Source organism: Ruegeria sp. YKSF070, from assembly GCF_059612725.1.
This window is the reverse complement of the sequence record NZ_JBXWRD010000006.1, coordinates 1-55,465: the sequence shown is the minus strand read 5'-3', so window position 1 is coordinate 55,465 and position 55,465 is coordinate 1. Positions and strand designations below refer to the sequence as shown.

Here is a 55,465-nt window from a genome sequence, read left to right as displayed (position 1 = left end):
GCCGCGCGATGGGACCACCCTCCAGCGCCTCGGGCACCACGTGGATTGCGGCCGGAACCTTGCCCGAGGCGCCCGACATGCGCCCGTCGGTCACCAGCGCCACCTTTTGCCCGCGCCCTTGCAGGATTGACAGGATCGGCGTCAGCGAGTGCAGCTCGGGCATGCCATTGGCCTTGGGCCCCTGAAAGCGGACCACCACCACCATGTCGCCGGTCAGCTGACCGGCTTTGAAAGCAGCCTTGACCTCGTCCTGGCCATGAAACACGCGAACCGGCGCCTCGACCACCCGATGTTCCGGCGCCACGGCCGAGACCTTCATCACCGCCGTACCCAGCGACCCCGAAAGCCGCGACAACCCACCGGTCGCCTGAAACGGGTCAGAGACCGGGCGCAGGATCTTGTCGTTGAGGCTGGTTTGCGTTCCGGCCTCCCAGTTCAGCACCCCATCCCGCAGCTTGGGCTCCTGTGTATAGAGCTCCAGCCCCCGGCCCGCTACGGTCAGCGTGTCGGGATGCAGGAACCCCGCCTCGAGCAGGGTATGGATGGTATAGCCCAGCCCCCCCGCCGCGTGGAAATGGTTCACGTCGGCCAGCCCGTTGGGATAGACCCGTGCGATCAGCGGCACCACCGCCGAGATCTCGGCAAAGTCCTGCCAGTCGAGCAGGATGCCTCCCGCCCGCGCCATGGCAACCAGATGAATGAGCAGGTTGGTTGAGCCACCGGTCGCCATCAGCCCGACAATGCCGTTCACATAGGCGCGTTCATCCAACACATGCCCCACCGGGGCATAGTTGCTGCCCAGCGCCGACAGGCTGAGTGACCGCCGCGCCGCCTCCGCGGTCAGCGCCTCGCGCAGACCGGTGTTCGGCGGCACGAAACTGGCGCCCGGCAGGTGCAACCCCATGAACTCCATCAGCATCTGGTTGGTGTTGGCGGTGCCGTAAAAGGTGCAGGTGCCCGGCCCATGATAGGCGGCCATCTCGGCCGCCATCAACTCGGCGTGGCCCACCTCGCCCTTGGCAAAGCGCTGCCGCACCTTGGCCTTTTCGTCATTGGGAAGGCCGCTGGTCATTGGTCCTGCCGGCACGAAGACCGCCGGCAGGTGGCCAAAGCTTTGCGCCGCGATCACCAACCCCGGTACGATCTTGTCGCAGACGCCCAGGAACACCGCCGCATCAAAGGTGTTGTGGCTGAGCGCAACACCCGCCGCCATCGCGATCACGTCGCGCGAGAACAGCGACAGTTCCATTCCAGGCGCGCCCTGGGTGACACCGTCGCACATGGCGGGAACCCCACCCGCAACTTGCGCGGTGCCGCCGACAGAGCGGGCGGCCTGGCGCAACACATCCGGGTAGCGCTCGAACGGCTGATGCGCCGAGAGCATGTCGTTATAGCTGGTGACGATGCCCAGATGCCCGGCCGAGCCGGTGGCCAACGCATGTTGATCCGCCCCCGCACCGGCATAGGCATGTGCCTGTCCCGAACAGCTGAGATGCGCCCGCGCCGGACCCTGGTCGCGGGCCGCGTCGATCCGGGCCAGATAGGCGCCACGCGTTTCAGCGCTGCGCGCCACGATCCGGGCCGTCACCTCGGCTATGGTCGCATGTACCATGGTCATCCTCCGATCTGCCGCCAGCGGCGGCCATCACGATGCAGCAGCATCAGCGCCTCTTCCGGACCCGAACTGCCCTGATCATAAGGATAGGGCCGGTCGCGGTTTCTTTCCCATTCGGCAATGATGGGATCCACCCAGGCCCAGGCGGCCTCGGCCTCGTCGCCCCGCATGAACAGGGTCTGGTCACCCCGGATCACGTCCATCACCAAACGCTCATAGGCGTCCTGTGCCCGGGTATCTCCACCCAGCGCCTCGGCAAAGCTCATGTCCAGCGGCACCTCGGCCAACCGGAACCCGCCCGGCCCCGGATCCTTGATCGTGGTGCGCAGGGTAATGCCCTCGTCCGGTTGCAACCGGATGATCAGCTTGTTGCCGTGGATCGGCCCCACATTGGGAAAGATCGAATGTGGCGGATCGCGGAACTGCACCACGATTTCCGACACCCGCGCCCTCAGCTTCTTGCCGGTGCGCAGATAGAACGGCACCCCGGCCCAGCGCCAGTTGGCCACATGAACCCTGAGCGCAATGAAACTCTCGGTGCGGCTCTGGGGATCGCCCACATGATCGAGATAGCCATCGCTGCCCTCGTCGGCGCGATATTGCCCCCGGGCGATGTCGCCCGGCGGCACCGGATCAAGCGCCTCGATCACCTTGACCTTTTCGTCGCGCACCGCGTTGGGGGTGAATTTCGATGGAGGCTCCATCGCGGTCAGACAAAGGAGCTGCACCAGATGGTTCTGCACCATGTCCCGCATGGCACCCGACTGATCATAATAAGCCTCGCGCCCCTCGACCCCGATGCTTTCGGCCACCGTGATCTGTACATGGTCGATATGAGTCGCGTTCCACAGCGGTTCGAACAGCGAGTTGGCAAAGCGCAGCGCCATCAGGTTCTGCACGGTCTCCTTGCCGAGGTAATGGTCGATCCGATAGATCTGATGTTCCTCGAAACAGACCCTCAGACCGGCATTCAGAGCGCGCGCGGTTTCCAGATCGCGCCCAAAGGGCTTTTCGACCACGATCCGCGCCTCGGGCGTGGCCATGCCGTGGCTCTCAAGCTGCCGTGCGATGCCGGCAAACAGGGACGGTCCGACCGAAAGGTAGAAGGCCCGCACCGCATCCGCGCGCAACATGGCTGCAAGCGCCTGCCAGCCATCCTCGCCGAGCGCATCCACCGCCACATAGTCGAGCTTTTGCAGGAACCGTCCGAGCACCTCGGTGCGGGTCGGGGTGTCCGGGGTAAATTCCTCGATCGCCTGACGCACCTCGGCGCGAAAGGCCTCGGTGGTCAGCTCGGTACGAGCCGAACCGATAATCCGCGCCTCCTCGGGCATTTGTCCCACTTCATAGCGATGAAAGAGCGCTGGCAAAATCTTGCGGCGGGCAAGATCGCCGGTGGCCCCGAACAGAACCAGATCGAAGGCACTGACCGGAATGACACGGGATACCATGCTGTCTCCTTTGCAACGGCTCTTTTGCGTATCCACGCCGGGCTCCGGGCCGGGACATCACAAATGTTAACGCTAACAATTCGTCGTCCTCTTTACGGATACCCCGCAAAATATCAAGCCCATCCTGACATAAAACAGTTTTCTGTAACGGCCCTGATCCGGCCCACCCTCAACAAGCGGAGACGAGCAAGGCGAGAAACGATTGTGGATATCTGTGACACAACTGCTCACCATCGGACGAAATAACCTCTATGAAAACAGGGTTTCAGACCCATTTAACTTCTGCTTTCGGCTGTGGAGAACTCTGTGGGTGATATCGAAAATAAACTTTATCATAGATAGTTAGACATGAATGCTTATGTAGCGGTTCAGCATTTGAGACCACTACGCCCGGATTCAACGAAGAAATCGCATAGCACCTGATATCCGCGCGACCAAAAGTGAGGTGAACCAGGCTTGCTGCCAGAAAACGATCTGCGGAGGTACGCCAGAGCATGTCATCCAGCGGATTCCTGTCTGCAACAGACTTGTGGATGGAACTGAGGCCTAATACGTCAAATATCATAAATAATATCTTTTTTCGCCAAATGCCCACAATGGACAACCAAATTCATCATGATTCATCAATTTTTTCAGCAAAAACGCAGACAGACTTATCCACAGTTCTCGCTCTCAATTCACCCAGGGCGCTACTCGAACGGGCCAAGGGCCAGCATAGATTTGCTGTAACCAACAGACAAAATCGCACCCGGCCCATGCGGGCACCGACACAGATCCGGCATCGGGGAAGATCAAGGATTCTGGCTAAGCCAGTCCATCACCGCAGGACGCACGGATTGAACACCGCGGTGGCGGGCATCCGTGATGATCTTGCGCAGCTCGCCCAGATCCGTGCGCAAAAGCAAGCTCTTGACAGGTCCAATTGAAGCAGGGCGCATCGACAGAGTGCGGATACCCATGGCCGCCAGACAGATCGCCTCAATGGGTCGCCCGGCATCCTCACCGCAAAAACTGAGCGGCGTCCCAGAGATGCCGCATCGTTCGACAATCCGTTCGATTAGGCTGAGAAAACTGCTGTTGAGCGTGTCATAACGCCGGCGCACGCGTTCGTTCTCGCGGTCGGCAGCAAAGAAGAACTGCTTCAGGTCGTTGCCGCCGATGGACAGAAATCCGACATCGTCAAAGAACTTCTGCGGCGCAAAGGCCAGCGAGGGGGTCTCGAGCATCGCGCCGATTTCAAGCGTTTCCGGAAGCGGATGCCCCAGCACCTTTTCGCGGGCAATGGTCTTGTCCACCTCGGCGCGAGCGGCGTGGTATTCCTCGGCCTGGGCGACAAAGGGGAACATGATGGTCAGCGCGCGCCCGTTGGCGGCCCGGATCAGCGCCTGCAACTGCATCCGCATCACCCCGGGCTTGTCCAGCCCCACCCGGATCGCGCGCCAGCCCAGCGCCGGGTTCGGCTCGTCCGTGGGCTTCATATAGGGCAGCACCTTGTCGGACCCGATATCGAGCGTGCGGAACACAACCCGCTTGCCCTTGGCCGCGTCGAGAACGCGGGAGTAGAGCGCCACCAGCTCCGAGCGTTTCGGCATCTGGTTGCGCACCAGAAATTGCAGCTCGGTCCGAAACAGCCCCACCCCCTCGGCGCCCGAACTTTCGAGCGAGGGCAGATCCGCCATCAGGCCTGCGTTCATCACCAGATTGATATGCTGTCCGTCCTTTGTGATGGCGGGGGTTTCCCGGATCGAGGCATAGCGCGCCTGTGCATCCGCCTGCATCGCGATCTTGTCGCGAAAGGCACTGACCACACTCTCCTCGGGGCGCAGATGCACCACCCCCTGATCGCCATCGACCAGGATCTGGTCTCCGTTCAGCGCCTCGGTCGTGATCCGCTCGGCATGCACGACCAGCGGGATCGCCAGTGCCCGTGCCACGATGGCCGCATGGCTGCCGACCGAGCCTTCTTCGAGCACAACCCCCTTGAGCGAGCGGCCATATTCCAGCAGGTCGCCCGGCCCGATATTGCGTGCCACCAGGATTGGATCGGGCGGCAGTTCGGCACCGGTCTGTTTGCCCTGACCGGTCAGGATGCGCAGCAGGCGGTTCGACAGGTCATCGAGATCGGCCAACCGCTCGCGCAGATAGGAATCCTGTACCTGCCCCATGCGAGCGCGGGCCAGAGACTGTTCCTTTTCCACCGCTGCCTCGGCGCTGAGGCCGCGGGCGATATCCTCTTCCATCCGGCGCATCCAGCCCTTGGAATTGGCGAACATCCGGTATGCTTCCAGAACCTGCAACTGTTCCTTGTCGCCGTTCTGCGACATCTCCAGCATCTTGTCGACGCCGACGCGCAACTCGTCCACAGCCTCGTTCAGGCGCTCCATCTCGCGATGGGGATCGTCGGCGATCGGGTTGGTGATCACCACACGAGGTTCGTGCAGCCAGACATGGCCCTCGGCCGCGCCTTCCTGACCGGTGCCGCCCTTGAACATGGCCGATTTCTGATGCAGCGGTGACAGCGCCGCGCCCTCGCCGACAAAGGCACCCAGCTCGGCCATCTCGGCCAGCACCATGGCCACCACTTCCAGCGCATAGACCTCGTCGGCGGAAAACTCGCGCGCGTCGCGCGACTGCACCACCAGAACGCCCAGCTTTTCACCAAGCCGCTGCACGGGGATGCCCAGGAAGGAGGAATAGCGTTCCTCTCCCGTCTCGGGCATGTAGCGGAACCCCTTGGCCGAGGGCGCATCGGGCGTGTTGACCACCTTGCCGGACTTGGCGACGCGGCCGACCAGCCCCTCGCCCAGCCGCATCCGGGTCTGGTGCACCGACTCGGGCTTCAACCCCTCGGTGGCGCACAGTTCCAGCGTGTCGACATCGCGGAACAGGTAGATCGAGCAGACCTCGGTCCCCATGCTGTCGGCGATCAGATGCGTGATGCGATCCAGACGGGCCTGTCCGGCCTCGTCCGTCGCCATCGCCTCGCGCAGCCGCCCCAGCAGCTTGCGGGATTCGCTTTCGGTTCCGTCCGCCATGGGCCCTCGTGCGGTTGCAGGGTCAGGCGTGCCCGGTTCCGGTTGGATCAGGCCGCCTTGTCCAGTTCAAACGCATCATGCAGCGCCTGCACGGCAAGTTCCATGTATTTCCGGTCGATCAGTACGGAAATCTTGATCTCAGAGGTTGTAATCACCTTGATGTTGATCCCCTCATCCGAGAGTATCTTGAACATCTTGGCGGCCACGCCCGACTGGCTGCGCATGCCGATGCCGACGACCGACACCTTGCAGACGTCATAGTCGACCAGCAGGTCCTCGAATTCCAGCTCGCCCGCGCCCTTGACCGCGTTCATGGCCTTTTCCGCGCGCGCCACCTGGTCGGTGGGGCACGAGAAGGTCATGTCGGTGATACCCTCCTCGGACACGTTCTGCACGATCATGTCCACGTTCACGCCGCCCTCGCTGAGCGCGTTGAAGATAGTGGCCGCAACGCCGGGACGGTCCTGGACCGAGACAACGGTCATCTTGGCCTCGTCACGGGAATAGGCGACGCCGGAGACTACATTGGATTCCATGATTTCCTCCTCATCGACAACCAGCGTACCGGCGGTGTCGGATTGTTCCTCGAAACTGGAGAGGACACGCAGTTTGACCTTGTACCGCATGGCGAGTTCGACCGAGCGGGTTTGCAGCACCTTGGCCCCCAGCGAGGCCAGTTCGAGCATTTCCTCGAACGAGATCTTTTCCAGCTTGCGCGCCTTGGTGCAGATGCGCGGATCGGTGGTATAGACGCCATCCACATCGGTATAAATGTCGCAGCGCTCTGCCTCGAAGGCGGCGGCAAAGGCAACGGCGGTGGTGTCCGACCCGCCCCGGCCCAGCGTGGTGATACGGCCCTCGGGGCTGACGCCCTGGAACCCGGCGACCACCGCGACCTTCATGCCTTCGGCGAATTTCTGGTTGATATTGTGCGGCGGGATATCTTCGATCCGGGCCTGGCTATGGGCGCTATTGGTCATCAGCGGCACCTGCCAGCCCTGCCAGCTGCGCGCAGGGATATCCATCTCTTGCAGCGTCAGCGCCATCAGGCCGGCAGTGATGTTCTCGCCCGACGACACAACTGCGTCATATTCGCGTGCATCGAACAACGGCGAGGTCTCGTTGACCCAGCCCACCAGTTCATTGGTCTTGCCGGCCATGGCCGAGACGATGACGATCACGTCATAGCCCTTGGCCACTTCAACGCCCACGCGCTTGGCCGCGCGGCGGATACGGTCGAGATTGGCGACCGAAGTGCCGCCGAATTTCATCACGAGCGTTGGCATGGGGGCTAGGTCTCCGCGCCTGTGGAAAAATGTCCCGAGCCTCTTATGCGAGGGGGGGTACAAGAGCAAGAGGGCATTGGGGCCGCACCGATTTGACGCAGGGCCGCAAGGCGGGTTGCGGGCTTTACAGATCCGGGCCGGAATGCGAGCGTTGCATAGCCTGTAGCCAGCAAGGAACGACCATGCGCGCCACCATTCTCGCCGTCAGCCTCATCCTGTCATCGCCTGTGGCGTTTGCCGCCACCGTATCCGGGACCGACGGACAAAACGCGTTGGGAACGGTTCCCTGCGCGACGGGTGGTCAGGCCCTGTCAGATTGCCCGGCAGAGTTGCGCCGCAAGGAGGATGGTACCGCCACATTGGCCGTCATCCTCCCCGGCGGGACGGTTCGCAACATCTATTTCGAGAATGGCAAACCGGTTTCCAGCAGCTCGCCCTCTCCCGTCAGCTCGGAAACCACCGGCGATACGCTGCGGATTTTCATCGCACCAGGCGAGGTGTTCGAACTGCCGGCGGCCGCGGTCGCATCTCAATAAGGGTGCGCGCGCCCGTCCCAGGTTTCGAAACATCCCGTCGTCTCGGGCGATAGCTCGGCAAAGCGCTCGATCAGGCCGCCCGCCGCCTCGGCAACGTCGATATCGCCGCCCTGCCCGCCCATGTCGGTACGGACCCAGCCCGGATGATAGATGCCCACGACGATGCCTTCGGGCGCCAGGTCGGCGGCTAGATTGCGGCCCAGGTTCAGCACCGCCGCCTTGGACGCGCGATAGGCATAGCTGCCGCCCGGCGCACGGGTATGCGAGGCCATCTGCGAAGAGATGATTGCAATCTTGCCGCCGGCGGCCCTGATATTGGGGAGCAGCGCCTGAACGGTCAGAAACACGCCGGTGACATTGGCGGCAAAGCTGTCGGTCCAGACCTGCGCGGTGTAGCCCTCCAGCGACAGCCCCTTGTCCAGATAGACGCCTGCATTGCAGATCAGCAGGTCGACCGGACGCCCCGCCAACACCTCGGCCATGGCGCGATGCTGGGCCGGATCGGTCACGTCGAGCGCAATGTCTGCGCTGCCGTCGCGCGCGGTTGCAGAGACATTATGCCCCGCCGCGCGATACTGTGCGGCCAGTTCCCGCCCGATCCCGCGGTTGCCGCCGGTGATCAGTACATGCATGTCAATTCGCCTTTCGGTTCGGCAGGAATGGCAGCGGCGCGACGGGAATACCGTCCTCAAGTAGAGCCTTGGCCTCTTCCATCTTGGCCTCGCCATAGATCGCCCGTTCCGGAACCTCGCCCAGATGCATCCGGCGCGCCTCGGTTGCGAAATCCCGGCCCACATAGTCGGAATTCGCCTCGATCTTGCGCCGGATCTCGGCCAGTGCCTGTTCGGCGGGTGTTGCAGGCGCGGTCAGCGGGCGGGCGTCCTTGTTGGACCGGACCGAGGTGACACGGGGGCTCATGATCGCCTTTTCGACCTCGGTCCCGCCACAGACCGAGCACGCGACCATTCCGGTCGCCGCCAGTTTTTCAAAGGCGGCAGCCGATTGGAACCAGCTGTCAAAGCTGTGCCCGGCGCTGCATTTCAGAGAATACTGAATCATCTGGCCATTCCGTTGCGGTCCGCCCAGTAGATATCCACATATCCCGCAAGATCAAGTGGAGTGCGGCCCTGTGGCCGTCGGGCACAACCGGCGCAGCGCCATCGGATCGAGTGTCCCGAGCAGCTGTTTCAGCTCCGGTTCATCAACCTTCCGGGCCGCCTCGGTCGCGGTAAACCAGACCCGCTGCCGCTGGCCCGTTTCGGGGAATTCATCCTCCAGCCGCGCAACGCAGAGCGGATGGATCTCGACCTTGCAGGGAACCTCGCGCCGTTTGTCGAGCAGCTTGACATAGTGGTAAGCCCCCAGCCGGACCGGAGAGACTTGCCCTACGACGCCCGCCTCCTCCCACGCCTCGCGTGCGGCGGTGGCGGCTCCGTCTAGGCCGGGCATCGGCCAGCCCTTGGGCAGAATCCAGCGCCCCGTTCCACGCGAGGTGATCAACAGCACCATGGGCGTGTCCCCGTCAAACCGGTAGCATAGCGCGCCATATTGCAGCCGGGGCAGCGCCTGCGCCCTTTGCATCGTCACTGTCTTGTCGAGCTTTGCGTTCATCGCGCTCCGTCCTGTCCGCGTGGTCGCGCGGATTGACGCCAGTTAACGGCAGAATTGTAAAACTGCGGTTACATCCGGTCGCTCAGCGCCATTTTGTCCGACAGGCGCGTAACCAGTTCGTCATGGGGAATATCCGCGTCCACTGCCAGCCGCCTGAGGCCGAAATGCACATGCGCGATCTGCTGGTAATAGCGGGTATAGACATAGTTCACCGATGCCCCGGCAACCGCGCCCAGCACCGGCACCGATTGCGCCGCCAACTTTTGCCCCAACGCTGTCGCAAGTCGCGGTGCCACGGCCGAGATCATCTTGTGCAAGGCCCCACCGGTCAGCGTTAGCCGCAGCGAGACAAAACCCAGATCGGCGCCGTCATCCGTCGACAACGGGCCAGCGGCGGCAAAGACCCGGATACAGTCGAACTGCACGTTCTCGGCGGCGGGATCGAACCCGTGTTCGGCGGCCACATCCTGTATCGCGCGCAAAAGAACCGTGGTGGTCGCTGGCAATTCGACCAGCGCCGAAGGCAACCCACCCATGCCACCGGCGGCGCCCATGGCGGTGGTCCAGATCATGTTGGTACGCGCGCTCTGTCCCGGCACCGCCAAGCGCGAGCCTTGTGCGGCACGCATCGCCAGCACCAGCGCGCGCTCGGTCGCCTCGGTCAGACCGGTGCGCACCTGATGCGGCAGCCGGTCAAGCAGCCCTTCTGCCTGCCCGCCCAGCGCGTTCAGCAACCGGATCCCGGTGCCGCCCGCCGCACGATAGCGTCTCGCCAGCGCCTCCAGCTCGGCCTCGGCATCCACCGGGGCAACGATTACGATATCCTGCATGGCGCATGCCTCCTCTGTTAGTCAAAGATCGGCATCGCCTCGTGCGATTTCAACGGGTCCAGCGGGTGACACGACCCGTAACTCCGGCCCAGGCGCCGGGCACCAGCTCCAGCCCCAGCACCCGGTCGGGGTTGGTCGGCGGCGGCATCTCGACCCCATCCAGCCGGGCAAATCCGAAGCGGCTGTAATAGGGGGCATCTCCCACCAGCATTACCCGCGCCCAACCACATTCGCGGCCGGCTTCCAGCCCTTCCTGGATCAGGAACCCGCCCAGTCCCTCGCCCTGGTGGGTGGGGTGGACGGCCACGGGGCCCAAGAGCAGCGCGTCGCTATCGCCCACATGCACCGGCCAGAACCGTATCGCACCAGCCAGCGTGCCATCGCTGTCGCGCGCGACCAGGGACAGGCCCGCCACCGGCGGCACATCATCGCGCAGCCGGTAAGAGGACAGCGCCGTCCTGCCCGGTGCAAAACACAGGTCATAAAGCGCCTCGACCTCCCACCAATCGTCCGGTGTTTCCGGCTTGACCTCGATCACCTGTCTTCCTGCCTCTCCCTTCGGGTGGAAATCGCCCTATCACTTCGTTACCCCTAGGGCAAATGATTGGAGATCAAAGAGACATGTTCTATCGACCCGAAGACGGGCACGGCCTGCCGCACAACCCGTTCAATGCCATCATCACGCCGCGCCCCATCGGCTGGATATCCACCCGCGCTGCGGATGGCACCAACAACCTTGCCCCCTACAGCTTCTTCAATGGTGCCGCCTATGTCCCGCCTCAGGTGATGTTTTCGACCACGGGCAGCAAGCCCGACCAGGACAACACCAAGGACACCGTCGCCAATATCGAGGCGACGGGCGTCTTCTGCGTCAACATCGTCGAATACGCGATGAGAGACGCGATGAACGCGACATCGGAGACACTTCCGCGCGAAGTGGATGAATTCGCCCATGCCGGGCTGACACCGGTCGAGTGCGAAACGATCGCTTGCGCCCGCATCGCCGGGGCGCCCGCCGCGCTGGAATGCAAGCTGACGCAGATCGTGACCCTGCCCGGCGAGTCCAATCGGGTGGTGTTCGGCGAGGTGACCGGTATCCACATGCGCGATGATTGCCTTAAGGACGGGATTTTCGACGTCACCACCTATCAGCCGCTCGCCCGGCTTGGCTATCGCGACTATACCGTCGTGCGCGACCTCTTCACGCTTGCGCGCCCGGACGACAGATGACCCTTCCGGACCCCGGTCGCCGCTACCCGATCACGTTGCCCGACGGCACGGACCATATCGGCACCGTGTTCCTGAACCGGGTGATCGACCATCCCCGGTTCCACGCCGGAGACTACAGCTATGCCTCGGATTTCGATCCGCCGGCGGATTGGGCGGCGCGGCTGGCCCCCTATCTGTTCGCAACCTCTGCCGAGACACTGACACTTGGGCGCTTCTGCCAGATCGCCCACGGGGTGCGCTTCATCACCGCCTCGGCCAATCATGCTCAGGACGGGATCACCTGCTTTCCCTTCCCGGTCTTCGACCCGGCACAAATGGCCTCCTACCAGCCGGACCGCCGTGATACGGTGATCGGCCACGATGTCTGGATCGGCTATGGCGCGATGATCCTGCCCGGCGCCCGGATCGGCAACGGCGCCGTCATCGGCGCGGGCGCTGTGGTGCGCGGCACGGTACCCGCTTACGCGGTGGTCTCCGGAAATCCGGGCCGAGTTATCCGCTTCCGCTTCGATCCAGACACCATTGCCACGCTGCAGACACTCGCCTGGTGGGACTGGCCAGCAGACCGCATCGCCCAGGCCGAACCGGCGCTGCTCTCGGGCGATATCGATCATCTTGCCCGCCTGAGCCCTTAAATTCGGCCTCTGGGGCTTCTTTCTGGTTCGAAATACTCCGGAGCGCGAGGCAGCGCCTCGCATCCCGCACCGAAAGGTGCGGCACAGACAGAGCGCGCGCCATCAGGCGCGCACCGCTTGGCAACGGCTCAATGGCCGCCCAGGATGCCGGTCCGCACCGAATAGTCCACCGCCAGCCCGTAATCGGGGTCATCATCGCTGTCGACCATCAGATGCCCGGCCTTGTTCAAAAGCTGGTGGCAATCGCGGCTCAGATGCCGCAGCATCACCTGCTTGCCCGCCGCCTCGTATTTCAGTGCCACCGCCTCGATTGCCTGCAGTGCCGACTGGTCGACAACCCGGCTCTCCTTGAAATCGACGATCACGGTGTCGGGGTCCTCCTCGACCTCGAAAAGCTCCACGAACCCGTCGGTCGAACCAAAGAACAGCGGCCCCTGGATTTCATAAACCTTGGCGCCCTTGGCGGTATGGGATTCGCGCGTGACCGCATGGATGCGCTTGGCGTTGTTCCAGGCATAGGCCAGCGCCGAGACGATCACCCCCACCACTACCGCAACCGCGAGGTCCTCCATCACCGTGACCACGGTGACCAGAACGGTGACGAAAGCATCGGTCAGCGGCACCTTGCGGAGGATCATCAGCGAGTTCCAGGCAAAGGTTCCGATCACCACCATGAACATCACGCCGACGAGCGCGGCCAGCGGGATCTGCTCGATCAGCGGTGCGCCCACCAGGATGAACAACAGCAGAAACAGCGCCGCCGCGATCCCCGCCACGCGGGTCCTGCCCCCGGATTTCACGTTGATCATCGACTGGCCGATCATCGCGCAGCCACCCATGCCGCCAAAGAAGCCGGTCACCACATTGGCCGCGCCCTGGGCGATGCATTCCTGGCTGGCACCACCCCGTTTACCGGTGATGTCGCCCACCAGGTTCAGGGTCAGTAGCGACTCGATCAGCCCGATCGCGGCGAGGATCACCGCATAGGGCAGGATGATTTCCAGCGTTTCCCAATTGAGCGGCACCATCGGGATATGGAATTGCGGCAAGCCGCCCTCGATCGAGGCCATGTCGCCAACCCGCGGCACATCCAGCCCGGCGCCGATCACCAGCGCCGCAACCACGGCGATACCCGCCAGTGGCGCAGGGATCACACGCGTCACCCGCGGCATGATCCAGATCACCACCATCGTCAGTGCCACCAGCGCCAGCATCAACATCAGCGGTCCGCCGGACAGCCATTCGCCGCCGCCCAGCCCGTGGCCGGTGTTTTCCATGCTGCCGGGCACCTTGAACTGGCCCATCTGCGCCAGAAAGATCACAATCGCCAGCCCGTTGACAAAGCCCAGCATGACCGGATGCGGCACCAGCCGGATGAACTTGCCCCATTGCATGACCCCGGCGACCAGCTGCAAAAGGCCCATCAGCACCACGGTCGCAAACAGGTATTCCACCCCGTGCTGTGCCACCAGCGCCACCATCACCACCGCCAGCGCCCCGGTCGCACCCGAGATCATGCCCGGCCGCCCACCGATCAGCGCGGTGATCAGCCCGACCAGAAAGGCCGCATAAAGCCCGACCAGCGGATGCACCCCGGCGACAAAGGCAAAGGCCACCGCCTCGGGCACCAGCGCCAGTGCCACGGTCAGCCCCGACAACAGCTCGATCCTGAGCCGCGAGGCGGTCAGCGGCTCGTCCGGCATCCAGCGCAGGTCGGGAATGGCGAGACGATTGGCAACACTTGCCAGGAAGGCACGGGGCATGGGTCAGGTCCTGATGGGGAGTTCGCGTTCCGGGCCTTGTAACGAATCGCCACCCCTACGGCCATGGCGCAGCACGGGTAGCGGCTATGCGTCGCATGCATGACTTTCGCTCGCGGCAACGTGAGTTGCACCCGGCGCGGCCTCTGCCCACCTGTCTGGCATGCGTCCCTTTATCCCCTTGCTGCTCTCCGCCCTGATCGCCCTGCCCGCACATGCCCAGGACATGCAGGGCAACGATACCGCCGGCAACTGGCGGGTCACCCATCACCGGCTGATCGGCATCTGGGACTCGATGTGCGACGAGCGGGTCGAGCAGGGGCAATTGGTACAACGCTGCTATCTGCGGCACGTGGACGTGTTCTCGCCACATCCCGAATTCGCCGCGCAATATCTCTTTGTCACGCCCGAGGATACGGGCTTTGCGGTCGAAATCGGCATCGAGCCGGGTACGCTGTTTGCGCCCGGCGGCATCCGGATCAAGAGGGCTGGAGAACGGCTTTGGCACAGCAACTGGCCCGGCTGCCTGACCGGGCTCGGCTGCGCCTTCTCTGAGGGCAGCGCCGAGACCCTTATCGCAGCGATGCGACAGGGCGAAAGCTTTCGCTTTACCTTCCGAGACCGCCACGGAAAGGCGCAGGATCGCGCCTGGCCGCTCGATCTGTTCGAAGCGGCCTGGCAGGACTTTCTAGATCAGTCCGGCCAGCGCGGCCTGACCGGCGAAGACGCCCCTCGGGGCGGATAAGCCCCACCCTTGAAATGCGCGCCGGAATCCGCACAACTCGGACGCGAAACGCCCGCAACAGGAAAAGGCCAGAGACATGCGCAACACCAAGATCGCCGTGATCGGCGGCTCGGGCATCTATGACATCGACGGGTTGGACGCGGCGGAATGGGTCACCGTCGAGACGCCTTGGGGGGCGCCTTCGGACCAGATCCTGACCGGGCGGCTCGACGGGGTCGAGATGGCCTTTCTGCCCCGGCATGGGCGGGGTCACGTGCATTCCCCGACCGAGGTCCCCTATCGCGCCAATATCGACGCGCTGAAACGGCTGGGCGTCACCGACGTGATCTCGGTTTCCGCCTGCGGGTCGTTCCGCGAGGCGATGGCACCGGGGCATTTCGTGATCGTCGATCAGTTCATCGACCGCACCTTTGCGCGAGAGAAGAGTTTCTTTGGCACCGGCTGCGTCGCCCATGTGAGCGTTGCCCATCCCACCTGCCCGCGCCTGTCGGATGCCTGCGAGACCTCTGCCCGTGCCGCCGGCGTCACCGTGCATCGCGGCGGCACCTATCTGGCGATGGAGGGGCCGCAATTCTCGACCCTGGCTGAATCGAAGATGTATCGCGAACACTGGGGCGCCGATGTGATCGGCATGACCAACATGCCCGAGGCGAAACTCGCCCGCGAGGCCGAGCTTTGTTATGCCTCCGTCGCGATGGTCACCGATTACGACAGCTGGCATCCCGATCATGGCGAGGTCGACGTGACCCAGATCATCGCCACCCTGATGGGCAATGCCGACAAGGCGCGCGCTATGGTCAAGGGCCTGCCCGCCCTCTTGGGCGACGCGCGCGCACCCTGCCCGCATGGCTGCGACCGGGCGCTGGACCATGCCATCCTGACCGCACCCGAGGCGCGCGACCCGGCCCTGCTTGCAAAACTCGACGCCGTCGCGGGCCGGATGTTGTGAGCGCGAACAGGCGCTTGACGCTGAGCAGATAAGCAGGCTGACTGCTGCATCCAGTTACCGTACGGAGATCCCAATGCCCCTCGATCTCTGGCTGGCCTTTGTGGCCGCCTCGACCGCCCTTCTGCTGATCCCCGGCCCCACTGTGCTGCTGGTCTTGAGCTATGCGCTGTCCAAGGGACGCGGTGTGGCGGTTGCCTCGGCCACGGGGGTGGCTCTGGGCGATCTGATCGCTATGAGCGCCTCTCTCGCCGGGCTCGGCGCATTGGTGCTGGCCTCGGCCACGCTGTTTACAGTCCTGAAATGGGTCGGCGCCGCCTATCTTCTGTGGCTGGGTTATCGCCTGTTTCGCAGCGCGGGCAGCGCCGGGCTGGCGCAGATGCGTGTCTCTCAGGATGTCAGCGCAGGCTCTGTCTTTGCCCATACCGCCGCTGTCACCGCGCTGAACCCGAAATCCATCGCCTTCTTCATCGCTTTCGTGCCGCAGTTTCTGCGCCCCGAAGCCCCCTTGATCCCACAATTCGCCATCCTGATCGCAACCTTTGTAGGACTGGCAGGGCTGAATGCGCTTGCCTATGCGCTGCTGGCAGACCATCTGCGCCGCTGGATCGACCGGCCTTCGGTCATTGCCGGACTGACCCGCACGGGCGGAATAACCCTGATGGGTATGGGTATTGCCACAGCTCTGCTTCGGCGTCCCGCCTAATCGTCCGAATGCGCCTTCATGAACTCGCGGATGAAGCGGCGTATCTCGCGCGCGGCGCTGGTGTCGAGCGCCTTGCACTTGTCCACAAACGCGTCCCGCTCGTTCTTGTCGAGCCGCAAAACCAGCTGCGCATCCTTTCTGGAGGCGTTTTTTCCGTCTTTCTTGCCCACAAACCTACCTGTGTGGTTGAAAATCTGCATATGCTTTGTATATACAAAGCATAGAACATGTCGATGCACTTCAACCGTAGCAACATAACGGAGGCAAATGCAATGAACCTGCACACCGCACAATCGCTGCTCATACAGGATCGCCGCGACTGGGTGAAACCGCACCTGTCCTGGTTGCCGGCAGCGCTCTACCGATCCTTTGGTAGCCTCAGGACCAAGACCTGACGACGCCCCCGCTCCGGGACGACACAAGTCACCCCTCCCCCTTGCGTCCACGCGTTTCATGCGCCAAACCGCAGGAAACGCTGTTTTTCCGGGGGCCACATGTCCAGAACGAAATCGGTTCAGGATTACATCCGCACAATCGTCGATTTTCCCCATGAAGGGATCCTGTTTCGGGATGTGACCACGCTGTTTGCCGATCCACGCGGTTTTCGCATGGCGATCGACCAAATGCTGCACCCCTATGCCGGCGAGCGGATCGACAAAGTGGTGGGGCTCGAGGCGCGCGGTTTCATTCTCGGCGGTGCAATCGCGCACCAACTGAGCGTTGGTTTCGTACCGATCCGCAAAAAAGGCAAGCTGCCCGGAACCACGATCAGCCAAGACTATAAACTGGAATACGGCGAGGCCATTGTCGAGATCCACGACGATGCGATCCAACCTGGCGAGAAGGTGCTTCTGGTAGATGACCTGCTGGCGACCGGCGGAACTGCGGCGGCCGGAATCAAGCTGGTCGAACGGCTGGGCGGCGAGATCGTCTCTTGTGCCTTCATCATTGACCTGCCTGACCTGGGTGGCCGCAAGGTGCTGGAAGCGATGGGCATGGATGTGCACGCCCTTTGCGAATTCGACGGCCTTTGATCACGAAACATCGCAAAATCGTGATTGGCTTTTACAAAGGACCCGAGCTTAGGTTTTCCTCTCTTTCCGTCAAGAAGGCCGGCCACCAATTCCCGGAAATCCATGGCCTCAAGCTGCGCGTAATCGACTTCGATGCCAACATTGGCAGCAAACCGAAGGAGATACCAAATGTTTCGAAAGTCTGCACTCACGACCGCAACTGCCCTTCTCTTTGCCACCTCAGCCGTCGCAGGCGGTAGTTCCAAGGACATCGTCGATACCGCAGTCGGCGCGGGTTCGTTCTCGACACTTGTGGCCGCGGTTCAGGCCGCCGGTCTTGTGGACACGCTGAAAGGGGATGGCCCCTTCACGGTCTTCGCCCCGACGGACGAAGCCTTTGCCGCGCTGCCCGCAGGGACGGTTGAGAACTTGCTGAAACCGGAAAACAAGGATCAGTTGATCGCCGTCCTCACCTATCACGTGGTTCCGGGAAAGGTGATGTCGACAGATCTGAGCGACGACATGACCGCAACCACCGTTCAGGGTGGTGCTGTGACCATCGACCTGGATAACGGAGTGATGGTGAACGATGCGACCGTATCTGCAGCGGATATCGAAGCCAGCAACGGCGTCATTCACGTGATCGACAAGGTTATCCTGCCGAAAGGATAACCCGCAGATGCGGGGCCGGTGGAACCGGCCCCGTATTCCCATTACGGGCGTACGTAGGCGTAGCCCTGCTCTTGCAGCTCGATGAGCCGGACAACACCCGAAGGAACGATCGTCGCCTCAGCCATCAATTCGATCTCGTGACCGGCCTTCTTGCTCATCTTAGTCTTGGTGTTGCCGCACGCCGCGAAAGTAAGGTTCTCCATTTCCAGGCTCATGGTCGAGATGCGGTCCGCAACCGGACTTTTGCCGGGAATGTACATGTTAAGGCCCGGGCCGTAGGCCACGACCTCTACAAAAACCGTGTCACCGACACTTTCATAGTGCTTGGTGACATTTGCAACGTTGTTGAGCGCCATGTTCATGACCTGCGGATCATTCTCGTCCACATGAACAGCGACGTAGTGCGTCTTGCCTTCGGCCCAGGTTCCGCTTGCTGTTGAAACGGCCAGAGCTGCTGCCAGAAAAAGATGTTTCATTTTCGTGTCCTCCCTTAACACGTACATTGTTCCGCATTGCTGGGAACATTCATAGAAAAATCATATTTCTCGCATATGTTTTGTTGTGACAGCTTGGCTTGCCCTCGCGATGCCCACGCAAATCCCGGTTTTTCATTGCCAAGAGGTCCGGTTGCAACCGCTTGCCACCATATATGCCGTTTCAGATGGTGAGGACTGCACCGGGGTTCATGATCCCTTCGGGATCGAGCGCTGTCTTGATCGCGCGCATCGCAGCCAGTTTCGCCGGATCGCTATAGCGCTGTAAATCTCCGGTCTTAAACCGTCCGATGCCGTGCTCGGCACTGACAGAACCGCCGTGCTCATGCACGAGGTCATGCACCAGTCTCTTGAGGCCAGTGGCCTGATCCGCATAATCCGACCGGTTCCGTCCCTTTGGTGGAAACAGGTTGTAGTGCAGATTCCCGTCTCCGAGGTGACCAAAGCAGTTGATGCGGTATGATCCCGCTGCGGCAACCAGCTCTTTCCCGCGGCGGATGAACTCTGGAAGTTCCGACAGCGGCAGCGATACGTCATGGCTGGAGATCGAACCGATCCGGCGATTTGCTTCTGGGATATGCTCACGCAGGCTCCAGAGCGCGGCTCGTTGCGCCTCGCTCTGTGCCACTACGCCATCGCTGACCAACTCGGCCTCCACCGCCACCTCGAACAGCGACTCAAGCGCAGTGACCGCGTCCAGACCGCCCGACAGGCCCAACTCCACCAGAACACTCCATTCCGGAACCGGGTCCAGCGGCTGGCGCAGATGCGGCAGGGTCTCCGCCAGAAAGTCGTAACTCTGGCGGTGAATCAGTTCAAAGGCGCTGATACCCTCGCCGATCTGGCCACGCGCCAATGCCAGAATGTCCAACGCGGCCTGCGGATCGCGCACCGCAAGCAATGCGGTGCCCAGCGAGTTCGGCACCGGAAAAAGTTTCAGCGCGGCGGCGGTGATGATACCCAGTGTGCCCTCGGAACCGATCAGCAGGTTCCGCAAATCATAGCCGGTATTGTCCTTTCTCAGACGGGTCAGCCCGTTCCAGATTTCGCCGTTGGGCAACACCGCCTCAAGCCCCAGGCACAGGTCACGCGCATTGCCATAGCGCAGCACCCCCACCCCGCCGGCATTGGTGGCCAGATTGCCACCGATCCGGCAGGACCCTTCCGAGGCAAGCGAGAGCGGGAACAGGCGGTTCACATCGGCTGCCGCAGACTGAAGATCGGCCAGGATGCAGCCCGCTTCGGCCACCACCACATTCTCTTGCGGATAGACGCCGCGTATCCGGTTCATACGTTCCAGCGAGATGACCAGCGGCGCGGGCCCGTCGGGCATTACCTGTCCGCCCACCAACCCGGTTCCGCCGCCATAAGGCAACACCGCCACACGCTGCGACGATGCAGCCCGGATCAGTGTCGCCACCTCCTCGGTCGAACGCGGCAAGGCCAGAACGCCCGCCTGCCCGGTCCAGCGCCCGCGCGGCTCGGCCAGATAGCGGGGCTCGACCGGGCGAAACACCTCGGCGGGCAGAAGGCCGCGCAGGTGGGTGGCAAAACTCTCATCGGCGGGATTCGGGATCATTCCCTTTCCATGCCCAAGGCGCGCGGACCGGGCAAGCCCTAATCGAGATCGACGAGGTAGCGCGGTTCAAGCACCACCACCGTGGGCCGGTCGGGCAGCGAGCGCAGCGATATGTCGATCTCGGACACGCCATCGCGGCGAATGTCGAAATCGTTTCGAACGCCTGCAAGAAAGCGGTCCAGCGAGTGCCCCGAGAACCAGTGCATCGGGATGATGACCGAGCTTTTCAGGCGCCGCAGCACCGCGATCATCTCGGGCAGCGACATGGTCGTGCCACCATCAACAGCGGCCATCACCACATCAAGCCGGCCAAGGGCAGCGAATTGCGCATCGTCGGGAACATGGTGCAGGTGTCCCAGATGCCCAATGCACATTCCCTCGACCTCGAACACGAAGATCGAATTGCCGCGCTCCTCGACCCCACCATAGACCGAACGGATATCGGTCGAGACATTCCGGATCAGCATTTCACCCAGATCGAGATAGTGTTCTATTCCCTCGCCGAACGGACCCCAGCCTTGCAGAACATGCGGGATCGCCGGGTCGGGGAATTGCGTCCAATGGGTCTCGTGCGCGTGGTTCATGGTCACGATATCGGGGATCATGTCGGCGCTGCCGATGAACCCGGTGAAATCGGTGACCGCGTTCAGCCCGCCGGGCGTCTGGATCAGAAACGACGCATGCGCGATATAGCTGATCCGCACCGAATACTCCGGCACCGGATCCTGCCAGCCCGCCTTGTGCAGATACTCGATGCCGGGCGCGGCATCGGCGATGGCAATGCAGTGGCTTGGGCGACGCTCTTGCGCCGCCGCGCCGCCAGCAAGTAAAGTCAATGCCAGTAGAAACCACCACATTTCATGAATAGTAGCGCATCATCGCGGCAAGTCACGCCTCTGATCCATGTTCGTTAGAAAACACACCGGCTCCGGAACGGTCCCGACGCAGCGAGACCGCCTATCTAGCCCGCGTCCGTCTTGCCGCGCCGGTCCGAGCGCAGGCAGGCATAGAGTACATGGGTCCGCCAGCGCCCGTTGATCTGAAGATAGGACTGCGCCACGCCTTCGTATTTGAAGCCCGAGCTTTCCAGCAGCCCGCGCGAAGCCATATTCTCGGGCAGGCAGGCCGCTTCGAGTCGGCTGAGGTCGAGACGGGAGAACGCATGGTGCACCACCGCGCCGATCGCCTCGCGCATATATCCCTGCCGGGCATAGCATTGCCCGGTCCAGTATCCCAGCGTTCCCGCCTGGGCGGGACCGCGGCGGATATTGTCCAGCGTGATCGCCCCAACCAGCACATCGTCCGAGCGACGGAACACGAACAGGGGCACCGCCGAGCCGCTGGAGACCGAGCGCTGCGCCCAATAAACCCGGTTTGTGAAACTCTTGCGGCTGAGATGATCGCTGGCCCAGCTGGGCTCCCACGGGATCAGATAGTCACGCGAAGCCCGCCGCAGCGCCGCCCAGTCGGCATAGTCGGAATGCGCCGGCAGACGCAGGCTGAGCCGCTCGGTTTCGAGTGTCAGCTTGCGGCGGCCCAGCAGCATCAGGCAGCGCGCCTCTCTTGCAGCTCCGCCAGGTTGGGTGCAGCCGAGACCGGGCCATAGAGCGCCAGCGCCGCCGGCGCCTCGACCGCCATCCGCTCGGCAAAGGCGCGGACATCGGCGGTGGTCACCGCGTCGATTCGTGCGACCGTATCCTCGAGCGAGGGCACCTTGCCCCAGATCTGCACAAGCCGCGCCAGCCGTTCGGCCCGGTTCGACGGGCTTTCCAGCCCCATCAGCATGCCCGCCTTCATCTGGGCACGGGCGCGGGCCACTTCGGCCTCGGTCATGTCTTCGGCGGCGCGCTTCATCTCGTCGATGGTGATGCCCGCCAGTTCGGCCACCTGCCCCGCGCTGGTCCCAGCATAGATGGTGGTGGTGCCGGTATCGGCATAGGCGCCGGTCTGTGCAAAGATCGTGTAACACAGGCCACGCGTTTCGCGCACTTCTTGGAACAGGCGCGAGGACATGCCGCCCCCCAGTGCCGAAGAGTAGATCTGAGCGGTATAGATGGCGTCGTCGCGATAGCCGGGCCCCTCGAGCGCCAGCGCGAAATGGGCCTGCTCCAACGCCTTTTCCCGCCGTGCTTCGCCGCCGGTAAACAGCGCAGGTTCCGCCAGCGCGCCCTTGCGCGGGGTGAGATGGCCGAACATCTCTTCTGCCAGCCGGACCAGCAGGTCGTGATCGACGGCGCCGGTGGCCGACAGAATCATCTGCTCGGGCCCGTAATTGTCGGCCACAAAGGTCGACAGATCGGCGCGGGAAAAGGCGCTGACCCGCTCAGCCGGCCCCAGGATGGTGCGGCCCAGCGGCTGGTCGCGATAGCTTTCCTCCTGCAGCCAGTCAAAGATCACGTCATCAGGCGTGTCATGCGCCTGGCCGATCTCTTGCAGGATCACGCCGCGCTCGACCTCGATCTCGCGGGGGTCAAAGACAGGGTTGAGGACGATATCGCCGATCACGTCGAGCGCCAGCGCCACGTCCTCTTTCAGGACGCGGGCATAATAGGCGGTCACTTCGCGCGAGGTATAGGCGTTGATATAGCCGCCCACATCCTCGATCGCTTCGGCGATTTGCAGCGCCGAGCGGCGCTCCGTCCCCTTGAACGCCATATGTTCCAGGAAATGAGCGATGCCGTTCTGATCGATCCGTTCATGCCGCCCGCCTGCGGTCACCCAGATGCCGATTGCCGCCGATTGCAGGCCCGGCATGTTCTCGCTGACGATGCGAAAGCCGTTGGCCAGTTGGTCCTGTCTTACTGTCACGCAGGGATATGCCTTCTGATATGATCCTGGAGGGCGGCCAGCTCGTTTGCGATCCGGGTCACCCGTTCCGGACGTTCATACAGATCCGACATGCGCGGGGGAAGAGGCGGAAACACACCGCTGGCCTGTTCCACCGCGGCGGGGAATTTCGCCGGATGGGCGGTGGCCAGCGTGATCATCGGCGCCGCGTCGGCCCTGCGGGCCTCTTCAGCGACCTTCACCCCCACCGCCGAATGCGGGCACAACAGCTCGCCGCTCGAGGCCAGCGTGGCCTTGATGGTGGCCAGCGTCTCTTCTTCCGAGGCGCGGCCCGAGGTGAAACTTTCACGCAGGGCCTGCATCGCGCCCTGGCTGACATGGAACCCGCCCTTTTGCAGCTCGTCCATCAGCTGCGACACCGCCGCACCATCCTGGCCATAGGCGTAATACAGCGCGCGTTCGAAGTTGGAGCTGACCTGAATATCCATCGACGGGCTGATCGAAGGGATGGTTTCGCCCTTGAAATAGCCCTCGCCCGACAGACAGCGGTGCAGGATGTCGTTCTGGTTGGTGGCCACCACAAGCTGTTCGATCGGCAACCCCATCCGCTTGGCGATATAGCCCGCGAAAATATCGCCGAAATTGCCAGTGGGTACGGTGAAGCTGACCTTGCGATGCGGTGCGCCAAGGCTGGTGGCCGCCGAGAAGTAATAGACCACCTGAGCCAGAACCCGCGCGAAATTGATCGAGTTGACACCAGCCAGCCGCACCCCGTCGCGGAAAGCGAAGTCGTTGAACATGTCCTTGACCCGCGCCTGGCAATCGTCGAAATCACCATCCACCGCCAGTGCGTGCACGTTGCTGTCGGCGGGCGTGGTCATCTGGCGGCGCTGCACCTCGCTGACGCGGCCATGCGGGAACAGGATAAAGACATTGACCGCATCCAGCCCCCGGAACGCCTCGATCGCGGCCGAGCCGGTATCGCCCGAAGTGGCGCCGACGATGGTCACCGTCTCGCCGCGCCGCGCCAGTGCCGCCTGAAACAGCTGGCCGATCAGCTGCATCGCGAAATCCTTGAAGGCCAGCGTCGGCCCGTGGAACAGCTCCAACAGGAAGTGGTTCTCGTTGAGCTGTTTCAGCGGCGCCCGTGCGGCATGGCCAAAGCCTTCGTATGCGCGGGCGATGATGCCCCGGAATTCGTCCTCAGCAAACGATCCGCTCACATAGGGCCACATCACGCGAAAGGCGATCTCTTCATAGTGCAGGCCCGCCAGCGCGGCGATCTCGTCCTGGCCCATCACCGGGATCTCGGCGGGCAGGTAAAGGCCGCCGTCGCGAGCCAGACCGGTCAGCATCGCCTCTTCGAAGGTAAGCTCGGGCGCCTGCCCGCGTGTCGAGATGTATTTCATTGCTGTCAGCCTTTCTTGCGGGCGCGGCTGCGCCACAAAAACAGGGAGGTCATCGCGGCCCAGACTAGGGCCAGGCCAAACCAGGTGATTGCATATTGCAGGTGATCGTTGGGGATGCCGGCGCTGTCGACCGGCAAGGGCGTGATACCGGGGCCGGTCGGCGCGCGGGCGATCAGCAGCACCGGTTCGGTGCCCAACTCCGCTGCCATCGCGGGTACGTCGCGAGCGAACCAGATATTGCCGCTTAGATCGGGCGCGGGGGTATAGCCGTCGATCTCGTCGGGCCAGTGCAGGTTGCCCTCGACCCGCATCGGGCCGGTTTCGCGGCGGTCCTGCTTGGCGGTCGTCGGGATGAATCCGCGGTCGACCAGGATGCGCCTGCCCTCGTCTGTCACGAAGGGGGCGATGACGCGGTAGCCCGGCCCGACCATCTTGACAGAGACCAGCACGTGCAGTTCCTCGCCCGCCATCTCGCCACTGACCGCAACCGGCAAATAGCGGTCGCGCTCGGGATCGGGCTGGGCAGGCAGCACCTGCGGCGCGCCGGCGATGCGACTGTCGATATCTGCCAGCAGCGCCTCTTTCCAGCCCAGCCGCCGCAACTGCCAGGTGCCCAGCGCGATCAGCACGGCAAGGCCTGCGAGACCTATGAATAAAAGAAAGAGAACGCGGCGCATGGCAGCTCCGGAGGGGGTTTCAGACGGCCCTGCGCGGGCCGGTGCCTTGGTATGGCGAGACGGGTCGTATTTGCAACCGGTCAATTGTATCGGGTGCAATTCAGGGATCGCGCCACCGAAGCACCAATGAAAAAGCCGCCCCGAGGGGCGGCCTTGTCTGTCTTTCCGGCGCAGGGCCCATGCGATCAGAGCAGCGGCCACTGACCCCAGATGTAGACGGCGAAGAAGAGGAACAGCCAGACCACATCAACGAAGTGCCAGTACCAGGCGGCGGCCTCGAAACCGATATGCTTCTCAGGGGTGAAATCGCCCTTGAGCGCGCGCAGCAGGCAAACCGCCAGGAAAATGGTGCCGATGATCACGTGCATGCCGTGGAAACCGGTTGCCATGAAGAAGTTCGAGTAGAACTGGTCACCACCAAAGGTCCAGTCTTCATGCAGCAGCAGCTCGGCATACTCATAGGCTTGCAGCAAGGTAAAGATCATGCCCAGGAAGATGCCGATCGACAGGCCCTGGATCAGCGCCTTGCGGTCGTTGTTATGCACCAGCGCATGGTGCGCCCAGGTCACGGCGCAGCCCGACAGCAGCAGGATCAGCGTGTTGATCAGCGGCAGGTGGAACGGGTCGACCGCGTGGATGTTCGGCGCCACATACTCGGTGCCCACATAGTCCTGCATCGGGTACATGCGATGTTTGAAGAAGGACCAGAACCAGGCAAAAAAGAACATCACCTCGGAGGTGATGAACAGGATCATGCCATAGCGCAGGCCGATGCGGACAACGGGCGTGTGATCGCCGACGCGGCTTTCGGCCACGACCTCGGCCCACCATGCGTACATGACATAGAGCACGGCAATGAAACCGGCCCAGAACATGTAGGAGGTGATTCCGTGCATCCAGAGAACGGCGCCGAAGAGCATGACAAAGCCGCCGATCGCGCCAACCAGCGGCCAGATCGACGGGGGCAGAATGTGATAATCGTGGTTCTTAGCGTGTGCCATCAGTGTCCCTCACCTTGCGGCGTTAGTTCGTGTTCGTTGTTGTACCTGCATCAAGAGCGGCATAGCCCTCGGGCAGATCGATTTCGTAGAATGTATACGACAGCGTGATCGTATGCACATATTTCGCGTCCCGGTCGTTGACGATCTCGGGGTCGACAAAGAAACTGACCGGCATCTGCACCCGCTCGCCGGGCTGCAGAACCTGCTCTTCGAAGCAGAAACAGGCGATCTTGTCGAAATAGCCACCCGCCGAATAGGGCGCGACGTTGTACGACGCCTGCCCCGCCACCGGCCGGTCGGTCGGATTGTAGGCCTCGTAAAAGGCCAGCCCGGTCTCGCCGATGCGCAGTTCCATCTCGGTTTGAACGGGGCGGAACTCCCACGGCATGCCGCGCTCTTTCGAGGCGTCAAAGCGGACCTTGATGGTCTTGTCCAAGATGGTGTCCGACCCGGCCTCGGCGACGCCGGTGGCGCCGCCAAATCCGGTAACCCGGCAGAACCAGTCATAGAACGGCACCGAGGCCCAAGCGAGACCGCCCATAACCACGACCACGCTGACCAGTTGCAAAACGGTTTTCTGAGGTCCCTTCAAAGCCATCAACCCTGCCCTCCGGTACTGGCCTGCGGCGGCTCGAAATCGCCACGGGTCACCTTGACCACGGTCAGGCCGAAAATGATGACGATGAACGCCGCAAGCGTCAGAGCAACACCCAAGTTGCGTCCAAAGCGGCGCTGATGAAGTTCATGTGTCTGGCGCAGGCTCATCCCCAGCCTCCCAGCCCATAGGGGCGCAGCAGCGCTTCGGCCAGAATGGCGCCGAAATGCAGGAAGAGGTAGAGCAGCGACAATTTGAAGAAGTTCCGCTCAGTCTTGAAGTTATCGGCCTCGCTATCGGCCTCGTCCCGGCGCCAGATACGGATGGCCCCCAGCAGGAACAGCGCGTTCAGCACCAGAGCGACGGCCAGATAGATCGGTCCGCCGATATCGGAGAACGCGGTACCCAGCGCCAGAAGCGCCAGCAGGACCGTATAGACGAGGATATGAACACGCGTGGCGCGGCGACCGTGAGTCACGGTCAGCATCGGCACGCCTGCGTCGTCGTAATCCGAGCGCATGAACAGCGCGAGCGCCCAGAAATGCGGCGGCGTCCACATGAAGGTCAGCGCGAACATCAGCCAGGGTTCCACCGACATGTCACCGGTGGCCGCGATCCAGCCGATCACCGGGGGAAAGGCCCCTGCCGCACCACCGATCACGATGTTCTGCGGCGTCGTCCGCTTCAACCACATGGTATAGACGACCACGTAAAAGAAGATGGTGAAGGCAAGGAAGGCGCCAGCAAACACATTGGTGGCCAGGGCCAGCATCATCACCGACAGGCCCGACAGGCCCAGACCCACGGCCAGCGCCTCGCCCGCTTCGACCTTGCCGGCGGGGATCGGACGCTTCTTGGTGCGCTTCATCACCTGGTCGATATCGGCATCCCACCACATGTTCAGCGCACCCGAGGCGCCGCCGCCGATGGCTATGAACAGGATGGCGCAAAAACCGATGAAGGGATGCACCGGCACCGGCGCGGCCAAGAGGCCAACCAGCGCGGTAAAAACAACAAGCGACATGACCCGCGGTTTCAGCAGGGCGAAGTAGTCGCCAAAACCGGCCTCTTCCGGGCGATGTGCGGCCCGGGCAGTGCTGGCGTTGAAGCTTGCATCGCTCATGCGGTGGTCCCTTGGGGCAAAAGCCGCGCAACATGCGCGCAGCCCGGATCAGTCTTGGCAGGCGGGATCAGGCCCCGCCCGAAAGGTTCAGTTCGATGCGACCTGATAGCTGGTCGGCAGACCGGCATATTCTTCCTTGGCGCTTGCCAGCCACTTGGCGTATTCCGCCTCGCTGACCACCTTGACGGTGATCGGCATATAGGCGTGATCCTTGCCGCAAAGCTCCGAGCACTGGCCGAAATAGATACCTTCCTTCTCGGCCTTGAACCACAGCTGCGCCAGACGGCCCGGCACTGCGTCCTGCTTCACGCCGAATGCGGGGATGGTCCAGGAATGGATCACGTCCGCGCCGGTAACGCTCATCACGACGACCTTGCCGACGGGCACGACAACGGCGGTATCGGTGGCCAGCAGGTATTCGTCCTGGCTGTAGCCATGATCTTCCAGATCGTCGCGGCCCAGCATGAAGCTTTCGAAGCCGAAGCCCTCGTCGGTGTAGTCATAGCCCCAGTACCACTGGTAGCCGGTGACCTTGATGTTGATCTCGCCCTCGGGAATTTCCTGCTGGTTGAACAGAACCGGCAGCGAGAAGGCACCGATGAAGACCAGAATCAGGATCGGCCCGACGGTCCAGAGGATTTCCACCGGGGTGTAATGCGAAAACTTCGCCGGGGTCGGGTTGGCGCGGCTGTTGAACCGCACGATGCACCAGACCAGCAGCGCCGCCACCAGCAGGCAGATGACCGTGATGATCACCAGAATCATTGCATCCAGCGATTGCAGCTCGCGCGCCAGTTCGGTTGCGGCTGGCTGAAAGCCCATTCCGCCGTCGACCGGTTTGCCGATGATCTCCAGCTCCTGCGCCGCGGCGGGCAGGCTCGAAAGTGTGGCGAGAAGCGCCGAAAGCGTCAAAGCGTTCTTCATGTTCTGTCCTGATCGTTTGATCTTTGCGTCCCTGACCGGGGGGTTCGTGAATCAAACACACCCCGCCCGTTGTCTTTGGTCGCGTTAAAAATCATATTCCCGGAGGCAGATAAAGCAAAATGCTTGCGTCAAACAGACGCTATTTTTGATCTGGATCAAACAACGAGGCCGCAAATCATGGCGCAGAACCCTTTTCGCCCCTTTGAAACAGCCCTTCCGCAGGACGAGGCGCTGACAGTTCTTCGGGCAGCCACCGACGGGGCCGAAGATGGCGAGCTGTTCGTCGAGCGCCGCAAATCCGAGGCGCTGAGCTTTGACGACGGGCGGTTGCGCTCGGCCTCTTACGACGCATCCGAGGGTTTCGGGTTGCGGGCAGTCAAGGGCGAGGTGGCGGGATATGCGCATTCCACCGATGTCTCGATCCCTGCATTGCGGCGAGCGGCAGAAACCGCGCGGCTGGCGGTGGGCGATGGTGGCGGCACTCTGGCGGGCGCCCCGGCTCGCACCAATCGCAAGCTATACACCGAGGACGATCCCATCGCGTCGGCCGCCTTTCCGGTCAAGGTCGAGACCCTGCGCGAGATCGACGCCTTTGCCCGCGATCTCGATCCACGGGTGGTGCAGGTCTCGGCCTCGATCATGGCCTCGCTGCAAGAGGTCGAGATACTGCGACCCGACGGGGTGCATCTGCGCGATGTGCGGCCCATGACGCGGGTCAATGTCTCGGTCATCGTCGAGCGGGACGGACGGCGCGAGAGCGGCAGCGCCGGTGGCGGTGGTCGGGTCGGGCTGGACGGGCTGATCGCGCCCGAGGCCTGGCAGGCGCAGGCGCGCGAGGCGCTGAGGATCGCTTTGGTCAATCTGGATGCCGAACCGGCGCCTGCTGGGGTGATGGAGGTGGCGCTTGGCCCCGGCTGGCCCGGCATTCTGCTGCATGAGGCGATCGGCCATGGGCTGGAGGGCGACTTCAACCGCAAGGGCACCTCGGCCTTTGCCGGGCTGATGGGTCAGCAGGTCGCCGCGCGCGGGGTCACCGTGGTCGATGATGGCACCCTGCCCGACCGGCGCGGCTCGATCACCGTCGATGACGAGGGCACGCCCTCGCGCCGGACCGTGCTGATCGAGGACGGCATTCTGACCGGGTACATGCAAGACCGCCAGAACGCCCGCCTGATGGGAGTGGAGCCGACCGGCAACGGACGGCGGCAAAGCTATGCCCACAAGCCGATGCCACGGATGACCAATACGGTGATGCTGGGCGGCGATGCAGACCCAGCCGATCTGGTGGGCGAGATCAAGGACGGCATCTGGGCGGTGGGATTTGGCGGCGGCCAGGTCGACATCACCAATGGCAAGTTCGTGTTCTCCTGCACCGAGGCCTATCGGGTGCGCAACGGCCGCATCGGCGCCCCAGTCAAGGGGGCCACGCTGATCGGCGACGGGCCTTCGGCGTTGAAACGCATCCGGGGGCTTGGCAATGACATGGCACTCGACCCCGGCATGGGCACCTGCGGCAAGGACGGCCAATGGGTGCCGGTGGGCGTGGGCCAGCCCACGGTGTTGATGGATGGGCTGACGGTGGGCGGCTCGGCGGCGTGAAACCGGACGGCGGCAAGGTAAACAGCTTTGCCGCCGATTCGCCTCCCTGCGACCGAGCAGCCCACGGGCTCGCCCAAGCAACATTCATCAAAGTTCTTTTATTTCAGATGGTTGAGCGTGGCTTTCTGTCCCGACCGCAAAAAACTGCGAAAAATTTAGCTTGATTCACCACCTGTTAACGCGCCGGACCGTAAACCTGTTTCTGCAAACAGGCGGAGCGACGGATGACCGAGGAACAGTTTTCTTCCTATCACCCCCCACTCCCACCCACCACGGAAGAGGACCGGTTTTCCTGGCTCCGCCTTTTGCGCTCGCGCAGAGTTGGCCCGACAACGTTCCGCCGACTGATGCACGAGCATGGCACGGCGCAGAACGCGCTGGCCGCGTTGCCTGAAGTGGCACGTGCCGCCGGGGTCGAGGGCTATGAAATATGCCCGCCCGGTGTTGTCGAAGCAGAGCTCAAGGCCGCAAAAGCCGCGCAAGCGCGGCTTTTGTGCCTGGGCGATGCCGATTACCCCGCTCACTTGGCCGAGATCTCGGATGCGCCGCCGCTATTGTGGTTGCTCGGCGACCCGGCCCTGTTGCGCCGCCCGATGATCGCGCTGGTGGGCGCCCGCAATGCCTCGTCGCTGGGCACCCGCATGGCGCGGGCCTTGGCGCAGGATCTGGGTGCTGCCGGTTTTGTCGTGGTCTCGGGGTTGGCGCGCGGCATCGACACCGCCGCGCATCTGGCCGCGCTGCCCAGCGGCACCATCGCGGTCATGGCCGGTGGTGTCGACACGGTCTATCCCGCCGAGAACACGCATCTGGCGGGTGATATCGCGCGGCAAGGGCTGCGCCTGTCGGAACAGCCGATGCGCCTGCCCCCGCAGGCCCGCCACTTCCCGCGCCGCAACCGCATCATCTCGGGCCTGGCCCAGGCGGTGGTGGTGGTCGAGGCCGCCGCCAAATCCGGCAGCCTGATCACCGCGCGCGACGCGCTAGATCAGGGACGCGAAGTGTTGGCGGTGCCCGGCCACCCGTTCGATGCACGTGCCGCCGGCTGCAACATGCTGATCCGCGACGGCGCCCATCTAGTGCGCAATGCCGAAGACGTGATCGCCGCCCTGCCCGCCCTGACAGCGCCGCAACCGCAGCCCGACCTGTGCGACCTGATGCAACAGCCAGCGCCGCCCCCAAAGCGCAGCCTGCGCGAGACGGCGCAGTTGCACAGCCAAATCCTCGACCGGCTCGGCCCCTCGCCGGTGGCCGAGGATCAGCTGATCCGCGATCTGGCCGCCAGCCCGGGCGAGGTCGCCCCGGTGCTGGTCGATCTGGAGTTGGAAGGCCGGATCAACCGTCAGGCCGGCGGGCTGCTGTCGCGCGTCAACTGACCCCGTCCCGCCCGCGCCCAAGACTGCGACGGGCCGGTCCCACCCGCCTCTGACACTCGGAACAACTGCGCCCAAACAGCACCGATTGACAATCGGGGCTTGCACCCCACATGTTGCCCCGCCATAGAACGCGCCGTGTCCGATGAATGAGGTAGCCACTTAAATGCCTGTTGTTGTTGTAGAATCCCCTGCCAAGGCAAAAACGATCAACAAATATCTCGGCTCGGACTACACGGTTCTGGCATCTTATGGCCATGTGCGCGACCTGCCTGCCAAGGACGGATCGGTCGATCCCGAGCATGATTTCGACATGACCTGGGAGGTTGCCGCCGACAGTCGCAAGCACGTCAAGGCGATCGCCGACGCCCTGGCCGAGGACAACGAACTGATCCTCGCCACCGACCCCGATCGCGAGGGCGAGGCGATCAGCTGGCACCTGCAAGAGGCGCTGACCAAGCGCCGCTCGATCAAGAAGGGCACCGCCGTCAGTCGCGTCACCTTCAATGCTATCACCAAGGACGCGGTGACCAAGGCGATGCAGAACCCGCGCCAGGTCGACATGCCGCTGGTCGAGGCCTATCTGGCCCGCCGTGCGCTGGATTATCTGGTGGGATTCAACCTGTCGCCCGTCCTGTGGCGCAAGCTGCCCGGTGCGCGCAGCGCGGGCCGGGTGCAATCGGTCTGCCTGCGCCTGATCGTCGAGCGCGAGATGGAGATCGAGGCCTTCAAGCCGGTGGAATACTGGTCGGTCAAGGCGTTGCTGGAAACCCCGCGTGGCCAGGTCTACGAGGCGCGGCTGGTCACGCTGGCGGGCAACAAGCTCGACAAGATGGACCTGTCCAACGCCACCCAGGCCGAACTGGCGGTGCAGGCGATCACCAGCCGCGCGCTGAGCATCCAGTCGGTCGAGGCGAAACCGGCGGCGCGCAACCCCTCGGCGCCCTTCATGACCTCGACCCTGCAACAGGAGGCCAGCCGCAAGTTCGGCATGGGCGCGCGCCACTGCATGAGCGCGGCGCAGCGCCTCTACGAGGCCGGGCACATCACCTATATGCGGACCGACGGCATCGACATGGCGCCCGAGGCGGTGATGGCCACCCGCGACGCCATTGCCGAGCGGTTCGGCGCCGAATACGTGCCCGACAGCCCGCGCATGTACAAGAACAAGGCCAAGAACGCGCAAGAAGCGCATGAATGCATCCGCCCCACCGACATGCTCAAGGATGCCGCCGCGCTGAAACTGAAAGACGAGGATCAGCGCCGTCTTTATGATCTGATCTGGAAACGCACCATCGCCTGTCAGATGGCCGCCGCCCGGCTGGAGCGGACCACGGTCGAGATCGGCAGCGCCGATGGCCAGGTCGGCCTGCGCGCCACCGGCCAGGTGGTGCTGTTCGACGGGTTCCTGCGCGTCTACGAAGAGGGGCGCGACGATGTCGAGAATGACGAGGACAAGCGCCTGCCCCAGATCTCGATGGGGGAAAAGGCGGTTTTTGCCAAGATTTCGCTGGCCGATCAATTCGCCAGGGCGACCGGAGATACCCCGCTGACCGAGGGCGCCAAGATCGCCAAAGAGGCGATTCTGTCCGAAAACGAGGCCGTCCTGGCGCTGCAACACCACACCCAGCCGCCGCCGCGCTATACCGAGGCAACGCTAGTCAAGCGTATGGAAGAGCTGGGCATCGGCCGACCCTCGACCTATGCCTCGGTCATCACCACGATCCAGGACCGGGAATATGTCCGCAAGGACAAGAACCGGCTGATCCCCGAGGAAAAGGGCCGCATCGTCACCATCTTCCTGCTGAACTTCTTCCGCCAATACGTGGGCTATGAGTTCACCGCCAATCTGGAAGAGCAGCTGGATGACGTCAGCGCGGGCTCGCGCGATTACAAGGACCTCTTGGGCCGGTTCTGGCGCGATTTCTCGGCGGCGATCAGCGAAACATCCGAGCTGCGCATCTCCGAAGTGCTCGACAAGCTGGACGAGGCGCTGGCGCCCCAGCTCTATCCGCCGCGCGAGGATGGATCCGACCCGCGGATCTGCCCCAAATGCGGCACGGGCCAGTTGCATCTGAAAACTTCGCGCACCGGCGGGTTCGTCGGCTGCGGCAACTATCCCGAATGCCGCTATACCCGCCCGATCAGTGGTGACGCGGATGACAGCGCCGAGCGGCTGCTGGGCGAGGATGGCGGTGACGAGATCTGGCTCAAGGCGGGCCGGTTCGGGCCTTATGTCCAGCGCGGCGAGATCAGCGAAGAAAACAAGAAACCCCCGCGTGCCAGCCTGCCGCGCGGCTGGTCGGCCGAAGAGTTGGATCTGGAAAAGGCGCTGGTGCTACTCAGCCTGCCGCGCCAGATCGGGCTTCACCCCGAAGGCGGCATGATCAGTTCCAATTTCGGGCGTTTCGGCCCCTATCTGATGCACCAGTTGCCGGATGAGGACAAACCGGTCTATGCCAATCTCAAGGACCCGAACGACGTGTTCGAGATCGGCATGAACCGCGCGGTCGAACTGCTGGCCGAGAAACGCGCCAATCCCCGCGGTCGGGGCCGGGCGGCGGCCAAACCCCTCAAGGAGTTGGGCGAGCATCCCGAACACGGCGGTGCGGTCAACGTGCTGGATGGCCGCTATGGCGCCTATGTCAAATGGGACAAGGTCAATGCGACCCTGCCCAAGGATGTCGAGGCGGCGGATGTGACGATGGAGATGGCGGTCGCGCTGATTGCCGAGAAATCGACCAAGAAGGGCACCAAGAAAAAAGCCGCCCCGCGCAAGAAGACCACCAAGAAGACCGAGAGCTGACCACGGCGCGGGCGCGGGCGTCAGCGCGCGCGCAACCCCGCCACCAGCCGTGCCATCGCCTGTTCAAAAGGCGCGGGTTCTGCTCCTTGCGCAATCGCAAGCGCGGCGCGATCGAAAGCGGCAGACACCACCTCGGTCAATGCCTGCATCTCAGCTTCGCCGACACCGCTGACCACAAGATCGAGCCCCGCCCGCAGCGAGGCACGCCCGCCTCCGGCGTCGATCCGGCTCATCTCGTCCGGTCCCAGCACCGCTGGCCCGTCGATCAGCAGCAGCCTGGCGCGGCCCGGCTCGGCCATGGCGCGGAAGAAGGCGGCGCTGCCCGCTTCCATCCCCCCTGCCCCGGCGTCGACGGCCTCGGCATCGATCCGCTCCACCAGCGCCTCGGCCTCCGCCTCGACCACGGCGCGAAACAGATCGGCCTTGTCGGCGAAATGGTGATAGAGCGCGCCGCGCGTCACGTCGGCGGCGCGCACAATCTCGGGTGTCGAGGTCTCGGCATATCCCTTGTCCACGAACAGCGCCCGCGCGGCGGCGATCAGGCGTGCCCGCATCGCGGCGCGACGGTCGGCATTGGGGACGGGTGTATTTTTCTCTTGCATACATACAGCCTGTATGTTTATTTCCAACTTACATACAAACTGTATGCATGTTGAGGAGAAAGGCAATATGAAAACGACCCAGTATTACCCCGTCATCCAGACCGGCGACGTGCAGGGCACCGCCGATTTCTATCGCAGCCATTTCGGGTTCCACACCGCGTTCGAGGCCGATTGGTACGTGCATCTGCAATCCAGCGCCGACCCCTCGGTCAATCTGGCCATCCTGGACGGGCAGCACGAAACCATCCCGGCCCAGGCCCGTGGCCCGGTGCGCGGCGTGATCCTGAACTTCGAGGTGGCAGACGCAGCGGCGGAATACGACCGGCTGACAGCGGCAGGTCTGCCGATGCTGAAACCGCTCAAGGACGAGGCGTTCGGCCAGCGCCATTTCATCACCGCCGACCCCAATGGCGTGCTGATCGACGTCATCACCCCGATCCCGCCCAGCGCCGAATATGCCGCGCAATACAGCGCCGAGGCGCTGCCCCAGTGACCCGGCCGGGGCGGTTCCGCCGCCCCGGCCCGTGCCATTCCGTAGAAATACCATCCCCCGGAACCCGTCATTGACTCCGCGCTGACGCGGCGGCAAAACCGGCGCAATCACCAAGTCATTGGGGGAGTTTCCATGAAAAAAATCTATGCCAACGCCACCGAGGCGCTCGACGGTCTGCTGCAGGACGGCATGCTGATCGCGGCGGGCGGCTTCGGCCTGTGCGGCATTCCCGAACTGCTGTTGCAGGCAATCAAGGATTCGGGCGCCAAGGATCTGACCTTTGCCTCGAACAATGCGGGTGTCGACGATTTCGGCATCGGAATCCTGCTGCAAACCAAGCAGGTCAAGAAGATGATCAGCTCGTATGTGGGCGAAAACGCCGAATTCATGCGGCAATACCTGAGCGGCGAGCTGGAGCTGGAATTCAATCCCCAAGGCACCCTGGCCGAGCGCATGCGCGCCGGTGGTGCGGGCATCCCCGGCTTCTATACCAAGACCGGCGTCGGCACCGTCATCGCCGATGGCAAGGAGCACAAGGACTTCAACGGCGAGACCTATATCCTCGAAGAGGGTATCTTTGCCGATCTGTCGATCATCAAGGCCTGGAAGGCCGATGACACAGGCAACCTGGTGTTCCGCAAGACCGCGCGCAATTTCAACGTGCCCGCGGCCACCTGCGGCAAGATCTGCATCGCCGAGGTCGAGGAAATCGTTCCGCGCGGCGAGCTGGACCCCGATTGCATCCACCTGCCCGGCATCTATGTGCATCGCATCATTCAGGGCGAGCATGAAAAGCGCATCGAACAGCGCACCACCCGCAAACGTGAGGAGGCTTGAGCCATGCCCTGGGACCGCAATCAGATGGCCGCGCGCGCGGCAGAAGAGCTTGAAGACGGCATGTATGTGAACCTCGGCATCGGGATCCCGACGCTGGTGGCCAACTATGTGGGCGACAAGGACATCACCCTGCAATCGGAAAACGGCATGCTGGGCATGGGCCCCTTCCCTTATGAGGGCGACGAGGACCCGGACCTGATCAATGCCGGCAAGCAGACCATCACCGAACTGGCCCGTACCGCCTATTTCGACAGCGCCACATCCTTTGCGATGATCCGGGGCGGCAAGATCGCCGCTGCGATCCTGGGCGCGATGGAAGTGGACGAAAAGGGCGATCTGGCCAACTGGATGATCCCCGGCAAGCTGGTCAAGGGCATGGGCGGCGCCATGGACCTGGTGGCGGGCGTTGGTCGCGTGGTGGTTGTGATGGATCACACCAACAAGCACGGCGAATCGAAAGTGCTCAAGGAATGCACCCTGCCGCTGACCGGCAAGGGCGTGGTCGACCGCATCATCACCAACCTCGGCGTACTCGACGTAGTCGATGGCGGATTGCGGATCGTCGAACTGGCCGATGGCGTGACCGAGGCAGAGATGCGCGCCGCGACCGAGGCGACGCTGGTCGATTGACCGGGTCTCTTCTTGGGATCACCAACCCGCCCCCGCAACCGGGGCGGGTTTTTCTATTGCATGGCGGTGAACACGCAACCGTCGGTGATCAGTTCGGGCGGTGTGGCGCAGAGCCCGCGCGCAACCTGATAGGCGGCTAGCACCTTGGGCACGTAATCGCGGGTCTCGGCATAGGGCGGCACGCCTTCGTGTTTGCGCACCGCGCCCTCGCCCGCGTTGTATCCGGCAAGCACCAGAACCGGGTCGCGCCCGAATTCCTTCATCAGCCAGTTCAGATAGCGCACGCCGCCCGCGATATTGTCATCCGGCAAAAGGCTGTCATTGACCCCGAACCGGGCCGCGGTATCCGGCATCAGCTGCATGAGACCCTGCGCGCCCGCACCGCTGACAGCATCGGCTCGCCCCGCCGATTCCACCGCGATCACCGCCAGCACCAGCGCTGGCGAAACCTCGGTTCCCACCGTCGAGCGCAGAATCGAGATGCCTTGTGCCCGCGCGATATCCTGCAAGGCCTGAAGGCGCGGCGCATCCACCCCGCCGGCGGATAGCGCGCTCAGCATATCCTCCAACTGGCGGGGTCGGTCGGGACCAAGCGCCGGAGATATCTTGTCCCAGAACCACGCATAACGGCCGGCGGCGCCCGCTGCGTCAGGCACGGGCGCGGCCGCCGCGGTGACGATATCGTCCTCCGCAACCGGCTTCTGCCGCCCGGCAACGGGCGCGCGGGCGTGCTCTTCGGCCGAGATCTGGACATCCACGCGGGGGGGCGCCCCCGGCGCGGGTGCGCGCACCCGCTTGAACTTGACCTCGGGTAGCGGCACGGGGCTTTCCGCGTGCGACTCGCCCACGACCGCAAGAACGGCCGCCGCTGCAATCAGAGTGATGTATCTGAGGGCCATCTGCTCGCCTCTAGATATGTTTTTTCACGACTCTACGGTGCAAAAGACCCTTTCAACACCGAAAAAACCACCCAAATAAGGCGATTTCGCCATATTTGATGCGGTTTTGCATCGGCCCTACCGGGGGTAACTAAAAATTTTTCTTTTTTTACCGTTACAAAACAAAGAGTTAGTGAGATTCCACTAGAAAAATTAAAATCTGGCAAAGAAATCCGAGTTTTGGCCCAAATCCTGCCACGGCTGACCGGCAAATATACACCCATACCGCGACGGACATGAGCCAACGAGAGAGAGCAGGTTCAGACGGACGGCGAGGTTGAGAAACACTCTTGTGATCCTTAGGAGGGACTAACCATGATCAAATTCTTCAAAAACTTCCGCAAAGACGAAGATGGCGCAGTGACCGTTGACTGGGTCGTGCTGACCGCAGCAGTCGTGGCCCTGGCCGCAGTTGCCTACAACGGCATCTCGACCGGTACCAGCACGCTGTCGACCGCCATCAACACCGAGCTGGGCACCGTGACGCCGGATACCGGCCTGTAATAGCCTGGCTGACTACAGCAGATCGGGGCCGCGTCTTTACCCAAGGCGTGGCCCTTTTTCCTGAATCCGATGCGACGGAGGCACTACCATGCTGATTAGCTGGATGCTCTTTGCAAAAGAGGAAGACGGCGCCGTCACGGTGGACTGGGTGGTTCTGACTGCTGCGGTGGTTTCCCTGGCCGGTATCGCCTATTCGGCGATCAACGGTCCGACCGGGGATGTATCCACAGCCGTTTCGACCACAATTGGTTCGGTCAACGTGGACGCCGGGTTCTGAACTGGCGGCAAAGACCGTTTCGAGACAAATGCGCAGAAAAACAAGCTTCAATTGTCTGTCAAAGACGCTGTAGGGGCGCCCTTTGACCCTCAGAATGACATATTTGAAGCGCAAGATATGTTTCAGATCGCCCGTGCCCGGCCAGAATGGCCGACGCCGGGCGAGCGGAACAGAAGAGAGGTGACAAGATGCGAGCAGTATTCGGACTGGTCCTGATCGTGGGGATCGCACTTGCCGGGGGCGCGGTCATGATGGCCCGCAACTATATTTCCGCCTATCAAAGCGAACTGGCGCGTGAGCGGCAGGCACGGGCACAGATCGTGCCTACAAAGACGGTCTATGTGGCCTCGCGCCCGCTGCGCTATGGCGAACGGCTGACCAAAGAGGACGTGCGCGCGGTCAAATGGCCCGAGAACGCAATCCCCGAAGGCACATTCCTGGATGCCGCCACCCTGTTCCCCGAGCGTCAGGAGGACAATCGCTACGTCCTGCGCGCGATGGAGAAGGATGAGGCGATCATGGCCGTCAAGGTCACCAAACCCGGCGAGGATGCCGGGCTGACCTCGCAACTATCGCGCGGCATGCGCGCCTTTGCCATCAAGGTCGACGTCACCAGCGGCGTGTCCGGTTTCCTGCGTCCGGGTGACCGGGTCGATGTCTACTGGACCGGAGGCATGTCAGGCGGAACCGGCCCGCTGGAAGGCATGCAGGGAGAGATTACCCGCCTGATTCAGACCAATATCCAGATTGTCGCAATCGACCAGATCGCGGGGGGTGACGTGACTGGCGCCAATATCGCCCGCACGGTCACCGTCGCCGCCCTGCCCCAGCAGGTGGCCGCGCTGGCCCAGGCGCAGACAACCGGACGCCTGACCCTCGCGCTGGTCGGCGCCGATGACGATACCATCGCTTCTGCGGTCGAGGTGGATCAGCGTATGCTGCTGGGTCTCGGTGCGCTCGAAGCCGCCCCCGAAAAGGTCGAAGAGAAGGTCTGCACCATCCGCACCCGTCGCGGGGCCGAGGTTGTCGACATCCCGATCCCCTGCACGAATTGATGTGTCGATCTGCGCAGGTTGCAAAAGGAAGGGCCGCACCGCAAGGGGCGGTCCTTCTTGCTTGTTGCTCAATCCACACATCAATAACGCGCCCAAAAGCATTGATTCTTGCAAAAAAGCATCAAGTCGCGCAAAGTAACCCAAACATCGGGCGTCAAGACCCGGTTCAGAGGCGTGATCGGAAAGGCAGGTCACATGAAAATTGATGGTTTCATCAAAGCGGCCCTGACAGGGCTCGTCCTTACGTGCAGCCCGATCGCGGGCATGTCGCAAGCTCAGGACCTGCGCGTGGTCAAACAAGGCACCGCCGAAACTCTCGATGTTCCCATGAACCGGGCCATCGTGGTTGAAAGCGAAACGCCCTTTGCCGAGCTTTCGATTGCCAATGCCGGGATCGCGGATATCTCTTCGCTGTCCGACCGTACCATCTATGTTCTGGGCAAATCGCCGGGCCTGACAACACTCAGCCTGTTCGACGCGGGTGGGCGGCTTATCACCAATGTGAACGTGCGGGTCTCGTTCGACGTGGCCGAGTTCAAGGAACGTCTCAAACAGATCCTGCCCAACGAGAAGATCGAGGTGCGCACCGCCAATGACGGTATCGTGCTGTCGGGCACCGCCTCCAGCGCCGCGCGTTTGCAACGGGCGCTTGACCTGGCCGAACGCTATGCGCCCGAACGGGTTTCGAACCTGATGAGCGTGGCCGGCGTGCAGCAGGTCATGCTCAAGGTGCGTTTCGCCGAGATGCAGCGCTCGGTCTCGAAATCGCTCAGCGCCTCGCTTGGCTTCAGCGGCGGCAATGCCGTCGGCGGCCTGAACACGCTGAACAACTCGGGAAGCCTGACCAACGCGATCAACGGCAACATCCCGGTCCTGAACGACAATACCGGTGCGATCCTGTTCGGGTTCAGCGCCGGATCGACCCAGGTGCGGCTGCTGCTCGAGGCGTTGGAGCGCAAGGGCGTGGTGCGAACACTGGCCGAACCGAACCTTTCGGCCCTGTCTGGGCAAGAGGCCAAGTTCCTGGCAGGTGGCGAATATCCGATCCCGGTGGCCCAGCGCGACGGCTTGTTCACGGTCGAGTACAAGCCCTTTGGCGTCGAGATGGCATTCATCCCCCGTGTCGTCGATGGCGATCTGATCAATCTCGAACTGCTTGCAGCGGTCTCGTCGCTTGATCCCAACAATTCGGTAACCGTGAACGGATTCGAAATCGCCGCGTTCCAACGCCGCGAAACCTCGACCACCGTCGAACTCAAGGATGGCGAGAGCTTTGCAATCGCCGGTCTGATCGAGGACGAGTTTCTGGACAACAACTCGCAACTACCCTGGATCGGCGACGTGCCGGTGCTGGGTGCCCTGTTCCGCAGTGCAAACTATCAGCGCTCGCAGACCGAGCTGGTGATCATCATCACCGCGCATCTGGTCTCGCCCACGCGGGGCGAGGCATTGGCGCTGCCGACCGATCGGGTCAAGCCGCCCACCGAGAGCGATCTGTTCCTGCGTGGCAAAACCACCCGGACCCAGCGGGCCCGTAGCGGCGCTGCCTCCGAGGTCGCGCGACAGGATTTCAGCGGCTCTTATGGCTATGTCTTGGAGTGATCAGGGGATGGGACCGATGCGGAACTGGATGATGTGCCTGGGGCTGGCCGGAACGCTTTCAGCCTGCGGTCTCGAAGCGGGCTATCAGGTCGATTCGGGCACGTTCGGCAACGCAACGCTGAACAATACCCAGATGATGAACGGCGAGCGCAGCTATGCGCAGACCCTGGCGGACCGCTTTGCCCGCGAGGTCCCGACCCAGATCAACTTTGCCTTTGACAGCGCCGAGCTGGACGCCACTGCCCAACAGGTCCTGACCCTTCAGGCGGATTGGATCCGGCAGTTCCCCGAGGTGCGATTCCGAGTCTACGGCCACACCGACGCGGTCGGGTCCTCGGGCTATAACAAGAGCCTGGGGATGCGTCGCGCGCGCGCGGTCGTGTCGTTCTTTGCCAGCCGCGGCATCAGCCGGAACCGGCTCGAAGCGATGGTCTCTTATGGCGAAACGCAGCCGCTGGTGCCCACCTCGGAGCGGGAACGCCGCAACCGGCGCACGGTCACCCAGGTCTCGGGCTTTGTCGATGGGCATCAGAACATCCTGGACGGCAAATATGCCCAGGTTGTCTATCGCGAATACATCAAGAGCGCTGAGCCCAAAACCTCGATCGAGATCGACACCACCTCCAGCGCCTTCGAACAATAAGTGGAATCGGGCGGCATAGTCGCCCCATTCCCTACAATTGGTTCTTTTCGGCCCAAATCTCGCCCAACTTACCCGCGACATTGCTTCCAATAGGTGACGTGCGACCAGATTCCCGGTCGCATGCGGGTGAAGGCAGAACGGACACCGTCTTGTTGCCCCGCCCCCGTAAAGAGGAAAAAGGCAATGAGCAGCGCAATGCCGCAACCCGAAACAATGCCGATCCTGGCCTGTACCGTCAGCCGGGACGTGCAGAATTTCGATCTTCTGATCGAGGACATGGAAGCCGCGATGGGCGAAGGCTGGGGCGACCTGGGTTTTGCCGAGGCGCTGGCCTTCTTCGGTCAGCCCGAATCCGACTCACTTGAATTCATCGCCCTGGCGATCGACGCCGATGACGAAGACAATCTGGTGCTTATGGGTGAAATCATCACCCAGGCCAAGGCGCGCGGTATCAAGGTCATTCTGATCGCCGAAGACGTCACCCCGGCCTCGCTGCATCAGCTGTTGCGCAAGGGGGCGGACGAATTCGTACCCTATCCCCTGCCCGAACGCGAACTGCAATCGGCCATCGACCGGCTGAACAAGCCTGAACCCGAACAAACTCAGGCCCATCATAACACCGCGCACCTGAACAAGGGCGCCGCGCGCGAGGGGGCGTTGATCGTTGTGCATGGGCTGGCCGGCGGTACCGGATCAACCACCTTGGCGGTGAATCTGGCCTGGGAGCTGGCCAATATCAGCGGCGAGGATGCGCCAAGCGTCTGTCTTCTGGATTTCGACCTGCAATACGGCTCTGTCTCGACCTATCTGGACCTGCCCCGCCGCGAGGCGGTGTTCGAGATGCTGTCGGAAACCGAAAGCATGGACGAAGAGGTGTTCGGTCAGGCACTCTTGAGCTTCGAGGACAAGTTGCAGGTGCTTACCGCGCCGTCGGACATGGTGCCACTCGACATTCTGACACCCGAGGACATCCAGCGGGTGATCGAAATGGCGCGCGCGCATTTCGATTATGTCATCGTCGACATGCCCAAAACGCTGGTGCAATGGTCCGAGACGATCCTTCAGGCCGCCCATGTCTATTTCGCGATGATCGAGCTGGACATGCGCTCGGCCCAGAACGCGCTGCGGATGAAGCGCGCGTTGCAATCCGAGGACCTGCCTTTCAACAAATTGCGCTTTGCCCTGAACAAAGCGCCTAAATTCACCGATCTCAGCGGCAAGAGTCGGGTCAAACGGATGGGGGAATCCCTGGGCATCTCGATCGACCTGCAACTGCCCGATGGTGGCAAACAGGTCACCCAGGGCGCCGATCACGGTCTGCCGCTGGCAACCTCGGCGCCCAAGAATCCACTACGCCGCGAAATCGCGAAACTGGCGCAATCGCTGCACGAATTGGGGCGCAGCGACGTCAAGGCAGCCTGAACACCATAGACGAGGGGGTCGACCGTGTTTTCGAGATATAAAAAGACCGACAAGGCAATGCCGGTGGCCGCCCTGGCCACCAAGAAAGCCGAAGCGCCCATCGCCAAGGTCGAACCGGCGCCCGTCGCCAGCCTGCGCAAACCGATCCAGAAACAGGCGGCCGAGGCGGCTCCGCAGGACCGGGACCGCAAGCGCAAGGAGCGGCTGAGCGAGCTCAAGATAGAGCTCCATCGCGATCTACTGGAGAATCTCAACCTGTCGGCGCTGGAACACGCCGCCGAGGCAGAACTGCGCGCTGAAATTACCGCCATCACCAGCGAGATACTAGAAAACAAAGGCGTGGTACTGAACCGCGAGGACCGCATGCAGCTCAACAAGGAGCTGTATGACGAGGTCACCGGTCTGGGACCGTTGGAAACCCTGCTTCAGGACGATACGGTCAACGATATCCTGGTGAACGGGCCGCAGCAGATTTTTGTCGAACGTTCGGGCAAGCTGCAACTGACCGACATCACATTCAAAGACGAACGCCACCTGCTGCGGATCATCGACAAGATCGTCAGCGCGGTCGGCCGGCGTGTCGATGAATCCAATCCCTATGTCGACGCCCGCCTCGCCGATGGTTCGCGTTTCAATGCGATGGTGCCGCCGATCGCGGTGGACGGCTCGCTGGTGTCGATCCGGAAATTCAAGAAGGACAAGCTGGGCATCGACGACCTGGTGAAATTCGGCGCCTTTACCGAGGAGATGGCCGCCTATCTTCAGGCCGCCGTCGCCACCCGGCTGAACGTGATCGTCTCGGGCGGTACCGGATCGGGCAAGACCACAACGCTGAACGCGCTGTCGAGTTTCATCGACAATGCCGAACGCATTCTGACAATCGAGGATACGGCCGAACTCCAGTTGCAGCAGATTCATGTGGGCCGGATGGAAAGCCGCCCGCCAAACGTCGAGGGTAAGGGCGAGGTTTCCCCCCGCGACTGTCTGAAGAACGCGCTTCGGATGCGCCCCGACCGCATCATCGTCGGCGAGACCCGCGGCGAGGAAGTCATCGACATGCTCCAGGCCATGAACACCGGCCATGACGGTTCGATGACCACGATCCACGCGAACAGCGCCCGTGACGGTGTCAGCCGTCTGGAGAACATGATCGCCATGGCCGGTATCGAGATGCCCATCAAGGCCGTGCGCAGCCAGATCGCCAGCGCCGTCAACCTGATCGTGCAGGCCAGCCGCCTTCAGGACGGCAGCCGTCGCATGACCTCGATCACCGAGATTACCGGGATGGAGGGCGACGTCATCTCGATGCAGGAAATCTTCCGCTATCAGCGGGTGGGCCTGACCCCCGACAACAAGATTATCGGCCATTTCACCGCCACCGGCGTGCGCAGCCATTTCTCGGAGCGCTTCCGCATGTGGGGCTATGATCTGCCGCCGTCGATCTATGAACCGACCACGATGTAAGGATCAAAACGATGCAACTCAGTGCAGAACCGATCATCTACGGCCTGATCTTCGTCGGGGTCCTGGTCCTGGTCGAGGGTCTTTATCTTGTCGCTTTCGGGAAATCCATCAGCCTCAACAGCAGGGTAAACCGCCGGCTGGAAATGCTGGACAAGGGCGCCGGTCGCGAACAGGTGCTGGAGCAGCTCCGCAAGGAGATGCAGCAGCACATGAAGTCGAAGTCGATCCCGCTTTATTCGCTCTTGGCGGAAAAGGCGCAAAAGGCGGCCATCGCCTTTACCCCCCGGCAGCTGATCATGATCATGGCGCTGCTGGCGGGTATCGCCTTTGTCGGTCTCAGCGTCGGCACCCAAACCGAGGTCAAGCTGCGCGCCGCCATCTCGGTCGCGATTGGCATCGCCGCCGTCTATCTCTGGGTCAATCAGAAAGCCAAGAAACGGCTGAGCATGATCGAAGAGCAGCTCCCCGACTCGGTCGAACTGATGGTGCGCTCGCTCCGGGTCGGGCACCCGCTGGTCTCGGCCATCCAGATCGTGGCCAAGGAATCCGAGGATCCGATCGCCACCGAGTTCGGCATCATCGCCGATGAGGCCGCCTATGGCCGCGAAGTGGGCGAGGCGCTCAAGGAAATGGCCGAGCGGCTCGACATGCAGGATTTGCGCTTCCTCTCGGTTGCGGTCACCATCCAGCAGCAATCGGGCGGCAACCTGGCCGAGGTTCTGGCCGGCCTGGCCAAGGTGATCCGTGCCCGCTTTCGCCTGTTCCGGCGCGTCAAGGCGATCACCGCCGAAGCGCAATGGTCGGGCAAGTTCCTGTCCGCCTTCCCGCTGGTCGCGCTGATGGTCATCCTGTTCAACGATCCGGGCTATTACGACGGGGTGATGGACCACCCGCTGTTCATTCCCGCCTGTTTCGTCGTCGGGGTCCTGCTGACCGCCAACCTGTTCGTCATGCGCATGCTGACCAATATCAAGGTCTGAGGAGAGCATCATGGAAATCCTGAGCCAGATCAATACTTTCCTGACCGAGCACCTGGGCGAGTTCGGTCCTCTGATCGTGGTTGGCGTGCTGGGCCTGTTCATGGTCCTTCTGGCGGTTCCGTTGCTGATGAGCCAGCCCGAGGACCCACTGAAAAAGCTCAAGCGCGACATGAATCCCAAAACGGTCGCCAAACCCAAGAAAGAGCAGTTGCGCCAGAGCGGGCGCAACGAACAGCTGCAACGTTTTGCCACTTTCCTGGAACCGCAAGACGCCGACGAGCTTTCCGCGATGCAGCTCAAACTGCGCCAGGCCGGCTATCAGTCCAAGGACGCCGTGCGCTTCTTCCACTTTGCGCAAATGGCGCTGGGTCTGGTGGGCCTTCTGCTTGGCGTGCTCTATGTCTTCGTCATCGAAGCGGACAAGGATCTGGATGGCCAGGCCATGCTGATCCGTGTTCTGGGTCCGGGCGGTGTTGCCTATTTCCTGCCACGCTACTGGATCACCCGACGGGTCGATACACGCAAGGAAAACATCACCCGTGCCTTTCCCGACGCACTTGACATGTTGTTGGTCTGCGTCGAGGCGGGCCAGTCGCTCGACCAGTCCATCGTGCGCGTCTCAAAGGAGTTGCGGGCCTCGTATCCCGATCTGGCGGACGAATTCGAGGTGGTCGCCCACGAGATGAAAGCGGGCAAGGAAAAGGACAAGGTTCTGCGCGACATGGGCACCCGCTGCGGCGTGGTCGATGTGTCCTCTTTCGTGACCGTGATGATCCAGTCGTCGCAATTCGGGACCTCGATCGCCGAGGCGCTGCGCGTCTATGCCGGCGAGATGCGGGACAAGCGCGTGATGCGCGCGGAAGAGGCCGCAAACAAGTTGCCAACCAAAATGACCCTTGCCACAATGATGCTGACGGTTCCGCCGCTGCTGATCATCCTTGTGGGTCCCTCGGCCAAAGGCATCATGGAACTTGGCAACATGAGCAAATGACGACATGACATCATCGGCTGCGCCGACCCGGCCGCCAAGGCTTGTTCTCGCATGGGCCATCGTCACCGTGGTGACGGTGGCCTCTTGCACAAGAAACGACGACATCGCCCTGCCTGACAGCCCCTTCCCACCCGGCGTGGATCACCGCAAGCAGGCGGTCAGCGGTGTCGAAGTGGGCCAACGCCTGATGGCCGCCGGCGAATACGAACTGGCGCTCGACGCCTTTACCCGTGCCGCGCTGGACGAGGGCATGACCACCGAGATCCTGACCGGCATCGGCACCGCCAATCTGGGCCTGGGGCGGCTGGGGCAATCGGAAACCATGCTGCGCCGCGCCGTCGAAGAGGCCCCCGACTGGCCCGAAGCCTGGAACAATCTGGGCGTTCTGCTGATGGAAAAAGGCGAGATCGCCGAAGCGACAGCCGTCTTTCGCAAGGCCTATGCGCTGGACAATGGCGAAAGTGACTCAATCCGGAACAATCTGCGGATTGCGCTCGCAAAATCCGAAAATCCTGCTATTAATACTGAACAAAAAGAAGAATTCAAATTGGTGCAGCGGGGGCAAGGAGACTTCTTGATCCGCAAGACGCCATAGAGGGCAAGAGCAGCAAGAAGGACGCAAAAATGCGCCACTTTATCCTGGTTCCGGTCATGCTGGCAGGTGGCCTGACCCTATCGGCCTGTTCCGACAACGCGGATGAAACCGTCGAGCGTGCGTTTCAGGACGTGAATGTCGTCGACGAAACCAATCTGAACGACGTGATGCTGACCGTGGCCGACCCCAACGAGGCGGTTGACTACTTCCAGCGTGCCGCAAAGGACAATCCTGACCGGGTCGACCTGCAACGCGGCCTTGCCAAATCGCTGACCCGTGCCAACCGCAACACCGAAGCGGTCGCCGCCTGGAACCGCGTGGTCAAGATGGATGGCGCGGCACCCGATGACTCTGTGGATCTGGCCGATGCGTTGATCCGCAACAACGAATGGGACCGGGCCGAGCAGGTCCTGGATACCGTGCCGCCCACCCACGAGACCTTCAAGCGCTATCGGCTCGAGGCGATGGTGGCGGATTCCAATCAGGAATGGAAAAACGCCGATACCTTCTACGAGATTGCCGTTGGCCTGACCACTCGTCCCGCGGGCGTGATGAACAACTGGGGCTATTCCAAGCTGACCCGCGGCGATTTTGCCGAGGCCGAGCGCCTGTTCGGCGATGCCATCCGCCAGGACGGCAACCTGTTCACCGCCAAGAACAACCTGGTTCTGGCCCGCAGTGCCCAGCGCAACTATACGCTGCCGGTCGTACCGATGACCCAGACCGAGCGCGCCCAGCTGTTGCATACAATGGCTCTGTCAGCGGTCAAACAAGGTGACATAACAACCGGCAAGGGCCTGTTGCGCGAGGCGATCGACACCCACCCGCAGCATTTCGAAGACGCGGTACGCTCGCTTCGGGCGCTGGAAACCGGCTGAGCCGATGGCCCTCCCCGCCTATGCGGCAATGTGGTTCTTGCCCTTCGCGCTGCCGATCTGCCTCTATGTCGCTTATACCGATCTGGCCGAACTGAAGATCCGGAACCACGCCGTCGTGGCCCTGGCCGCGATCTTCGTGGCGGTCGGCCTGATCGCCTATCCGCCTTTCACCAGCGATTGGGTGTCGGGTCGGATCGGCCCGATCCCCATGGCCCTGCCCACCTATGTCTGGCAATTGCTGCACCTGCCGCTGATCCTGCTGCTGGGGATCGCATTCAATGCCGCCGGCGCCATGGGCGCAGGCGATGCCAAGTTCCTGGCCGCCGCCGCGCCCTTTGTCTGGACCGCCGACCTGATCCTTGCCATGGCGATCCTCGCGGCCAGCCTGTTGGGGGCCTTTGCAACCCATCGCATCGCCAAATACAGCGGTCTCAGACGCTTTGCCCCTGACTGGAAAAGCTGGGACAGCGGCAAGAAGTTCCCAATGGGCCTGGCGCTGGGCCTGTGGCTGGCCACCTATCTGGCGCTTGGCGTGGCCTGGGGGGCTTGAGGGCGGCTGACCCTTCAAACTCCCTTCCGGCGCCCTTGTGCTGCCACATTGTTACATCACTTTCGGCGCCATGCGGGTCCCCCGCAGACATGTCACCAGAAGCACCGCAGGCACTCCGATGAATATGCAACCCACCGCCGTGATCGCCCCTCCCGCGCCCAAGGGCATCGCCGAGATGCAGCTGCCCATCGTCATGATGCGGGACATCCTGTTGAAGACCGTGTTCCGCAAGAATGTGGAAACCGCTCGCGAGATCGCCGAGGCGATCTGTCTGCCCCTGTCGGTGACACAGGAACTGATCGACATGGCGCGCGGCCAGAAACTGCTCGAGGCGACCGGGACACTCAACGCCAACAGCGGCAACGAGATGGGCTATCAGCTGACCGATGCGGGCAAGTCGCGCGCGCTCGACGCGCTCAGCCAGTCTGAATATTTCGGCGCGATGCCAGTGCCGCTCGAGGTCTATCGCGAGCAGGTGAAACGCCAGTCGATCCGCAATATCCAGGTCACCCGCGATCAACTGGTCCGCGCGATGGGCCACCTGGTACTGCCCGACAGCCTGCTGGGCCATCTCGGCCCAGCCGTCAGCGCCGGCCGCTCGATCCTGATGTATGGCCCGCCCGGCAACGGCAAATCCTCGATCTCGAACGGCATCCGCGACGCCTTGGGCGACAATGTCTATGTGCCGCGCGCCATCGAATATTCCGGCCAGGTCATTACCGTCTATGACCCGATCGTGCACACCGCCGTGGAACAGGAGCCCGACGACCCGACCCAGTTGCGCCGCCGCGCCCGCTTTGACAGCCGGTATGTGATGTGCGAGCGCCCCACCGTGATCACCGGGGGCGAACTGTCGCTGTCGATGCTTGATCTGGTCTACAACCCCACCGCGCGCACCTATCAGGCGCCCTTGCAGCTGAAATCCACCGGCGGCATCTTCATCATCGACGACCTTGGCCGCCAAGCCGAGCCTCCGCAGGCGATCATCAACCGCTGGATCGTGCCGTTGGAAGAGGGCAAGGACATCCTGGGCCTGCAATCGGGCGAGAAATTCGAGGTCCCCTTCGACACGCTGGTGATCTTCTCGACCAACTTCCACCCCAACGAGATTTTCGACCAGGCGGCGCTGCGCCGGATCTTCTTCAAGATCAAGATCGACGGCCCGAACCAGGAAAACTTCCTGAAAATCTTCGCCATGGTCGCCCGCAAGAAGGGTGTACCGCTGGACGAAAAGGCGCTGGTGCATCTGCTCAAGGTCAAATACCCGACCATTGACAACATTTACGCCAATTATCAGCCGGTCTTCCTGATCGACCAGATGATCGCCATCTGCGAGTTCGAGGGCATCCCCTATCAGATGAGCCCCGACCTGATCGACCGCGCCTGGGCCAACATGTTCGTCAAGGACGAGAAGATCGTGAAATGATCGGGGTCGCGGGCTGTGGCCGCATGGGCGCGCCAATGCTGGCCGCCCTGCGACGCGCGGGGTTCCCGGCGAAAGGTTTCGACATTCGCCCATCCAGCGATTTTGCAAGCAAAGATCACGGGATTACCGATGACATCGCAGTATTTTCGCAAGACTTGAAGACTCTCATCACCATCGTCCGGGATATTGCGCAAACTGAGCAGATATTGTTTACGGATCAGAAACTTATTTACGCAAAACATCTCGATTGTGTCATCCTCTGCTCTACCCTGTCGCCCCGCTATGTGCGCGCGCTGCGGGCTAGGGTGCCGAACCATATCGCCCTGATCGACGCCCCCATGTCCGGTGCCCAGGTCGCGGCCGAAGAGGCGCGGCTCTCTTTCATGCTGGGCGGCGCACCCACCGATCTGGATGCGGCACAACCGCTCTTCGACGCGATGGGCAGCCATTTCCACCGTATGGGCCCCTATGGCTCGGGCATGCAGGCCAAGGTACTCAACAACCTGCTCGCCGCCGCCAATACGGCGATGACACGGCTGGTGCTGGACTGGGGCGATGCCGCCGGCCTCGACGAGGCCGCGCTGCTTCGACTCATCCATACCAGCTCGGGCCAGAACTGGTTCGCCAGCAATTTCGACCAGATCGAATTCGCCCGTGACGGGTTGAGCGAGGACAACACGATCGGCATCCTGGTCAAGGATGTCGAAAGCGCGCTCGATGCCGCGCCGCAGGGCGCCGACACCACCCTGCCCCGCAGCGTCCAGACCGCGATCAGGTCCCTGCGCCCGCGCCCTTCTTCTGTTTGAAAATACCTCGGGGGAGTCGCCCAATGGGCGGCGGGGGCAGCGCCCCCTTCCCTTGCCCAAGGCTGGTGCTAAGGTCACCCCATGCCGCATCTCCCCGCGCTCCTCACCGACTGGTTCACCGCCAAGGGCTGGTCCGTCCATCCCCATCAACAAGCGATGTTTGATCGCGCCGACCGCCCCGCGACCCTGTTGATTGCGCCCACCGGTGGCGGCAAGACCATGGCCGGGTTTCTCCCCACGTTGGCCGAGCTGGCAGATGGACAGCATCAGGGCTTGCACACGCTCTATGTCTCTCCGCTCAAGGCGCTGGCCGCCGATATCAAGCGCAACCTGCGCACCCCGGTCGACGAGATCGGCCTGGCCGTCCGGATCGAAGATCGCACCGGCGACACCTCGGCTACGCAAAAGAAACGCCAGCGCGCCGATCCTCCCCATATCCTGCTGACCACGCCGGAAAGCCTGGCGCTCCTGACCTCCTACGAGGATGCAACGCGCATGTTTGCCGGGCTGCGCCGCGTGGTGGTCGACGAGATCCATGCGCTGGCCGAAAGCAAGCGCGGCGATCAGCTGATGCTGGCGCTGGCGCGGCTGCAAACCCTCTGTCCCGACCTGCGCCGGGTGGGCCTGTCGGCCACGGTCGAGGACCCGCAGGCCATCGCCCGCTTCCTCGCCCGCCACCCCGACCCTTGCGAGATCCTGCTGGCCGATCCCGGCCCCGATCCCGATATCGCCATGCTGGAAACCGAGGAAATGCCGCCCTGGTCGGGTGGTGGTGCCGCCTATGCCATCCCCGCCGTGCTCGATCAGGTCCGACGGCACAAGACGACGCTGATCTTTCACAACACCCGCGCCCAGGCCGAGATCTTCTTTCACAACCTGTGGCTGGCCAATGACGAAGGACTGCCCATCGGCATCCATCACGGCAGCCTCGACCGGGCGCAGCGCGAGCGGGTTGAGGCGGCGATGGTGCGGGGCGAGCTGCGCGCCATCGTCTGCACCGGCAGTCTCGATCTGGGCATCGACTGGGGTGACGTGGACCTGGTGATCCAGATCGGCGCCCCCAAGAACGTCAAACGGCTGGTGCAGCGGATCGGGCGGGCCAATCATCGCTATAACGCGCCCTCCAAGGCGCTGTTGGTGCCCGCCAACCGGTTCGAGGTGGTCGAATGCATCGCCGCGCTTGAGGCGGTGCGCGCACACGCGCTGGACGGTGATCCGCGCGGCCCCGGCCCGCGCGACGTGCTCTGCCAGCATATCCTGATCGCCGCCTGTTCCGGCCCGTTCGACGCCGATGCACTCTTTGCCGAGATGACCTCTGCCGGGCCTTATGCCGATCTTGCCCGATCCGAATTCGACGCCTGTCTCGATTTCTGCGCCACCGGCGGATATGCCCTGCGCGCCTATGACCGCTGGCAGCGCCTGCAACAGCGCCCGGACGGGCAATGGCAGTTGCGCGACCCGCGCAGTGCCCAGCGGATCCGCCAGAATATCGGCACCATCCAGGACACCGATACACTCAAGGTGCGGCTCCGGCGCAATCGCGGCGGCAAGCCGCTGGGCGAGGTCGAAGAGGGGTTCGCCGCCTCGCTCACCCCCGGCGACACCTTTCTGATCGGCGGCCAGATCGTGCGGTACGAGGGCCTGCGCGAGATGGTCGTCGAGGTCAGCCGCCGCGCCGACAAGAAGCCCAAGATCGCCACCTTCATGGGCACAAAATTCGCCACCTCGACCCAGCTCAGCGCCCGTATCCTCGACCTGTTCGCGCAAGACCACTGGCCGCAGCTGCCGCGCCACACCGCCGAGTGGCTGGCCCTGCAACGCCAGGTCTCGCGCCTGCCCGAACGCGGGCGACTGCTGGTCGAGAGCTTTCCACAGGACGGGCGCGAGCATCTTTGCGTCTATGGTTTCGCCGGGCGCAACGCGATGCAGACGCTGGGCCTGTTGCTGACCAAACGGATGGAGGAAACGGGCCTGAACCCGCTGGGCTTTGTCGCCACCGATTACGCGGTGCTGATCTGGGGGCTCGAGGCCACAACCGATCCGACGCCACTCTTTGAAATCGACAGCCTGCGCGCCGGGTTGGATCAGTGGCTGGCCGGCAACGCGGTGATGAAACGCACCTTTCGCGCCTCGGCCACCATCGCCGGGCTGATCGAGCGCAATCTGGGCGGCCAGCGCAAGACCGGGCGGCAGGCGACCTTCAGCTCGGACATCCTCTATGACACCTTGCTGAAATACGACCCCCATCACCTGATGATGCAGATCACCCGGGCCGAGGCGATGCGCGGGCTGGTCGACTTCGGCCGCATCGAAGAGATGATCGCCCGAGTCGGCAGCCGTATCGACCTGGTGCGGCTGGACCGGGTGACGCCGCTGGCCGCGCCGCTGTTTCTGGAGGTCGGCAAGGTGCCGGTGCAGGGCGCCGCCGAAGAGCGGCTCTTGGCCGAGGAAAGCGCCCGTCTGCTGGCCGATGCCGGGCTGACCGTCTGAAAAGGCTTGCGCATCCCGACGTCCCGCGCAAAGAACACATCATGAACGGGTATGATTTCACCTTTGCCGGGACGCGGCTGACGGCGCTGGGGTCCGGCGCGCTCTGGTGGGGCGAACGGCGGCTCTTGTGTGTGTCGGACCTGCATCTGGGCAAATCCGAGCGTATCGCCCGGCGCGGTGGCACCCCGCTGCCGCCCTATGAGGTGGCCGATACGCTGGACCGTCTTTCCGCCGATCTGGAGCGCACCGCGCCCGAGACGGTGATCTGTCTGGGCGACAGTTTCGACGATGCCGAGGCCGCAAGCGCCTTGCCCGAGCCCGCCCGCCTGCGCATCGCCACGCTCCAGGCCGGGCTGCGCTGGGTCTGGATCGAAGGCAACCACGATCCCGGCCCGGTGGACATTGGCGGCACGCATCTGCGCGAACTGACATTTGGGCCGCTGCTGTTTCGCCATATCGCGCAAGATGGAGCTCAGGGAGAGATCTCGGGCCATTACCACCCAAAGGCGGCGCTGCGCCTGCGCGGGCGCAGCCTGTCGCGCCCAGCGTTTCTGCTCGATCACGACCGGATCGTGATGCCCGCCTATGGTACCTATACCGGCGGCTTGCGCAGCGATGCGCCGGTGCTGGCCCGGCTGATGCGCCCCGGGGCACTCGCCATCGTCACCGGCGCCACCCCCGTGGCCGTGCCGATGCCGCGCTAAGGCAGTCTTGCTAGATGATCCCCGCCTCTTCCAGTGCTGGGCGGTATTTGCGGCTGACCGGGATCAGGTCGCCATTGGTCAGGCGCAGATGGACCTTGCCGCCGCTGCGCTCGACGCTCTCGATCGCCACATCGGTCACCCAATGCGAACGATGGGTACAATGGCCGCTGATCGGCGCCATCTCGTCAATGGCATCCCCGAACCGCGAGCGGATCGTGTGCACCCCCTTGTCGGTCACCACATCGACACTGTGATCACGGACGGTCAACCGGAGGATTTGTTCCGAAAACCCGTCAGGCAGGCGTTTATATATCCGGGGTTGCGGCGGTTGCTCTGACGCGCTCCCCAACGACGACACCCCGCGACGCAAAATGATCAGGCCCAAGGCAAAAATGGTCCCATAGCGCGCCATGCTCCACAGGTCGGGCGATGCGGCGGCAGAAGGCAGCGCCAGAAGCCGGATCAACAGCCACAACGCCGGTGTAAAAAGCAGCGTGACCAGTGCGACAATCAGCAGGTCCTTGCCCAAAAGCGCCGCGTCGGGCAAATGCCGCTCGACCAGACGATGGCTCTGGTGCGCGATGCCGCCCGCGACCCCCATGAGCAGCAGCCAGAACAGGAACCGCTGCACAAAGGACATGCTGTGTCCGCCGAACGGAGCCGAGATACTGGCCAAGAGCGATAGAAACACAAAGGCCGGTCCGATCAGACCCCGTTTATCGGCACTCAGAAAGGATCTCAGTGTGGCTATCATGAAGAACTTGCTTGAACTGATCTGACGCGGAACACCGTCATACCGCAACTGGCCCCCTGCGACAAATACCGGGAAGGGTCCATTTTGACAAACTGCGACGCTTTGGCGTCAGGCAGAGCAAGAAAGCAACAGCTTAAAGTTGTTCAATAAAGTTTAATGCGCAGCAGAAAATACAATCTGCTCCAAGTCAGTTTGACGCTCCGAAGCATCAGGGCCACCGGTGCTTGCGCCTTCCAGCGGCCCATCGCTGATCAGAGGATACTCACGGGGTGAGGCCTTTTGGTTCTGTGAGTTTGTTTGCGCGAGTGCATGCGGTGAGGGTGTTGGCGAGCAGGCAGGCGATGGTCATGGGGCCGACGCCGCCGGGGACGGGGGTGATGGCGCCCGCC

57 protein-coding genes and 1 pseudogene (1 of these 58 cut by a window edge) are annotated in these 55,465 nt (G+C 62.9%); 31 read left to right on the top strand and 27 right to left on the bottom strand.

Going from position 1 to position 55,465, the window contains the following annotated elements; translation table 11 throughout:
* From edd to AC2FL1_RS04765, 4 genes are all read right to left on the bottom strand, one after another.
* Positions 1–1,612, bottom strand: partial view of a phosphogluconate dehydratase gene (gene edd, locus AC2FL1_RS04780; RefSeq protein WP_496876147.1) — the 5' portion only. It extends 194 nt beyond the left edge of the window; only the first 1,612 of its 1,806 coding nucleotides appear in the window; its start codon is at positions 1,610–1,612; its stop codon lies off the left edge, out of view.
* Positions 1,613–1,614: 2 nt separating this feature from the next.
* Complete coding sequence (zwf, locus tag AC2FL1_RS04775; RefSeq protein ID WP_496828276.1) at positions 1,615–3,066, bottom strand: glucose-6-phosphate dehydrogenase; 1,452 nt, start codon at positions 3,064–3,066, stop codon at positions 1,615–1,617.
* A gap of 791 nt (positions 3,067–3,857) precedes the next feature.
* Complete coding sequence (ptsP, locus tag AC2FL1_RS04770) at positions 3,858–6,101, bottom strand: phosphoenolpyruvate--protein phosphotransferase (protein ID WP_496828278.1); 2,244 nt, start codon at positions 6,099–6,101, stop codon at positions 3,858–3,860.
* A 47-nt stretch (positions 6,102–6,148) separates the two neighbouring features.
* Positions 6,149–7,387: an aspartate kinase gene (locus tag AC2FL1_RS04765; RefSeq protein ID WP_496828280.1), complete on the bottom strand. Its 1,239-nt coding sequence runs from the start codon at positions 7,385–7,387 to the stop codon at positions 6,149–6,151.
* A gap of 182 nt (positions 7,388–7,569) precedes the next feature.
* Here AC2FL1_RS04765 and AC2FL1_RS04760 point away from each other — a divergent pair, with 182 nt between their 5' ends.
* A complete protein-coding gene (locus AC2FL1_RS04760; protein ID WP_496828282.1) occupies positions 7,570–7,923 on the top strand; it encodes a hypothetical protein in 354 nt (117 codons plus the stop codon).
* On the opposite strand, the gene AC2FL1_RS04755 is transcribed toward AC2FL1_RS04760, so the two are convergent.
* The 5 genes from AC2FL1_RS04755 to AC2FL1_RS04735 all read right to left on the bottom strand — a co-directional run bounded on the left by AC2FL1_RS04755 (position 7,917) and on the right by AC2FL1_RS04735 (position 10,902).
* A complete protein-coding gene (locus AC2FL1_RS04755; RefSeq protein ID WP_496876146.1) occupies positions 7,917–8,555 on the bottom strand; it encodes an SDR family oxidoreductase in 639 nt (212 codons plus the stop codon). The two genes, AC2FL1_RS04760 and AC2FL1_RS04755, sit on opposite strands and share 7 nt — an antisense overlap.
* A 1-nt stretch (position 8,556) precedes the next feature.
* Entirely contained in the window at positions 8,557–8,982 is a 426-nt protein-coding gene (locus tag AC2FL1_RS04750) for a DUF1178 family protein (RefSeq protein ID WP_496828286.1), read from the bottom strand.
* Between the two features lie 51 nt (positions 8,983–9,033).
* Complete coding sequence (locus AC2FL1_RS04745; protein ID WP_496876145.1) at positions 9,034–9,534, bottom strand: NUDIX hydrolase; 501 nt, start codon at positions 9,532–9,534, stop codon at positions 9,034–9,036.
* Positions 9,535–9,602: 68 nt separating this feature from the next.
* Positions 9,603–10,364 carry an EcsC family protein gene (locus tag AC2FL1_RS04740; protein WP_496876144.1) on the bottom strand — a complete coding sequence of 254 codons (762 nt, stop codon included), beginning with the start codon at positions 10,362–10,364 and terminating at the stop codon, positions 9,603–9,605.
* Between the two features lie 49 nt (positions 10,365–10,413).
* The gene (locus tag AC2FL1_RS04735; RefSeq protein WP_496876143.1) at positions 10,414–10,902 is read right to left on the bottom strand and encodes a GNAT family N-acetyltransferase; all 489 of its coding nucleotides are present in this window, start codon (positions 10,900–10,902) and stop codon (positions 10,414–10,416) included.
* An 83-nt stretch (positions 10,903–10,985) separates the two neighbouring features.
* Between AC2FL1_RS04735 and AC2FL1_RS04730 the strand changes: the two genes are divergently transcribed.
* Both AC2FL1_RS04730 and AC2FL1_RS04725 read left to right on the top strand, forming a co-directional pair.
* The gene (locus AC2FL1_RS04730) at positions 10,986–11,594 is read left to right on the top strand and encodes a flavin reductase family protein (protein WP_496876142.1); all 609 of its coding nucleotides are present in this window, start codon (positions 10,986–10,988) and stop codon (positions 11,592–11,594) included.
* The gene (locus AC2FL1_RS04725; protein ID WP_496828296.1) at positions 11,591–12,229 is read left to right on the top strand and encodes a CatB-related O-acetyltransferase; all 639 of its coding nucleotides are present in this window, start codon (positions 11,591–11,593) and stop codon (positions 12,227–12,229) included. Before AC2FL1_RS04730 ends, AC2FL1_RS04725 begins: the two co-directional genes overlap by 4 nt.
* 128 nt (positions 12,230–12,357) lie before the next feature.
* On the opposite strand, the gene AC2FL1_RS04720 is transcribed toward AC2FL1_RS04725, so the two are convergent.
* On the bottom strand, positions 12,358–13,992 hold the full coding sequence (locus tag AC2FL1_RS04720) for a SulP family inorganic anion transporter (RefSeq protein ID WP_496876141.1): 1,635 nt from the start codon (positions 13,990–13,992) through the stop codon (positions 12,358–12,360).
* A gap of 160 nt (positions 13,993–14,152) precedes the next feature.
* On the opposite strand from AC2FL1_RS04720, the gene AC2FL1_RS04715 reads away from it, so the two are divergent.
* The 3 genes from AC2FL1_RS04715 (at position 14,153) to AC2FL1_RS04705 (ending at position 16,386) form a co-directional block, all read left to right on the top strand.
* Positions 14,153–14,734, top strand: a complete 582-nt coding sequence (locus AC2FL1_RS04715; protein WP_496876140.1) for a hypothetical protein — start codon at positions 14,153–14,155, stop codon at positions 14,732–14,734.
* Between the two features lie 76 nt (positions 14,735–14,810).
* Positions 14,811–15,683, top strand: a complete 873-nt coding sequence (locus AC2FL1_RS04710; RefSeq protein ID WP_496828302.1) for an S-methyl-5'-thioadenosine phosphorylase — start codon at positions 14,811–14,813, stop codon at positions 15,681–15,683.
* A gap of 73 nt (positions 15,684–15,756) precedes the next feature.
* On the top strand, positions 15,757–16,386 hold the full coding sequence (locus AC2FL1_RS04705; RefSeq protein WP_496828304.1) for a LysE family translocator: 630 nt from the start codon (positions 15,757–15,759) through the stop codon (positions 16,384–16,386).
* Here AC2FL1_RS04705 and AC2FL1_RS04700 read toward each other — a convergent pair.
* Entirely contained in the window at positions 16,383–16,556 is a 174-nt protein-coding gene (locus AC2FL1_RS04700) for a hypothetical protein (RefSeq protein WP_496876139.1), read from the bottom strand. The two genes, AC2FL1_RS04705 and AC2FL1_RS04700, sit on opposite strands and share 4 nt — an antisense overlap.
* Before the next feature lie 102 nt (positions 16,557–16,658).
* Between AC2FL1_RS04700 and AC2FL1_RS04695 the strand changes: the two genes are divergently transcribed.
* The 3 genes from AC2FL1_RS04695 to AC2FL1_RS04685 all read left to right on the top strand — a co-directional run bounded on the left by AC2FL1_RS04695 (position 16,659) and on the right by AC2FL1_RS04685 (position 18,071).
* A complete protein-coding gene (locus AC2FL1_RS04695; RefSeq protein ID WP_275671094.1) occupies positions 16,659–16,781 on the top strand; it encodes a hypothetical protein in 123 nt (40 codons plus the stop codon).
* 99 nt (positions 16,782–16,880) lie between these two features.
* The gene (locus AC2FL1_RS04690; protein WP_496828310.1) at positions 16,881–17,420 is read left to right on the top strand and encodes an adenine phosphoribosyltransferase; all 540 of its coding nucleotides are present in this window, start codon (positions 16,881–16,883) and stop codon (positions 17,418–17,420) included.
* A gap of 168 nt (positions 17,421–17,588) precedes the next feature.
* Positions 17,589–18,071, top strand: a complete 483-nt coding sequence (locus AC2FL1_RS04685; protein WP_496876138.1) for a fasciclin domain-containing protein — start codon at positions 17,589–17,591, stop codon at positions 18,069–18,071.
* 41 nt (positions 18,072–18,112) lie between these two features.
* Here the strand turns inward: AC2FL1_RS04685 and AC2FL1_RS04680 are convergent, their stop codons facing one another.
* The 12 genes from AC2FL1_RS04680 to coxB form a co-directional block, all read right to left on the bottom strand.
* Positions 18,113–18,547, bottom strand: a complete 435-nt coding sequence (locus tag AC2FL1_RS04680; RefSeq protein ID WP_496876137.1) for a DsrE family protein — start codon at positions 18,545–18,547, stop codon at positions 18,113–18,115.
* A gap of 181 nt (positions 18,548–18,728) precedes the next feature.
* Entirely contained in the window at positions 18,729–20,144 is a 1,416-nt protein-coding gene (locus AC2FL1_RS04675; protein WP_496876136.1) for an FAD-binding oxidoreductase, read from the bottom strand.
* 38 nt (positions 20,145–20,182) lie between these two features.
* On the bottom strand, positions 20,183–21,001 hold the full coding sequence (locus AC2FL1_RS04670) for an MBL fold metallo-hydrolase (RefSeq protein ID WP_496876135.1): 819 nt from the start codon (positions 20,999–21,001) through the stop codon (positions 20,183–20,185).
* Between the two features lie 104 nt (positions 21,002–21,105).
* A complete protein-coding gene (locus AC2FL1_RS04665) occupies positions 21,106–21,690 on the bottom strand; it encodes a GNAT family N-acetyltransferase (RefSeq protein WP_234139631.1) in 585 nt (194 codons plus the stop codon).
* Positions 21,690–22,952: a M16 family metallopeptidase gene (locus tag AC2FL1_RS04660; protein ID WP_496876134.1), complete on the bottom strand. Its 1,263-nt coding sequence runs from the start codon at positions 22,950–22,952 to the stop codon at positions 21,690–21,692. The genes AC2FL1_RS04665 and AC2FL1_RS04660 overlap by 1 nt, the downstream gene beginning before the upstream one ends.
* The gene (gene thrC / locus AC2FL1_RS04655) at positions 22,949–24,340 is read right to left on the bottom strand and encodes a threonine synthase (RefSeq protein ID WP_496828323.1); all 1,392 of its coding nucleotides are present in this window, start codon (positions 24,338–24,340) and stop codon (positions 22,949–22,951) included. Before thrC ends, AC2FL1_RS04660 begins: the two co-directional genes overlap by 4 nt.
* 5 nt (positions 24,341–24,345) lie before the next feature.
* Positions 24,346–25,017: an SURF1 family protein gene (locus AC2FL1_RS04650; protein ID WP_496876133.1), complete on the bottom strand. Its 672-nt coding sequence runs from the start codon at positions 25,015–25,017 to the stop codon at positions 24,346–24,348.
* A 185-nt stretch (positions 25,018–25,202) separates the two neighbouring features.
* The gene (locus tag AC2FL1_RS04645) at positions 25,203–26,018 is read right to left on the bottom strand and encodes a cytochrome c oxidase subunit 3 (RefSeq protein WP_496828327.1); all 816 of its coding nucleotides are present in this window, start codon (positions 26,016–26,018) and stop codon (positions 25,203–25,205) included.
* 22 nt (positions 26,019–26,040) lie between these two features.
* The gene (locus AC2FL1_RS04640; RefSeq protein WP_496828329.1) at positions 26,041–26,616 is read right to left on the bottom strand and encodes a cytochrome c oxidase assembly protein; all 576 of its coding nucleotides are present in this window, start codon (positions 26,614–26,616) and stop codon (positions 26,041–26,043) included.
* Positions 26,616–26,783 carry a cytochrome c oxidase system small membrane protein gene (locus tag AC2FL1_RS04635; RefSeq protein WP_234139625.1) on the bottom strand — a complete coding sequence of 56 codons (168 nt, stop codon included), beginning with the start codon at positions 26,781–26,783 and terminating at the stop codon, positions 26,616–26,618. Before AC2FL1_RS04635 ends, AC2FL1_RS04640 begins: the two co-directional genes overlap by 1 nt.
* Positions 26,780–27,736: a heme o synthase gene (gene cyoE / locus AC2FL1_RS04630; RefSeq protein WP_496828331.1), complete on the bottom strand. Its 957-nt coding sequence runs from the start codon at positions 27,734–27,736 to the stop codon at positions 26,780–26,782. Before cyoE ends, AC2FL1_RS04635 begins: the two co-directional genes overlap by 4 nt.
* A gap of 87 nt (positions 27,737–27,823) precedes the next feature.
* Positions 27,824–28,660 (bottom strand): cytochrome c oxidase subunit II, encoded by an 837-nt coding sequence (gene coxB, locus AC2FL1_RS04625; RefSeq protein ID WP_496876132.1) that lies wholly within the window; start codon positions 28,658–28,660, stop codon positions 27,824–27,826.
* Positions 28,661–28,837: 177 nt separating this feature from the next.
* On the opposite strand from coxB, the gene tldD reads away from it, so the two are divergent.
* The 3 genes from tldD to topA all read left to right on the top strand — a co-directional run bounded on the left by tldD (position 28,838) and on the right by topA (position 34,435).
* Positions 28,838–30,259 (top strand): metalloprotease TldD, encoded by a 1,422-nt coding sequence (tldD, locus tag AC2FL1_RS04620; protein ID WP_496876131.1) that lies wholly within the window; start codon positions 28,838–28,840, stop codon positions 30,257–30,259.
* 224 nt (positions 30,260–30,483) lie between these two features.
* The gene (gene dprA, locus AC2FL1_RS04615) at positions 30,484–31,632 is read left to right on the top strand and encodes a DNA-processing protein DprA (RefSeq protein WP_496876130.1); all 1,149 of its coding nucleotides are present in this window, start codon (positions 30,484–30,486) and stop codon (positions 31,630–31,632) included.
* 163 nt (positions 31,633–31,795) lie between these two features.
* A complete protein-coding gene (gene topA / locus AC2FL1_RS04610; protein ID WP_496876129.1) occupies positions 31,796–34,435 on the top strand; it encodes a type I DNA topoisomerase in 2,640 nt (879 codons plus the stop codon).
* A gap of 20 nt (positions 34,436–34,455) precedes the next feature.
* On the opposite strand, the gene AC2FL1_RS04605 is transcribed toward topA, so the two are convergent.
* The gene (locus tag AC2FL1_RS04605; RefSeq protein WP_496876128.1) at positions 34,456–35,037 is read right to left on the bottom strand and encodes a TetR family transcriptional regulator; all 582 of its coding nucleotides are present in this window, start codon (positions 35,035–35,037) and stop codon (positions 34,456–34,458) included.
* A 67-nt stretch (positions 35,038–35,104) separates the two neighbouring features.
* On the opposite strand from AC2FL1_RS04605, the gene AC2FL1_RS04600 reads away from it, so the two are divergent.
* The 3 genes from AC2FL1_RS04600 to AC2FL1_RS04590 all read left to right on the top strand — a co-directional run bounded on the left by AC2FL1_RS04600 (position 35,105) and on the right by AC2FL1_RS04590 (position 36,997).
* Positions 35,105–35,530, top strand: a complete 426-nt coding sequence (locus tag AC2FL1_RS04600) for a VOC family protein (protein ID WP_496876127.1) — start codon at positions 35,105–35,107, stop codon at positions 35,528–35,530.
* Between the two features lie 132 nt (positions 35,531–35,662).
* Entirely contained in the window at positions 35,663–36,367 is a 705-nt protein-coding gene (locus AC2FL1_RS04595) for a CoA transferase subunit A (RefSeq protein ID WP_496876126.1), read from the top strand.
* A gap of 3 nt (positions 36,368–36,370) precedes the next feature.
* Positions 36,371–36,997, top strand: coding sequence for a 3-oxoacid CoA-transferase subunit B (locus AC2FL1_RS04590; protein ID WP_496828347.1), 627 nt, complete (start codon positions 36,371–36,373; stop codon positions 36,995–36,997).
* A gap of 53 nt (positions 36,998–37,050) precedes the next feature.
* Here the strand turns inward: AC2FL1_RS04590 and AC2FL1_RS04585 are convergent, their stop codons facing one another.
* Complete coding sequence (locus AC2FL1_RS04585; RefSeq protein ID WP_496876125.1) at positions 37,051–37,896, bottom strand: lytic transglycosylase domain-containing protein; 846 nt, start codon at positions 37,894–37,896, stop codon at positions 37,051–37,053.
* Positions 37,897–38,250: 354 nt separating this feature from the next.
* Here AC2FL1_RS04585 and AC2FL1_RS04580 point away from each other — a divergent pair, with 354 nt between their 5' ends.
* From AC2FL1_RS04580 to pdeM, 16 genes are all read left to right on the top strand, one after another.
* Positions 38,251–38,439, top strand: coding sequence for a hypothetical protein (locus tag AC2FL1_RS04580; protein ID WP_496828351.1), 189 nt, complete (start codon positions 38,251–38,253; stop codon positions 38,437–38,439).
* A gap of 88 nt (positions 38,440–38,527) precedes the next feature.
* Positions 38,528–38,716: a hypothetical protein gene (locus AC2FL1_RS04575; protein ID WP_496828353.1), complete on the top strand. Its 189-nt coding sequence runs from the start codon at positions 38,528–38,530 to the stop codon at positions 38,714–38,716.
* Between the two features lie 188 nt (positions 38,717–38,904).
* On the top strand, positions 38,905–39,771 hold the full coding sequence (gene cpaB, locus AC2FL1_RS04570; RefSeq protein WP_234222098.1) for a Flp pilus assembly protein CpaB: 867 nt from the start codon (positions 38,905–38,907) through the stop codon (positions 39,769–39,771).
* A 195-nt stretch (positions 39,772–39,966) separates the two neighbouring features.
* The gene (locus AC2FL1_RS04565) at positions 39,967–41,373 is read left to right on the top strand and encodes a type II and III secretion system protein family protein (RefSeq protein WP_496876124.1); all 1,407 of its coding nucleotides are present in this window, start codon (positions 39,967–39,969) and stop codon (positions 41,371–41,373) included.
* A 16-nt stretch (positions 41,374–41,389) separates the two neighbouring features.
* Positions 41,390–42,016, top strand: a complete 627-nt coding sequence (locus tag AC2FL1_RS04560) for an OmpA family protein (protein ID WP_496828355.1) — start codon at positions 41,390–41,392, stop codon at positions 42,014–42,016.
* A gap of 183 nt (positions 42,017–42,199) precedes the next feature.
* Positions 42,200–43,438: a CpaE/TadZ family protein gene (locus AC2FL1_RS04555; RefSeq protein WP_496876123.1), complete on the top strand. Its 1,239-nt coding sequence runs from the start codon at positions 42,200–42,202 to the stop codon at positions 43,436–43,438.
* A 24-nt stretch (positions 43,439–43,462) separates the two neighbouring features.
* The gene (locus AC2FL1_RS04550) at positions 43,463–44,902 is read left to right on the top strand and encodes a TadA family conjugal transfer-associated ATPase (RefSeq protein ID WP_496828359.1); all 1,440 of its coding nucleotides are present in this window, start codon (positions 43,463–43,465) and stop codon (positions 44,900–44,902) included.
* A gap of 11 nt (positions 44,903–44,913) precedes the next feature.
* A complete protein-coding gene (locus AC2FL1_RS04545) occupies positions 44,914–45,882 on the top strand; it encodes a type II secretion system F family protein (protein WP_496828361.1) in 969 nt (322 codons plus the stop codon).
* A gap of 10 nt (positions 45,883–45,892) precedes the next feature.
* Positions 45,893–46,873 carry a type II secretion system F family protein gene (locus AC2FL1_RS04540; protein WP_234144677.1) on the top strand — a complete coding sequence of 327 codons (981 nt, stop codon included), beginning with the start codon at positions 45,893–45,895 and terminating at the stop codon, positions 46,871–46,873.
* 4 nt (positions 46,874–46,877) lie between these two features.
* Positions 46,878–47,468 (top strand): tetratricopeptide repeat protein, encoded by a 591-nt coding sequence (locus AC2FL1_RS04535; RefSeq protein WP_496828364.1) that lies wholly within the window; start codon positions 46,878–46,880, stop codon positions 47,466–47,468.
* A 29-nt stretch (positions 47,469–47,497) separates the two neighbouring features.
* Positions 47,498–48,346, top strand: a complete 849-nt coding sequence (locus AC2FL1_RS04530; RefSeq protein WP_496828366.1) for a tetratricopeptide repeat protein — start codon at positions 47,498–47,500, stop codon at positions 48,344–48,346.
* A 4-nt stretch (positions 48,347–48,350) separates the two neighbouring features.
* Positions 48,351–48,896 carry a prepilin peptidase gene (locus tag AC2FL1_RS04525; RefSeq protein WP_234144674.1) on the top strand — a complete coding sequence of 182 codons (546 nt, stop codon included), beginning with the start codon at positions 48,351–48,353 and terminating at the stop codon, positions 48,894–48,896.
* 118 nt (positions 48,897–49,014) lie between these two features.
* Positions 49,015–50,322 (top strand): DUF8689 domain-containing protein, encoded by a 1,308-nt coding sequence (locus AC2FL1_RS04520; RefSeq protein ID WP_496828370.1) that lies wholly within the window; start codon positions 49,015–49,017, stop codon positions 50,320–50,322.
* Positions 50,319–51,128 (top strand): NAD(P)-dependent oxidoreductase, encoded by an 810-nt coding sequence (locus AC2FL1_RS04515; RefSeq protein ID WP_496876122.1) that lies wholly within the window; start codon positions 50,319–50,321, stop codon positions 51,126–51,128. Before AC2FL1_RS04520 ends, AC2FL1_RS04515 begins: the two co-directional genes overlap by 4 nt.
* An 81-nt stretch (positions 51,129–51,209) precedes the next feature.
* Positions 51,210–53,618, top strand: coding sequence for a ligase-associated DNA damage response DEXH box helicase (locus AC2FL1_RS04510; RefSeq protein ID WP_496876121.1), 2,409 nt, complete (start codon positions 51,210–51,212; stop codon positions 53,616–53,618).
* A gap of 41 nt (positions 53,619–53,659) precedes the next feature.
* Positions 53,660–54,322, top strand: a complete 663-nt coding sequence (gene pdeM / locus AC2FL1_RS04505; protein ID WP_496876120.1) for a ligase-associated DNA damage response endonuclease PdeM — start codon at positions 53,660–53,662, stop codon at positions 54,320–54,322.
* A 10-nt stretch (positions 54,323–54,332) separates the two neighbouring features.
* Here the strand turns inward: pdeM and AC2FL1_RS04500 are convergent, their stop codons facing one another.
* Together AC2FL1_RS04500 and AC2FL1_RS04495 are read right to left on the bottom strand one after the other, a co-directional pair.
* The gene (locus tag AC2FL1_RS04500; protein WP_496828378.1) at positions 54,333–55,076 is read right to left on the bottom strand and encodes a LytTR family DNA-binding domain-containing protein; all 744 of its coding nucleotides are present in this window, start codon (positions 55,074–55,076) and stop codon (positions 54,333–54,335) included.
* Between the two features lie 262 nt (positions 55,077–55,338).
* Positions 55,339–55,465: pseudogene (locus AC2FL1_RS04495) on the bottom strand (bifunctional methylenetetrahydrofolate dehydrogenase/methenyltetrahydrofolate cyclohydrolase); the annotation flags it as partial.

Bases quoted from the DNA above. Each gene is read 5' to 3' on its own strand.
- zwf (WP_496828276.1), bottom strand. From the start codon at position 3,066: ATGGTATCCCGTGTCATTCCGGTCAGTGCCTTCGATCTGGTTCTGTTC.
- ptsP (WP_496828278.1), bottom strand. From the start codon at position 6,101: ATGGCGGACGGAACCGAAAGCGAATCCCGCAAGCTGCTGGGGCGGCTG.
- AC2FL1_RS04765 (WP_496828280.1), bottom strand. From the start codon at position 7,387: ATGCCAACGCTCGTGATGAAATTCGGCGGCACTTCGGTCGCCAATCTC.
- AC2FL1_RS04760 (WP_496828282.1), top strand. From the start codon at position 7,570: ATGCGCGCCACCATTCTCGCCGTCAGCCTCATCCTGTCATCGCCTGTG.
- AC2FL1_RS04755 (WP_496876146.1), bottom strand. From the start codon at position 8,555: ATGCATGTACTGATCACCGGCGGCAACCGCGGGATCGGGCGGGAACTG.
- AC2FL1_RS04750 (WP_496828286.1), bottom strand. From the start codon at position 8,982: ATGATTCAGTATTCTCTGAAATGCAGCGCCGGGCACAGCTTTGACAGC.
- AC2FL1_RS04745 (WP_496876145.1), bottom strand. From the start codon at position 9,534: ATGAACGCAAAGCTCGACAAGACAGTGACGATGCAAAGGGCGCAGGCG.
- AC2FL1_RS04740 (WP_496876144.1), bottom strand. From the start codon at position 10,364: ATGCAGGATATCGTAATCGTTGCCCCGGTGGATGCCGAGGCCGAGCTG.
- AC2FL1_RS04730 (WP_496876142.1), top strand. From the start codon at position 10,986: ATGTTCTATCGACCCGAAGACGGGCACGGCCTGCCGCACAACCCGTTC.
- AC2FL1_RS04725 (WP_496828296.1), top strand. From the start codon at position 11,591: ATGACCCTTCCGGACCCCGGTCGCCGCTACCCGATCACGTTGCCCGAC.
- AC2FL1_RS04720 (WP_496876141.1), bottom strand. From the start codon at position 13,992: ATGCCCCGTGCCTTCCTGGCAAGTGTTGCCAATCGTCTCGCCATTCCC.
- AC2FL1_RS04715 (WP_496876140.1), top strand. From the start codon at position 14,153: ATGCGTCCCTTTATCCCCTTGCTGCTCTCCGCCCTGATCGCCCTGCCC.
- AC2FL1_RS04710 (WP_496828302.1), top strand. From the start codon at position 14,811: ATGCGCAACACCAAGATCGCCGTGATCGGCGGCTCGGGCATCTATGAC.
- AC2FL1_RS04705 (WP_496828304.1), top strand. From the start codon at position 15,757: ATGCCCCTCGATCTCTGGCTGGCCTTTGTGGCCGCCTCGACCGCCCTT.
- AC2FL1_RS04695 (WP_275671094.1), top strand. From the start codon at position 16,659: ATGAACCTGCACACCGCACAATCGCTGCTCATACAGGATCGCCGCGAC.
- AC2FL1_RS04690 (WP_496828310.1), top strand. From the start codon at position 16,881: ATGTCCAGAACGAAATCGGTTCAGGATTACATCCGCACAATCGTCGAT.
- AC2FL1_RS04685 (WP_496876138.1), top strand. From the start codon at position 17,589: ATGTTTCGAAAGTCTGCACTCACGACCGCAACTGCCCTTCTCTTTGCC.
- AC2FL1_RS04680 (WP_496876137.1), bottom strand. From the start codon at position 18,547: ATGAAACATCTTTTTCTGGCAGCAGCTCTGGCCGTTTCAACAGCAAGC.
- AC2FL1_RS04675 (WP_496876136.1), bottom strand. From the start codon at position 20,144: ATGATCCCGAATCCCGCCGATGAGAGTTTTGCCACCCACCTGCGCGGC.
- AC2FL1_RS04670 (WP_496876135.1), bottom strand. From the start codon at position 21,001: ATGTGGTGGTTTCTACTGGCATTGACTTTACTTGCTGGCGGCGCGGCG.
- AC2FL1_RS04665 (WP_234139631.1), bottom strand. From the start codon at position 21,690: ATGCTGCTGGGCCGCCGCAAGCTGACACTCGAAACCGAGCGGCTCAGC.
- thrC (WP_496828323.1), bottom strand. From the start codon at position 24,340: ATGAAATACATCTCGACACGCGGGCAGGCGCCCGAGCTTACCTTCGAA.
- AC2FL1_RS04650 (WP_496876133.1), bottom strand. From the start codon at position 25,017: ATGCGCCGCGTTCTCTTTCTTTTATTCATAGGTCTCGCAGGCCTTGCC.
- AC2FL1_RS04645 (WP_496828327.1), bottom strand. From the start codon at position 26,018: ATGGCACACGCTAAGAACCACGATTATCACATTCTGCCCCCGTCGATC.
- AC2FL1_RS04640 (WP_496828329.1), bottom strand. From the start codon at position 26,616: ATGGCTTTGAAGGGACCTCAGAAAACCGTTTTGCAACTGGTCAGCGTG.
- AC2FL1_RS04635 (WP_234139625.1), bottom strand. From the start codon at position 26,783: ATGAGCCTGCGCCAGACACATGAACTTCATCAGCGCCGCTTTGGACGC.
- cyoE (WP_496828331.1), bottom strand. From the start codon at position 27,736: ATGAGCGATGCAAGCTTCAACGCCAGCACTGCCCGGGCCGCACATCGC.
- coxB (WP_496876132.1), bottom strand. From the start codon at position 28,660: ATGAAGAACGCTTTGACGCTTTCGGCGCTTCTCGCCACACTTTCGAGC.
- tldD (WP_496876131.1), top strand. From the start codon at position 28,838: ATGGCGCAGAACCCTTTTCGCCCCTTTGAAACAGCCCTTCCGCAGGAC.
- dprA (WP_496876130.1), top strand. From the start codon at position 30,484: ATGACCGAGGAACAGTTTTCTTCCTATCACCCCCCACTCCCACCCACC.
- topA (WP_496876129.1), top strand. From the start codon at position 31,796: ATGCCTGTTGTTGTTGTAGAATCCCCTGCCAAGGCAAAAACGATCAAC.
- AC2FL1_RS04605 (WP_496876128.1), bottom strand. From the start codon at position 35,037: ATGCAAGAGAAAAATACACCCGTCCCCAATGCCGACCGTCGCGCCGCG.
- AC2FL1_RS04600 (WP_496876127.1), top strand. From the start codon at position 35,105: ATGAAAACGACCCAGTATTACCCCGTCATCCAGACCGGCGACGTGCAG.
- AC2FL1_RS04595 (WP_496876126.1), top strand. From the start codon at position 35,663: ATGAAAAAAATCTATGCCAACGCCACCGAGGCGCTCGACGGTCTGCTG.
- AC2FL1_RS04590 (WP_496828347.1), top strand. From the start codon at position 36,371: ATGCCCTGGGACCGCAATCAGATGGCCGCGCGCGCGGCAGAAGAGCTT.
- AC2FL1_RS04585 (WP_496876125.1), bottom strand. From the start codon at position 37,896: ATGGCCCTCAGATACATCACTCTGATTGCAGCGGCGGCCGTTCTTGCG.
- AC2FL1_RS04580 (WP_496828351.1), top strand. From the start codon at position 38,251: ATGATCAAATTCTTCAAAAACTTCCGCAAAGACGAAGATGGCGCAGTG.
- AC2FL1_RS04575 (WP_496828353.1), top strand. From the start codon at position 38,528: ATGCTGATTAGCTGGATGCTCTTTGCAAAAGAGGAAGACGGCGCCGTC.
- cpaB (WP_234222098.1), top strand. From the start codon at position 38,905: ATGCGAGCAGTATTCGGACTGGTCCTGATCGTGGGGATCGCACTTGCC.
- AC2FL1_RS04565 (WP_496876124.1), top strand. From the start codon at position 39,967: ATGAAAATTGATGGTTTCATCAAAGCGGCCCTGACAGGGCTCGTCCTT.
- AC2FL1_RS04560 (WP_496828355.1), top strand. From the start codon at position 41,390: ATGCGGAACTGGATGATGTGCCTGGGGCTGGCCGGAACGCTTTCAGCC.
- AC2FL1_RS04555 (WP_496876123.1), top strand. From the start codon at position 42,200: ATGAGCAGCGCAATGCCGCAACCCGAAACAATGCCGATCCTGGCCTGT.
- AC2FL1_RS04545 (WP_496828361.1), top strand. From the start codon at position 44,914: ATGCAACTCAGTGCAGAACCGATCATCTACGGCCTGATCTTCGTCGGG.
- AC2FL1_RS04540 (WP_234144677.1), top strand. From the start codon at position 45,893: ATGGAAATCCTGAGCCAGATCAATACTTTCCTGACCGAGCACCTGGGC.
- AC2FL1_RS04535 (WP_496828364.1), top strand. From the start codon at position 46,878: ATGACATCATCGGCTGCGCCGACCCGGCCGCCAAGGCTTGTTCTCGCA.
- AC2FL1_RS04530 (WP_496828366.1), top strand. From the start codon at position 47,498: ATGCGCCACTTTATCCTGGTTCCGGTCATGCTGGCAGGTGGCCTGACC.
- AC2FL1_RS04525 (WP_234144674.1), top strand. From the start codon at position 48,351: ATGGCCCTCCCCGCCTATGCGGCAATGTGGTTCTTGCCCTTCGCGCTG.
- AC2FL1_RS04520 (WP_496828370.1), top strand. From the start codon at position 49,015: ATGAATATGCAACCCACCGCCGTGATCGCCCCTCCCGCGCCCAAGGGC.
- AC2FL1_RS04515 (WP_496876122.1), top strand. From the start codon at position 50,319: ATGATCGGGGTCGCGGGCTGTGGCCGCATGGGCGCGCCAATGCTGGCC.
- AC2FL1_RS04510 (WP_496876121.1), top strand. From the start codon at position 51,210: ATGCCGCATCTCCCCGCGCTCCTCACCGACTGGTTCACCGCCAAGGGC.
- pdeM (WP_496876120.1), top strand. From the start codon at position 53,660: ATGAACGGGTATGATTTCACCTTTGCCGGGACGCGGCTGACGGCGCTG.
- AC2FL1_RS04500 (WP_496828378.1), bottom strand. From the start codon at position 55,076: ATGATAGCCACACTGAGATCCTTTCTGAGTGCCGATAAACGGGGTCTG.